This window comes from Paenibacillus tyrphae (assembly GCF_024158745.1).
GTDB classification, from domain to species: Bacteria; Bacillota; Bacilli; order Paenibacillales; family NBRC-103111; genus Paenibacillus_G; species Paenibacillus_G tyrfis_A.
The window spans coordinates 115,344-171,555 of sequence record NZ_JAMZAW010000004.1; the positions used below are offsets into that span (position 1 = coordinate 115,344).

62 protein-coding genes and 1 tRNA gene (2 of these 63 only partly in view) are annotated in these 56,212 nt (G+C 52.8%); 4 read left to right on the forward strand and 59 right to left on the reverse strand.

The features are described from left to right. The 5 genes from NI000_RS07350 to NI000_RS07370 form a co-directional block, all read right to left on the reverse strand. A protein-coding gene (locus NI000_RS07350) for an N-acetylmuramoyl-L-alanine amidase family protein (protein ID WP_253409155.1) crosses the window boundary here: on the reverse strand, window positions 1–1,423 show its 5' portion. It extends 452 nt beyond the left edge of the window; the window shows 1,423 of its 1,875 coding nt (coding positions 1–1,423); it begins with the start codon at window positions 1,421–1,423; its stop codon lies beyond the left edge, outside the window. Window positions 1,424–1,640: 217 nt separating this feature from the next. Next, window positions 1,641–3,140, reverse strand: coding sequence for an AAA family ATPase (locus tag NI000_RS07355; RefSeq protein WP_253409157.1), 1,500 nt, complete (start codon window positions 3,138–3,140; stop codon window positions 1,641–1,643). Next, on the reverse strand, window positions 3,133–3,666 hold the full coding sequence (locus NI000_RS07360) for a hypothetical protein (RefSeq protein WP_253409159.1): 534 nt from the start codon (window positions 3,664–3,666) through the stop codon (window positions 3,133–3,135). Before NI000_RS07360 ends, NI000_RS07355 begins: the two co-directional genes overlap by 8 nt. Window positions 3,667–3,929: 263 nt before the next feature. Continuing rightward, a complete protein-coding gene (locus NI000_RS07365; RefSeq protein ID WP_253409161.1) occupies window positions 3,930–4,424 on the reverse strand; it encodes a cell wall elongation regulator TseB-like domain-containing protein in 495 nt (164 codons plus the stop codon). A 36-nt stretch (window positions 4,425–4,460) separates the two neighbouring features. After that, complete coding sequence (locus NI000_RS07370) at window positions 4,461–5,720, reverse strand: amidohydrolase (protein ID WP_301292396.1); 1,260 nt, start codon at window positions 5,718–5,720, stop codon at window positions 4,461–4,463. A gap of 315 nt (window positions 5,721–6,035) precedes the next feature. Here NI000_RS07370 and NI000_RS07375 point away from each other — a divergent pair, with 315 nt between their 5' ends. After that, window positions 6,036–6,656 carry a DUF47 domain-containing protein gene (locus NI000_RS07375; protein WP_054977637.1) on the forward strand — a complete coding sequence of 207 codons (621 nt, stop codon included), beginning with the start codon at window positions 6,036–6,038 and terminating at the stop codon, window positions 6,654–6,656. A gap of 57 nt (window positions 6,657–6,713) precedes the next feature. Further along, window positions 6,714–7,715 carry an inorganic phosphate transporter gene (locus tag NI000_RS07380; protein ID WP_253409165.1) on the forward strand — a complete coding sequence of 334 codons (1,002 nt, stop codon included), beginning with the start codon at window positions 6,714–6,716 and terminating at the stop codon, window positions 7,713–7,715. Window positions 7,716–7,802: 87 nt separating this feature from the next. On the opposite strand, the gene NI000_RS07385 is transcribed toward NI000_RS07380, so the two are convergent. The 14 genes from NI000_RS07385 to NI000_RS07450 all read right to left on the reverse strand — a co-directional run bounded on the left by NI000_RS07385 (window position 7,803) and on the right by NI000_RS07450 (window position 21,219). Beyond that, entirely contained in the window at window positions 7,803–8,423 is a 621-nt protein-coding gene (locus NI000_RS07385) for a redox-sensing transcriptional repressor Rex (protein WP_054977639.1), read from the reverse strand. After that, entirely contained in the window at window positions 8,420–11,272 is a 2,853-nt protein-coding gene (gene dinG / locus NI000_RS07390) for an ATP-dependent DNA helicase DinG (protein WP_253409167.1), read from the reverse strand. Before dinG ends, NI000_RS07385 begins: the two co-directional genes overlap by 4 nt. 113 nt (window positions 11,273–11,385) lie before the next feature. After that, window positions 11,386–12,033, reverse strand: a complete 648-nt coding sequence (locus tag NI000_RS07395; RefSeq protein ID WP_253409169.1) for a tetratricopeptide repeat protein — start codon at window positions 12,031–12,033, stop codon at window positions 11,386–11,388. A 117-nt stretch (window positions 12,034–12,150) separates the two neighbouring features. Further along, the gene (gene panD, locus NI000_RS07400) at window positions 12,151–12,534 is read right to left on the reverse strand and encodes an aspartate 1-decarboxylase (RefSeq protein ID WP_253409171.1); all 384 of its coding nucleotides are present in this window, start codon (window positions 12,532–12,534) and stop codon (window positions 12,151–12,153) included. 56 nt (window positions 12,535–12,590) lie between these two features. After that, a complete protein-coding gene (gene panC, locus NI000_RS07405; protein ID WP_253409173.1) occupies window positions 12,591–13,478 on the reverse strand; it encodes a pantoate--beta-alanine ligase in 888 nt (295 codons plus the stop codon). Window positions 13,479–13,499: 21 nt separating this feature from the next. After that, the gene (gene panB / locus NI000_RS07410; protein ID WP_253409175.1) at window positions 13,500–14,375 is read right to left on the reverse strand and encodes a 3-methyl-2-oxobutanoate hydroxymethyltransferase; all 876 of its coding nucleotides are present in this window, start codon (window positions 14,373–14,375) and stop codon (window positions 13,500–13,502) included. Between the two features lie 335 nt (window positions 14,376–14,710). Then, a complete protein-coding gene (locus NI000_RS07415) occupies window positions 14,711–15,682 on the reverse strand; it encodes a biotin--[acetyl-CoA-carboxylase] ligase (RefSeq protein ID WP_253409609.1) in 972 nt (323 codons plus the stop codon). After that, window positions 15,682–16,977 (reverse strand): CCA tRNA nucleotidyltransferase, encoded by a 1,296-nt coding sequence (locus NI000_RS07420; protein ID WP_253409177.1) that lies wholly within the window; start codon window positions 16,975–16,977, stop codon window positions 15,682–15,684. Before NI000_RS07420 ends, NI000_RS07415 begins: the two co-directional genes overlap by 1 nt. Window positions 16,978–16,999: 22 nt before the next feature. Next, window positions 17,000–18,169 (reverse strand): N-acetyl-alpha-D-glucosaminyl L-malate synthase BshA, encoded by a 1,170-nt coding sequence (bshA, locus tag NI000_RS07425; RefSeq protein WP_253409611.1) that lies wholly within the window; start codon window positions 18,167–18,169, stop codon window positions 17,000–17,002. 42 nt (window positions 18,170–18,211) lie between these two features. Further along, window positions 18,212–18,916, reverse strand: coding sequence for a bacillithiol biosynthesis deacetylase BshB1 (bshB1, locus tag NI000_RS07430; RefSeq protein ID WP_253409179.1), 705 nt, complete (start codon window positions 18,914–18,916; stop codon window positions 18,212–18,214). Continuing rightward, the gene (mgsA, locus tag NI000_RS07435; protein ID WP_253409181.1) at window positions 18,913–19,338 is read right to left on the reverse strand and encodes a methylglyoxal synthase; all 426 of its coding nucleotides are present in this window, start codon (window positions 19,336–19,338) and stop codon (window positions 18,913–18,915) included. Before mgsA ends, bshB1 begins: the two co-directional genes overlap by 4 nt. An 85-nt stretch (window positions 19,339–19,423) precedes the next feature. Next, window positions 19,424–20,227, reverse strand: a complete 804-nt coding sequence (dapB, locus tag NI000_RS07440) for a 4-hydroxy-tetrahydrodipicolinate reductase (protein ID WP_253409183.1) — start codon at window positions 20,225–20,227, stop codon at window positions 19,424–19,426. Window positions 20,228–20,270: 43 nt separating this feature from the next. Further along, entirely contained in the window at window positions 20,271–20,801 is a 531-nt protein-coding gene (locus NI000_RS07445) for a tetratricopeptide repeat protein (RefSeq protein ID WP_253409185.1), read from the reverse strand. An 82-nt stretch (window positions 20,802–20,883) separates the two neighbouring features. Continuing rightward, entirely contained in the window at window positions 20,884–21,219 is a 336-nt protein-coding gene (locus tag NI000_RS07450; RefSeq protein ID WP_010501017.1) for a nucleotide pyrophosphohydrolase, read from the reverse strand. Window positions 21,220–21,427: 208 nt separating this feature from the next. Here NI000_RS07450 and NI000_RS07455 point away from each other — a divergent pair, with 208 nt between their 5' ends. Beyond that, the gene (locus tag NI000_RS07455) at window positions 21,428–22,294 is read left to right on the forward strand and encodes a YitT family protein (protein ID WP_253409187.1); all 867 of its coding nucleotides are present in this window, start codon (window positions 21,428–21,430) and stop codon (window positions 22,292–22,294) included. A gap of 7 nt (window positions 22,295–22,301) precedes the next feature. Here the strand turns inward: NI000_RS07455 and NI000_RS07460 are convergent, their stop codons facing one another. The 14 genes from NI000_RS07460 to hisC form a co-directional block, all read right to left on the reverse strand. Next, on the reverse strand, window positions 22,302–23,186 hold the full coding sequence (locus NI000_RS07460) for a sporulation protein YpjB (protein ID WP_253409189.1): 885 nt from the start codon (window positions 23,184–23,186) through the stop codon (window positions 22,302–22,304). Window positions 23,187–23,240: 54 nt separating this feature from the next. Next, the gene (locus tag NI000_RS07465; protein WP_375540958.1) at window positions 23,241–23,864 is read right to left on the reverse strand and encodes a DUF1405 domain-containing protein; all 624 of its coding nucleotides are present in this window, start codon (window positions 23,862–23,864) and stop codon (window positions 23,241–23,243) included. 157 nt (window positions 23,865–24,021) lie between these two features. Beyond that, on the reverse strand, window positions 24,022–24,918 hold the full coding sequence (locus NI000_RS07470) for a c-type cytochrome (protein WP_253409193.1): 897 nt from the start codon (window positions 24,916–24,918) through the stop codon (window positions 24,022–24,024). A gap of 57 nt (window positions 24,919–24,975) precedes the next feature. Beyond that, window positions 24,976–25,647, reverse strand: coding sequence for a menaquinol-cytochrome c reductase cytochrome b subunit (gene qcrB / locus NI000_RS07475; RefSeq protein ID WP_054977352.1), 672 nt, complete (start codon window positions 25,645–25,647; stop codon window positions 24,976–24,978). A gap of 19 nt (window positions 25,648–25,666) precedes the next feature. Further along, window positions 25,667–26,212 (reverse strand): ubiquinol-cytochrome c reductase iron-sulfur subunit, encoded by a 546-nt coding sequence (locus tag NI000_RS07480; RefSeq protein WP_301292380.1) that lies wholly within the window; start codon window positions 26,210–26,212, stop codon window positions 25,667–25,669. A gap of 241 nt (window positions 26,213–26,453) precedes the next feature. Beyond that, window positions 26,454–26,906, reverse strand: a complete 453-nt coding sequence (locus NI000_RS07485; protein ID WP_253409195.1) for a DUF2487 family protein — start codon at window positions 26,904–26,906, stop codon at window positions 26,454–26,456. Between the two features lie 115 nt (window positions 26,907–27,021). After that, on the reverse strand, window positions 27,022–27,213 hold the full coding sequence (locus NI000_RS07490; RefSeq protein ID WP_025846329.1) for an IDEAL domain-containing protein: 192 nt from the start codon (window positions 27,211–27,213) through the stop codon (window positions 27,022–27,024). 53 nt (window positions 27,214–27,266) lie between these two features. Next, complete coding sequence (locus NI000_RS07495; RefSeq protein WP_036680961.1) at window positions 27,267–27,779, reverse strand: gamma carbonic anhydrase family protein; 513 nt, start codon at window positions 27,777–27,779, stop codon at window positions 27,267–27,269. A gap of 92 nt (window positions 27,780–27,871) precedes the next feature. Then, entirely contained in the window at window positions 27,872–28,999 is a 1,128-nt protein-coding gene (locus NI000_RS07500) for a hypothetical protein (RefSeq protein ID WP_253409197.1), read from the reverse strand. Between the two features lie 186 nt (window positions 29,000–29,185). After that, window positions 29,186–29,776, reverse strand: a complete 591-nt coding sequence (locus tag NI000_RS07505) for a histidine phosphatase family protein (RefSeq protein WP_253409199.1) — start codon at window positions 29,774–29,776, stop codon at window positions 29,186–29,188. Window positions 29,777–29,842: 66 nt separating this feature from the next. Further along, window positions 29,843–30,469 (reverse strand): anti-sigma factor family protein, encoded by a 627-nt coding sequence (locus NI000_RS07510; protein WP_253409200.1) that lies wholly within the window; start codon window positions 30,467–30,469, stop codon window positions 29,843–29,845. Then, complete coding sequence (locus NI000_RS07515) at window positions 30,466–31,059, reverse strand: RNA polymerase sigma factor (RefSeq protein ID WP_025846334.1); 594 nt, start codon at window positions 31,057–31,059, stop codon at window positions 30,466–30,468. Before NI000_RS07515 ends, NI000_RS07510 begins: the two co-directional genes overlap by 4 nt. Window positions 31,060–31,456: 397 nt before the next feature. Further along, window positions 31,457–32,545 (reverse strand): prephenate dehydrogenase, encoded by a 1,089-nt coding sequence (locus tag NI000_RS07520; protein WP_253409201.1) that lies wholly within the window; start codon window positions 32,543–32,545, stop codon window positions 31,457–31,459. After that, on the reverse strand, window positions 32,542–33,642 hold the full coding sequence (gene hisC, locus NI000_RS07525) for a histidinol-phosphate transaminase (RefSeq protein WP_253409203.1): 1,101 nt from the start codon (window positions 33,640–33,642) through the stop codon (window positions 32,542–32,544). Before hisC ends, NI000_RS07520 begins: the two co-directional genes overlap by 4 nt. 215 nt (window positions 33,643–33,857) lie before the next feature. On the opposite strand from hisC, the gene NI000_RS07530 reads away from it, so the two are divergent. Continuing rightward, entirely contained in the window at window positions 33,858–34,256 is a 399-nt protein-coding gene (locus NI000_RS07530) for a hypothetical protein (RefSeq protein WP_253409205.1), read from the forward strand. A 94-nt stretch (window positions 34,257–34,350) separates the two neighbouring features. On the opposite strand, the gene trpA is transcribed toward NI000_RS07530, so the two are convergent. The 26 genes from trpA to NI000_RS07660 all read right to left on the reverse strand — a co-directional run. Then, window positions 34,351–35,160 carry a tryptophan synthase subunit alpha gene (trpA, locus tag NI000_RS07535; protein ID WP_253409207.1) on the reverse strand — a complete coding sequence of 270 codons (810 nt, stop codon included), beginning with the start codon at window positions 35,158–35,160 and terminating at the stop codon, window positions 34,351–34,353. Beyond that, window positions 35,147–36,352 carry a tryptophan synthase subunit beta gene (trpB, locus tag NI000_RS07540; RefSeq protein WP_253409209.1) on the reverse strand — a complete coding sequence of 402 codons (1,206 nt, stop codon included), beginning with the start codon at window positions 36,350–36,352 and terminating at the stop codon, window positions 35,147–35,149. Before trpB ends, trpA begins: the two co-directional genes overlap by 14 nt. Next, window positions 36,345–37,037: a phosphoribosylanthranilate isomerase gene (locus tag NI000_RS07545; RefSeq protein WP_253409211.1), complete on the reverse strand. Its 693-nt coding sequence runs from the start codon at window positions 37,035–37,037 to the stop codon at window positions 36,345–36,347. Before NI000_RS07545 ends, trpB begins: the two co-directional genes overlap by 8 nt. Before the next feature lie 7 nt (window positions 37,038–37,044). Continuing rightward, the gene (gene trpC, locus NI000_RS07550) at window positions 37,045–37,854 is read right to left on the reverse strand and encodes an indole-3-glycerol phosphate synthase TrpC (protein ID WP_253409213.1); all 810 of its coding nucleotides are present in this window, start codon (window positions 37,852–37,854) and stop codon (window positions 37,045–37,047) included. Next, a complete protein-coding gene (gene trpD, locus NI000_RS07555) occupies window positions 37,844–38,887 on the reverse strand; it encodes an anthranilate phosphoribosyltransferase (RefSeq protein ID WP_253409216.1) in 1,044 nt (347 codons plus the stop codon). Before trpD ends, trpC begins: the two co-directional genes overlap by 11 nt. Before the next feature lie 31 nt (window positions 38,888–38,918). Beyond that, window positions 38,919–40,460, reverse strand: coding sequence for an anthranilate synthase component I (trpE, locus tag NI000_RS07560; RefSeq protein ID WP_253409218.1), 1,542 nt, complete (start codon window positions 40,458–40,460; stop codon window positions 38,919–38,921). Window positions 40,461–40,782: 322 nt separating this feature from the next. Continuing rightward, a complete protein-coding gene (gene aroH, locus NI000_RS07565) occupies window positions 40,783–41,160 on the reverse strand; it encodes a chorismate mutase (RefSeq protein ID WP_054977368.1) in 378 nt (125 codons plus the stop codon). Window positions 41,161–41,163: 3 nt separating this feature from the next. Beyond that, window positions 41,164–42,261: a 3-dehydroquinate synthase gene (aroB, locus tag NI000_RS07570; protein WP_253409220.1), complete on the reverse strand. Its 1,098-nt coding sequence runs from the start codon at window positions 42,259–42,261 to the stop codon at window positions 41,164–41,166. Between the two features lie 17 nt (window positions 42,262–42,278). Then, window positions 42,279–43,442, reverse strand: coding sequence for a chorismate synthase (gene aroC / locus NI000_RS07575; protein WP_253409223.1), 1,164 nt, complete (start codon window positions 43,440–43,442; stop codon window positions 42,279–42,281). A gap of 204 nt (window positions 43,443–43,646) precedes the next feature. Then, window positions 43,647–43,811: a hypothetical protein gene (locus NI000_RS07580; protein WP_167336427.1), complete on the reverse strand. Its 165-nt coding sequence runs from the start codon at window positions 43,809–43,811 to the stop codon at window positions 43,647–43,649. Window positions 43,812–43,895: 84 nt separating this feature from the next. Further along, window positions 43,896–44,675: a CheR family methyltransferase gene (locus tag NI000_RS07585; RefSeq protein ID WP_054977371.1), complete on the reverse strand. Its 780-nt coding sequence runs from the start codon at window positions 44,673–44,675 to the stop codon at window positions 43,896–43,898. An 18-nt stretch (window positions 44,676–44,693) separates the two neighbouring features. Then, on the reverse strand, window positions 44,694–45,137 hold the full coding sequence (gene ndk, locus NI000_RS07590) for a nucleoside-diphosphate kinase (RefSeq protein ID WP_253409225.1): 444 nt from the start codon (window positions 45,135–45,137) through the stop codon (window positions 44,694–44,696). 241 nt (window positions 45,138–45,378) lie between these two features. Beyond that, on the reverse strand, window positions 45,379–46,353 hold the full coding sequence (locus tag NI000_RS07595; protein ID WP_253409227.1) for a polyprenyl synthetase family protein: 975 nt from the start codon (window positions 46,351–46,353) through the stop codon (window positions 45,379–45,381). Next, entirely contained in the window at window positions 46,350–47,213 is an 864-nt protein-coding gene (locus NI000_RS07600) for a menaquinone biosynthetic enzyme MqnA/MqnD family protein (protein ID WP_253409229.1), read from the reverse strand. The genes NI000_RS07595 and NI000_RS07600 overlap by 4 nt, the downstream gene beginning before the upstream one ends. Beyond that, the gene (locus tag NI000_RS07605) at window positions 47,206–47,811 is read right to left on the reverse strand and encodes a UbiX family flavin prenyltransferase (protein WP_253409231.1); all 606 of its coding nucleotides are present in this window, start codon (window positions 47,809–47,811) and stop codon (window positions 47,206–47,208) included. Before NI000_RS07605 ends, NI000_RS07600 begins: the two co-directional genes overlap by 8 nt. After that, on the reverse strand, window positions 47,808–48,683 hold the full coding sequence (locus NI000_RS07610) for a UbiA-like polyprenyltransferase (RefSeq protein WP_253409233.1): 876 nt from the start codon (window positions 48,681–48,683) through the stop codon (window positions 47,808–47,810). Before NI000_RS07610 ends, NI000_RS07605 begins: the two co-directional genes overlap by 4 nt. 4 nt (window positions 48,684–48,687) lie before the next feature. Further along, entirely contained in the window at window positions 48,688–49,428 is a 741-nt protein-coding gene (locus NI000_RS07615; protein WP_301292381.1) for a demethylmenaquinone methyltransferase, read from the reverse strand. Window positions 49,429–49,438: 10 nt separating this feature from the next. Next, window positions 49,439–50,302, reverse strand: coding sequence for a heptaprenyl diphosphate synthase component 1 (locus NI000_RS07620; RefSeq protein ID WP_253409237.1), 864 nt, complete (start codon window positions 50,300–50,302; stop codon window positions 49,439–49,441). Window positions 50,303–50,391: 89 nt separating this feature from the next. After that, on the reverse strand, window positions 50,392–50,913 hold the full coding sequence (locus NI000_RS07625) for a hypothetical protein (protein ID WP_253409239.1): 522 nt from the start codon (window positions 50,911–50,913) through the stop codon (window positions 50,392–50,394). Between the two features lie 107 nt (window positions 50,914–51,020). After that, window positions 51,021–51,242 (reverse strand): trp RNA-binding attenuation protein MtrB, encoded by a 222-nt coding sequence (mtrB, locus tag NI000_RS07630; protein ID WP_025846371.1) that lies wholly within the window; start codon window positions 51,240–51,242, stop codon window positions 51,021–51,023. Between the two features lie 87 nt (window positions 51,243–51,329). Beyond that, the gene (locus NI000_RS07635) at window positions 51,330–52,256 is read right to left on the reverse strand and encodes a phosphatase PAP2 family protein (RefSeq protein ID WP_253409241.1); all 927 of its coding nucleotides are present in this window, start codon (window positions 52,254–52,256) and stop codon (window positions 51,330–51,332) included. A 197-nt stretch (window positions 52,257–52,453) separates the two neighbouring features. After that, the gene (gene hprK, locus NI000_RS07640) at window positions 52,454–53,362 is read right to left on the reverse strand and encodes an HPr(Ser) kinase/phosphatase (RefSeq protein ID WP_253409242.1); all 909 of its coding nucleotides are present in this window, start codon (window positions 53,360–53,362) and stop codon (window positions 52,454–52,456) included. Between the two features lie 177 nt (window positions 53,363–53,539). Beyond that, window positions 53,540–53,613 (reverse strand) — tRNA-Pro (locus tag NI000_RS07645). A gap of 164 nt (window positions 53,614–53,777) precedes the next feature. After that, window positions 53,778–54,050 carry an HU family DNA-binding protein gene (locus NI000_RS07650; protein WP_010494971.1) on the reverse strand — a complete coding sequence of 91 codons (273 nt, stop codon included), beginning with the start codon at window positions 54,048–54,050 and terminating at the stop codon, window positions 53,778–53,780. A gap of 194 nt (window positions 54,051–54,244) precedes the next feature. Further along, on the reverse strand, window positions 54,245–55,723 hold the full coding sequence (gene spoIVA, locus NI000_RS07655; RefSeq protein ID WP_054977384.1) for a stage IV sporulation protein A: 1,479 nt from the start codon (window positions 55,721–55,723) through the stop codon (window positions 54,245–54,247). 255 nt (window positions 55,724–55,978) lie between these two features. Further along, window positions 55,979–56,212 carry the 3' portion of a hypothetical protein gene (locus NI000_RS07660; RefSeq protein WP_253409244.1) on the reverse strand. The gene runs 492 nt beyond the window's last position, so the window shows 234 of its 726 coding nt (coding positions 493–726); its start codon lies beyond the right edge, outside the window; it ends in the stop codon at window positions 55,979–55,981.

Sequence of the window (56,212 nt, forward strand, 5' to 3'; positions counted from 1 at the left end):
CGAAATCCTTCTCGTATCGCTTATTCAGCGAGCTGGCGCCGTTATCCTTGCCACCATGTCCAGGATCTATGAAGACACGGTAGCGGGTTTTACCGAAAGATATTTTCCCGGTAATTTCCCCGTTTTGCTGCACGGAGGCTAAGCGAAGCTCCCCCTTCTGCGGCAAATCTAATACCATTCTAACGATAGACGCCTCTTTTGAAAATAGCGAATAACGAATTTGTGTGACAAATTCGCTCTTATCCGGCAAAGTTCCTTCGCCTTGCGGATTGAGCTTGGCCATGAGCGCCGGGTCAAGCTGCGCGTTGGGCAGGTCCAGAACGATCCGGTCCGGATTGGCCAAACGGAATATACTCGGCTTTCTGGCGCAATCCGACGTTTTGATGGTCAACGTATCGCCTTGCAGCGAAATCGACTGTACGGTAACCAAGCCGTTCGTTGCCTTTTTATCGCCAGCCGTTTCCGGCTTGCCCGCGGCCGGCGGCTGCATCCCGCTCGTTGTCTGCTGGGCCCCGCTTCCCGGCTGTTCCGTTCCGTTTGCCGACCCTTGCACAGCTCCGTTTGAAGCTTGAGCGCTGCCAGCCACCGTTTGCGTGTTACCGTTCGCCGGCTGGGCCGTTTGCGTACCGCCGTTTGCTGCCTGCTGGCTTCCTGCGGCCGCTGTTGCGCCGGCGCTCGTCGACTGCATGCCCCCGGCTGTGGGGATGCAGGCCAGCATCTGCCCGGAGCCGCCTTTCGCCGGCGATGTCCCTCCCGCTGGCGAGGTTCCTCCAGGCAACGGCGAAGTGCCGTTGTCCTTCCCAGCTTTCTTTTCGCTGTCCGGCTTATCCCCTGCCTTCACCGTATTGTCCGGCTCGAACGAGGAAGCGGGCTTGCCATCGGCCGGCACACTGCCGGGTTCTTTTACGTCAGGCTTATCCGTTTTCGAAGGAGTCTTATCGTCTTTGCTCTTTTCCGGCGTAGACAAATTAACCGCTTGGTTACGTTCGTCCCAAGATACTTTTACCCCTAACTGCTCGCTTACGAATCGTACAGGCAGCATCGTATTTCCTTCGATGATCGTGGGCGCCGCCTCAAGCTGAAACGATTTTCCGCCTGCTGTTGCATTCTTTTTGTCAATAAACAACTGTATATTGGTTTCATCTTTGACTACCGTAACCTTTCGCTGCTTCTCGTCCCATGTAACCTTGGAGCCGAGTTCTTCTGCAATGATACGAACGGGCACGATGACACTCCCGTCCACGTTGCGCGGAGCAACTTCCGGCGCGAGCTTTTTTCCATTTAAAACCAATTGAACTGGCGGCGCGGGCGGCTTAGACGACTTCGGCGTAGGTGACTTGGACGGAGCGGCAGCCGAGCTTACGGCCGGCAGCAACAGGAGCGACGCGATCGATAGGGTGAACCAAGCCGTTAAAAATTTCATTTTGCACCTCAAAATCTTGTAATTTTTTTGCTTTATGTAGAAAGCTGGAAGTGATTGCGACTTCCAGCCGATAAAAAGAATACCGTGGCGAAAACTACCAATATATTAGACTAAATTCTATCAAAAAAGTTGCACGTTCGGCAAATTTCGTAGAATTCACGAGGAAATACGAAAAAACCGAAGGCTTGTCGCCTTCGGCTTCGGTTCTCAATGATTTTCAGGCAATTTGAACTTGCGACGATTGCTTGAGAAGTTCGCGGAACTGGTCTCCGGAAAGCACTTCTTCGGCAATCAAAATGTCAAGCGATTGTTCGAATACGGTTCTGTGGCTTTCCAGCATGCGCCGGGTCGCCTCCGTCAACTCTTCCAAAATCGCGGCATTTTCCTTCATAAGCTCCTGCTTCGTGACCATCTCGCGGTCAATGATGCCGAGCCTTGTAAGCCCCGAATCCATCATCGTACGCACCATATTCAGCGCCTGCTCGAAATCGTTGCGCGAGCCAGTGCTTCGCCCGCCGTAGAACATTTCCTCCGCAACGGCACCGCCTAGTGCGACCATAATCTGCTGCTCGATCTCCGCTTTCGTATACAAATACTGATCCTGCTGCGGATTATGACGCACAAAACCGAGCGCTTTCCCGCGAGGGCTGAGCGAAACTTGAGATACGGAGCCCGGACGCACCAGCTCGGCGGCAATAGCATGTCCAAGCTCATGAAGCGCGACGCGTTCCCGCTCTTCTTTATTCGCTTCGCGGTCCGTCTTCTCGCCGAGCATGACCTTATCGACGGCCAGCGACAAGTGCTGCTGTCCGATCACATCCGATTCGTCCCGCATAGCATAAATCGCCGCTTCGTTCATTACGCTTTCCAGCTGTGCGCCGGAGAAATGGAACGTTTCCCGCGCGACGGCATCCAGGTCAATCCCTTCGGCCAACGGCTTATTTTTGGCATGGATATTCAAAATATGCAGACGGCCCTTCTTGTCCGGCAAATCGACTTCGATATGACGGTCAAACCGTCCCGGGCGCAGTAGCGCGCCGTCCAGCATTTCCTTGCGGTTCGTGGCCGCTATGATCAATACGCGAGGCGTATCGCTCGTATGAATCCCGTCCATTTCGGTGAGCAGCTGGTTTAGCGTCTGGTCATACTCCCGGTGCTGACCGCCGTCCCGTTTACCGCCGATCACGTCGATCTCGTCGATAAATACAATTGCGCTCTCCTTGTTCTCTTTCGCAGCGCGCGAGCGGGCTTCCTTGAACAAGTCGCGGATGCGGCTCGCCCCGACACCGACATACATTTCGACGAACTCACTGCCGGATGCCGCCAGAAACACAGAGTTCGTGTAATGCGCAGCGGCTTTTGCCATCAGCGTTTTCCCGGTTCCTGGAGGACCCGTCAGCAGAATGCCCTTTAACGGACGAATGCCGAGCTTCTTAATATCGTCGTAACGGATCAGAAAATCAAGCGCCTCTTTCAACTCGCCCTTTGCCCGATCCTGTCCGCCGATATCGTCGAACGTCAGGAAGCCCGGCGTTTTGCCGCGCGATTTGCGCTCCGAGCCTACGTTCAGCCCCCCGCGGGCGCGGGCCATATACAAAAAGGTACCCAAGATCGCGGCCATAAATACGATAGGAAACAGATTAACTCCGATATAAAGCAAGAAAATAACAAGAACCGGGATAAAACCGAGCAAAATCTCTTTACCGTACTTACTCATTCGGCCACACCCCCAGTTTGGCAGGGGTTCTCGGCAGCATGACATATTTGCTTGTCGTACCGTCCGATAGCGTAACATACACGTATTTATCGTCCATCTCGGTGGACGCTTTTATCCCCTCGCCGCCCTGAGCCTGCAGCGTTTTCGGGATTTGCGCATACTGCTTCGTTTCCATGGCCTGAGCCACCTCGAACAAAGCGGAAGACCACCATTGCTCCAACTTCGGTGACGGATCGTTCACGACTTTGAGCTTCAATTCCTTGGTGCCAAGCGTCGAACGACCATCGGTTTGGATCTTGCTATATACTTCACGCAGGTTCGTACCCGGTGCGAGTTTCAATTCCATCCGGGCATCCGGCCCGCTTAAATCCATAGAAACCAGCTCAACTCCGGAAATGCCGGAGACGACCTTCTGCAGCGGACTTTCCATCGCCAATGTCCGGTAAGCAAAATAACCGCCGAACAGCAGCGTTGCCGACACAAGAACACTCAATACGACAGGCAAGAGACGTAACTTCATATTCATCAGCTATACGTCCCCCTTTCTATAAATTCATGTGAAAAAGCTTCCGACGAAGTTTCCCATCTATACGTTTTAGCCATACCGTAAGTATATCATATCGTATATACGAATGTTGATGCAATGTGTGGCAATTGAATGAATCGCGGTGTGCGCCCTACTGTTCTTTGGACTCCGCTTGCAAGCGAACCATAAAGAACAGCCGCGGAAGATGCCGCTTCGTTCGGCGTTTCCCGCGGCAGGTTTCGGCGTTTGATCGCCGGATCGTGCTACTGAATGGTCAAACGCAGCGTATCGATCGGTTGGCCGTCCTTAAAAGCGTAATAATCGTAAAAGTGCTGTTCCAGCTTGCCCTCCGGCTCCAGCTTATAGAATACTTCCCAGACCAACTGGCCGCTGCGGATTCCCGGCGTCGTCCGGAGCACCTTCGCATCCGGATGCGCCGTTTTCACTTTCGCTTCAGCCTGCGCCGCATCGATTCCTGCACTGCCCATTTCCGTATGGATCTCGTCTTGGCCAACCCATACGTACACCGGCTGGCCGATTTTATCTTCCCCGGTGATGACCGTATAAGTCTTCTCTGCAACGAATCGCTCGACCTTAACGGCTTTGACCAATATCGTCTTCTCGTAAGCGGTAAGGACGGCAGCGCGCTGCTCCGTCCATTCCTTATCCATAATAAAGTTAAAAGCCATGCTCATCCCGGTCACAATCACAACTGCCGCGGCCCCGGCAATGATCGTGATCTTCCATGCTTTGCGCACCAGCGGCCTCCTTTCTGCCTAGTCGTGTTGAGACGCTTATAGTGCCGTCAAACGCTCGAAGCTTTGCTGCGCCTCGAATTTGACCTTCTCTTCATCCATGGTCAGACATTCGCCTTTTCGGACGACCCAACGTCCGTCGATGCAGACGTCCGTCACATCTTTGGATACAGCGGAATAAACGACGTGCGAGATGAAATTCGTCCGCGGGTAGAAATGCGGCTGATCGATATCAAGCGCGATAAAGTCCGCCTTCATTCCTTGCTGAAGAGCTCCAACGTCGTTTAGCCAGATCGAACGGGCGCCGTCGAGCGTACCAAGCTTTAAAGCCTCCGAAGCGGATACTGCTACCGGATCGCCGGATACGCCTTTATGAATCAGGGCGGCCAGCCGCACCTCTTCGAGCATGTCCAGATTGTTATTGCTAGCGGCTCCGTCCGTTCCCAAGGACACGAGTACCCCTGCTTTGAGCAGCTCCGGTACACGGGCTACGCCGCTAGCCAGCTTCAGGTTGCTGCCGGGGTTGTGCGAAATACGCACGTCATACCGTTTCAGCACTTCGATCTCTTCGTCTGTCAAGTGTACGCCATGAGCTACGAGAGTCGGACGGGAAAATACGCCGAGCTTCTCCAGATGCGCTACCGGACGCAATCCGTATTGATCGACGTTTTCCTGCACTTCCCTGGCCGTCTCCGACATGTGGGTGTGGATCGGCAAATTCAAGTCGTGAGCCGCCTGCACAATACGCTCAATATAATCCGGAGGGCAGGTGTAAGGAGAATGCGGCGACATCATGGTCGTGATGCGGCCGTCCGCTTGACCGTGCCAATTTTTTGCAAAAGCAATCGCCTCGGCCAGCTTAGCGTCCTGTACTTCCCGCGGACACAGCCCGATTACTCCGCGCGTAAGGCAGGCGCGGATACCGCTCTCAACCGCCGCATTCGCGACTTCATTCATATGATCGTACATATCGACGAAGGTCGTCGTTCCGCCTTTCAGCATTTCCAGCACGGACAAACGGGTGCCTGCACGTACATCCTGCGCCGTGAACTTGCCTTCCATCGGCCACATTTTCTCCTGAAGCCAGACTTGAAGGGCCATATCATCGCCGTAACCGCGAAGCAGCGACATCGCGGCATGCCCGTGCGTATTGACGAGCCCCGGCATGAACAGCTTGCCTGAGCCGTCGATACGCTCGTCGTATGAACCCGCAGGAAGCGGCGCCTGTTCTCCGATATATGTAATGCGGTTTCCTTCAATGACCATGCACCCCTGGATGATAGGTGCCTCTTCATTCATCGTTAGAAACGTTCCGTTTTCAATAATTGTTTTCTTCACCGGACACAATCCCCTCCCAAATATAAATACAATCTCGTTTTCAATGTACACCCTGCGGAGCACAAAAATCAAGCTAACTATACCCTCCGGGGGTAATGCGCTTACATAGCAAAAGATTTATGAACATATGGTAAATTGGATAAACTAAGAATTGCATTCCGTTGTTTGATTATGTTATTTTTAATTTTGTGTGAATTGGCGCGTTTTTTCTACATATTTCTTTCTTTTAATTTTAATTTCTTGTAAATCTTCAATTACTTGGGAGGCCAAAACTGTATGTTGTTTACAAAAAAGAATGACACCGATTTTCTGCTGCTGCTCATTAAAGCGTCGGAAAATACGCTTGACGCCGCGCAGATGTTTCGGAACGCCGTCATGGGTAGCGAGCCGCCGGCTACGTTTTACCCGCAGCTGAAAGAACTCGAAAACAAAGGAGACCAAATCACACACCAAATCTTCAAAGGATTGAACAAAGTGTTCATCACGCCACTGGACCGCGAAGATATTATGGAGCTGGCTTCCAAAGTGGATGACGTGCTCGACGGGATCGAAGCCACAATCGCTCGTTTCGATTATTTGAACATAACCGCATCGGATAAATATATGAAGGAATTTTCTGCCGTGCTCGTTGCAAGCTGTCAGCATATTCTGGACGCTTTCAAGCTGCTGTCCAAGAAAAAATATATGCAAATTACCGAGCATACCGTACAGATCAACAGCTTGGAAAATGAAGCCGACCGCCTCATGAGAGAAGGCATTCGCGAAATTTTCACCCACCCTAAAGATCCATATCACGATTTTAAATTAAAAGAACTTTACGAGCGCCTGGAGCAAACGACCGACGCATGCGAAGACGTAGCCAACATTTTGGATAGCGTAGTCCTGCGGTATTCTTAACAGGACCGTTTTACGATTCGGAACATGGGTACGACTCAGCCTGCCTAGGAGGAAACTATGTTAACCACTATTATTATCATCGTAGCTCTGGCGCTCCTCTTCGACTTTATTAACGGTTTCCATGATACGGCCAACGCCATCGCTACATCGATTTCAACCCGGGCATTATCGCCCCGTTTTGCCGTATTTTTTGCCGCGATACTGAACTTCATCGGTGCGGTCTTTTCCTCGGAGGTCGCCAAAACGGTCGGAGGTAAGGTCGCCAATCCCGCTACGATCGACAACGGCGTATATATCGTTATTGCAGCGCTGTTGTCCGCCATTATCTGGAACTTGCTGACTTGGTATTATGGCATTCCTTCGTCTTCCTCTCATACGCTGATCGGTTCTCTCGCCGGGGCGGTCATTGCGGGAGCGGGAGTCGGGGCGCTCAATTGGTCCGGATTTAAAGAAATTGTACTGATTCTTGTCCTTTCGCCGATTATCGCTTTCGCAACGGGCTTCGTCGTCATGTGGATCATCCGCAAGCTTATCTTGGTTAGCGGCAACCAATCCCGTTCGAAGATGAATCGTACCTTCAAGAGCTTCCAAGTGCTTTCAGCAGGCCTTCTGTCTTTCTCCCACGGAGGTAACGACGCGCAAAAAGCGATGGGGATTATCGTCTTCGGTCTCGTTGCATTAGGATATCAAAATAATTTGGATGTGCCGATGTGGGTTAAAATAGCAGCTGCGACGGCCATGGGACTTGGAACCTCCATCGGCGGCTGGAGAATTATCAAGACGATGAGCAAAAAGCTGCTGAAAATCGAACCGATCAACGGCTTCGCCTCGGATTTGAACTCGTCTATCGTTATTCAGATATCTACGCATCTTGGCATGCCGCTCTCGACGACGCATGTCATCTCGTCTTCCATTATCGGAACGGGTTCCGTGATGCGGTTTCACGATGTGAAATGGGGGACGGTTACCCGCATGGTCATGACGTGGGTAATTACGATTCCGATCAGTATGGTTCTTGCTTTTATCATTTATAAAATTTTGTTCGCGCTCGTTGCGTAAGAACGGACAGGCCCGGGCAAACCGGCAAAAAAAAGGATAGAGCTTCAGAACACCGTTCTGTCAGCTCTATCCTTTTCTCATGTTCGGCTAATCCAAATAATAAGCCAAGCTTTGCAGCTCCGTCGTAAAATCGGCATGATGCACCCGCATTTCAGCCGGCACTTTAATAATCATCGGTGCAAAGTTCAAAATCGCCTCGACACCGGCGTCCACAAACTGATTTGCAACCTGCTGCGCCTCTGCCGCAGGGACGGTAATAATCCCGATGCGCACCTTCAGCTCTTGGATAGTCGCCTTCATTTCGCTCGTCGGCTTGACCTTCAAATTGTTGATCGTATCCCCGATCTTCGATTCGTGCGAATCGAAAACGGCTACGATTTTCATATTATCCTTCAGATAGGCATTATAATTGCATAAGGCGCGGCCCAGATTTCCCGCACCTACCAGCGCTACGGGGATGATTTTATCGAGCTTTAAAATTTGACGGATTTTTTCGATCAAATAGTCGACGTCGTAGCCGATTCCCTTCTTGCCAAATTCCCCGAAGTAGGCCAGATCTTTACGGATTTGCGCCGGATTCAAATCCAGCTTTTGTCCCAGATCCTGAGAGGATACCGTCTGTACGTTCTTTTTGCTGAGTTCGTTCAAAAACCGGAGGTACACCGGAAGCCGGCGCACGACGGCCTCGGAAATTTTCATCGTCTTCATGCTTGGTTCTCACCCATCCACTGCTTTATTCTTGGTACGAGCTGGTTCGAATTCATATGCTCGATTTTTGGGCCCGGCAGCGAATACAAGAAATATTTCCCGTAATTCGTGTCGATTACCCGGGTATCGTATATGATGACGATGCCTTTATCCGTAGCCGTTCGCACCAGCCTGCCGAAGCCTTGCTTGAACCTGATAACCGCCTGCGGTACCGACAGCTTCATAAACGGATTCTGGTTTCGCTGCTTGATCATCTCCGTCTTCGCTTCGATCAACGGATGGTTCGGCGGTTGAAACGGCAGCCTGACGATTGCCAGACAGCTAAGCGCATTTCCGGGAATATCGACGCCCTCCCAAAAACTGCTTGTACCCAGCAGAACGCAATTCGGACTATTCTGAAACAGCCTTGTCAGCTTGCTCCGGTTGCTGCTGTCCACGCCTTGGCCCAGTACGCCGATCCCGAACGGGCTCAACATCTCTTTCAACGCGCCATGAACCAGCTTCAGCATCCGATTGGACGTAAACAATACCAGCATCCGGCCTCTTGTTTCCAACGCCACCTCGGCAAGCGACGGCACGAGCCGGTCAACGAACTCCTTCTCGCCGCTGGCTCCGCGCAGCGTAGGGAAATCCCGGGGAATGGCCACTAGCGCTTGCTCGCGGTAATTAAACGGCGACGGAAGCTGAACGGTTTTCAGTTTGCCGTCCGCCCCGTTTTCTCGCAAGCCCAGTTGGTCGCACGTATAATCGAACGATTTGCCGACGGATAATGTGGCCGAAGTAAGGATGACACTATCCTTCGGCCCGAAGAAATGCTGCTTCAGCATCTCGCTGACGTCAATCGGCACGCAGAACAGCTGGAGCGACCGGTTTCTGCTGTAGGTCCCTGCTTCAAGCCAATAGACATAGTTCGCATCCGGCATCGTCATGAAGAAATGAAGCGAATCCCTGTGCCGGTACAGCTCCTTGACGGTGCCGCTGAGGTCCGTTATCAAGCTTTGGACATCGTATTCGTCCTGCACTTCTTTGATCTCCGAGATCAGCTTGTCGAGAGGCTTAAGGGATTCCCCGAAGTTAAGCTGCATGTTCTCTTCGAGCACTTCCAGCTTATCCCAACCCGTAGGTAGCGAGTCTTTTTTGACCCGATAGACAAGGCCGTTCCCTTCCGATTGGGACGGGTCGCTTCGCGAAGCCAGAAGCTGGTACAGCAGCTCCGTCATCTGATCCCATTCTTCCTTCAATTGCAGAAGCTTCTCGACAACCCGGTCAATCGTTATGCACCAGCCTTGAGCACGTTCGTCCTCGAACCGCTGCAGCCGAATCCGCAGATTGGACAACTGTCCCGAACGCGCATCTTTATAAAGCCAGAGGAGCGTGTTAGACAAACCGTGATAGTGCAGCTCGATCCCGAGATGCTTGCCGGCCACTTCCTCGAAGTGATGAGCTTCGTCGATAACCAAATGCTTGTATCCCGGCAGCAGCCGGTTTTCCGCTTTCATATCGGTGAACAGCAGCGAGTGGTTGGTAATGATAACATCTGCGGTGTTCGCTTCGTGACGGGCGCGATGATAGAAGCATTTTTTAAACCACGGGCAAGCGCGGTTCAAACAAGAATCCGTATCGCTTTCCACCGATTGCCAAAACTGTTTTCCTTTATTGGCGAAATGAAGCTCCTCTTCATCCCCATGCTTCGTTTCTCCCAACCAGACAAGCATCTGCCCGGCCGTAATCCGGTCTTCCTTGCCGTGCTCGAAGTCGAGCATATTCATTTTGTGCTCGAATTTACGCAGGCACAAGTAGTGGCTCCGCCCCTTCAGAACGGCCGCCCGGAAGCCTACCGGGAACAGCTCGTGCAGCAGCGGCACGTCCCGTTCTCTGAGCTGCTCTTGCAGATTAATGGTATGCGTGCTGATCAGCACTTTCTTGTCCTGCTTAAGCCCGTAGTACAACGAAGGAATCAAGTAACCGAGCGACTTTCCCGTCCCTGTGCCGGCTTCAATCATCAGATGCTTGCCGTCTTCGAAGGCCGTCTCCACCTCGCTGAGCATTTGCACCTGGGACTCTCTGTCCTCGTAAGCGGCAAACCGCTGCTGGAGCTCTTGCTTAAGCTGATCGTAGAATGCAGGAAATTCGTCCGGCAGCCGCAGGACATCTTCCTCCTCCCGCACCGGCTCTTCTTCTCCCCATTCTCCTACGTTCAAGGCAAATTGCCGGAAATAACGATCCATATCCGGATCAAGCGGCTGGTGAAGCTCTTTGTATTGCCGCATTTCGCTCACAAACCAGCCGAAATCTCCCGCCGAATCGGCAAATATCAGCTCCAGCCTTTGCAGAGTTAGCAGCGGAAGCGACTGAAACCGTTCCATGCAACGGAGCCAGATCATCGCGGTGACCTCGGCATCGCTGTCCGCCTGATGCGGTCGCTCATGTTCGATACCGAAGGCGTGGCAAACCATCGAAAGCTGCAGGCTCGATAAGCCGGGAAACAAGACGCGCAGCGCATCCATCGTATCCAATACGCGTCCGTCGAACGGGAAGTAACCGTTCTCGTCCAACGCCCGCTGCAGAAAAGCAAGGTCAAAAGTAATATTATGACCAACCAGGACCGCGTCTTGGAGGAGAGGAACCATCTCGGCAATAACCTCTTCCATCGCGGGAGCATCCTTTACCATCTCGTCGTCGATTCCGGTAAGCGTTGTAATTGAAGAAGGTATACTTATGCCCGGATTGACGAGAGAAGTATACCTGTCGGTCATTTCATGGTCGTTTATAAGAAAGAGCCCGACTTGGATAATGCGATCCGTCGCCGTGCTCCCCGTCGTTTCAAAATCCAATACTGCAAATTTCATCGGAGTCGTGTCAATCCCTTCATTCCCACTCTTCTCATAAGCATACCAATACTGAGGGAAAAAGGGAATAGCAAACTTACCCTTTTTACAAAAAAACAGGAACGAACATTCGGTTAATCCGATGGCCGAGACATGTCGAACACAAACTGAAGCCCGCCCTTTTTCTCGCAGCAAACACCCAAATCGAGCAAAGGCTGAACGCTGGAAGGATCGGTCCGGTAAGCCATATTGAACAATTCGCACGCTTTGTCCATATTGTGCAGCTGAGCTTGTATGCATCCCATGGCATTAAAGGAAATCGCTTTGAGCTGCATGTTTTCGGTCAGCCGGGATAAAAATTGAAAATGCAGGTAGCTTTCTCCGGCTTCCCCTTTGCGCAAGTAAGACATGGCCAAATAAATACGCGCCAAATTGAAATCGGGCTGGAGCCGGATCAGCTCGTCGAATTCGGCGATCGCCTGGTCGAACATATGGAGCTTGTAATAGCCTTGTCCCCGGATAAACAAATCGGTTCGTTTGCCTGAAAATTCGGGATCAAGCGGATCGGCTCCAATTCCGTTCAATGAAATACCGGCAATGCTTATCAGCTTGCTCCATTTCTCTTCGAACTGCAGCCATTCTTCAATGCAGGCGTCGCTCATCGCTTTCAGAGCCCGCAGCTTTTCCTGCAGCTCCCTGCGTGCGGCGCCTTGGGAGGACGGGTATTGCGATATGACTTCATCCAGCATTTCGTTCATGGAAGCAAAAAGATGTTTAAACATCGGTCGTATCCCACCTTTGCTTCGTTTCCCACAGCAGCTTTAAACGTCTTCGCCGCGGCTGTGGCCCGCTGTGATCGTATCTACATTGTGCGTCTACCCGTCCGGTTTCATTCTCGTTTAAAGGACCGTGGAATGAATTTCTTCCTTCAATACGCCGACGACTTGATTGTTCTCGCCCATAATGGCAATGCTCGGGGTATGCTTGCGGGCTTCTTCGTCCGATAACATGACATACGATAAAATAATGACAATATCTCCGGGGTGCACCATTCTGGCCGCAGCACCGTTCAAGCAGACGACTCCCGAGCCCCGCGGTCCGGGAATAATATAGGTCTCAAATCTGGCGCCGTTGTTATTATTGACGATTTGGACTTTTTCGTTAGGCAGCATATCGACCAGATCCAACAAATCCTGATCGATCGTAATGCTCCCGACATAGTTTAAATTGGCTTCCGTTACGGTCGCACGGTGAATTTTCGATTTTAACATGTTACGAAACATGGCTGACGCCTCCTACGTTTTTGCACTCTAGGGATACTTGTCCCTAAGCTGTCGGGTTACGAATGGCTCAATGAAGCAACGGGAGCGCGAAGTATCCGATTATCGATCAAGCGCGTTGCCCCGAAACGGACGGCCACGGCGATAATCACCCTCTCATCACTGTCCCAAAAATCCACTGGAGCCAGATCCGGATAAGACAGCAGCTCCACATAATCGATATCGGCCAAAGGCGCGGACTGAATATGCCGAACGACCGTCTGCCGCAGCTCTTCTGGGGATATCGCTCCCTTACGAGCTTCGAGCAGCGATTCCGCCTCTTCCAGGGCTACGGAAAGGACAAGCGCCTGCTTTCGCTCTTCCTCGCTCAAATACACGTTGCGCGAGCTCATCGCAAGTCCGTCTTCTTCTCGGACGATCGGACATGGGACGATGGTGACAGGAATATTCAGATCGTATACCATTTGCTCGATGACCGCTACCTGCTGGGCATCCTTCATCCCGAAATAAGCTTTATCAGGCTGAACGATATTCAGCAGCTTGGTAACGACCGTAGCGACACCATCAAAATGTCCTGGCCGGGAAGTTCCGCACAGACGCTCGGTTACTCCGGAGACAGAGACAATCGTTCTGGTCGGCTTCGGGTACATCTCGCTCACCTGCGGGAAAAATACGATGTCCGTCCCGGCTGCACGCGCGATGGCTATATCCCGCTCCTCGTCCCGCGGATACCGCTCCAAATCTTCGTTCGGCCCGAATTGCAGCGGATTGACGAAAATGCTCAGGATAACCACATCGCACTCTTTGCGCGCAGCTTCGAGCAGCGAGGCATGGCCTCGGTGCAGGAAGCCCATCGTCGGCACGAAGCCGATGCGTACGGCCGGATTGGCAGCCCGCTTTGCTTTAATCAACTGTCGTAATGATTCAATCTGATGAACAATTTCCATCGGTTATCGAAGCTCCGTTTCTTATTCTCGATGTGCTGCTACCGGTTTCCCGCCGCCGTATAAGGACTCCGCCACTTCGTCGTCCATACGGAACGAATGCTCCGGCCCCGGGAAGCTGCGCTGCTTCACGTCGTCCACATACTGACGAAGCCCGCTGCGAATCATATCGCCGACATTTCCGTAAGTTTTCACAAAACGCTTCGGATGAATATCCGATCCATAGCCGAGCGCATCGTGAAATACGAGCACCTGACCGTCGCAATCTTGGCCGGCGCCAATTCCGATGGTCGGAATGGACAGCTCGCTCGTCAGATGTGCGGCCACTTGATCGGTTACCAGCTCCAGCACGATGGAGAATGCTCCGGCCTGCTCCAAGGCTTTGGCATCATCAAGCAACTTTTGCGCTTGAGCGGCCGTCTTGCCCTGGATTTTATAACCGCCGATCTGGTGAATCGACTGAGGGGTCAGACCGAGATGGGCCATCACAGGAATGCCCGCTTGCACGAGTGCTTCAACCGTCGGCGCAATCTCCGCTCCGCCCTCCATCTTCACCGCTTTGGCCAGCCCTTCCTGCATAATCCGTCCCGCATTCCGCAGCGACGCATCGATGCTGCCGTGATACGTATTGAACGGAAGATCCGTTACTACAAAGCTGGTCCGGACCGCGCGCGTCACCGCGCGCGAATGATAGATCATATCGTCCAGCGTAACGGGGAGCGTCGAATCGTAGCCAAGTACGACATTGCCCAGCGAATCCCCCACAAGAATGACATCGATGCCGGCTTCCTCCGCCAGCATGGCCGTCGGGTAATCGTAGGCCGTCATCACGCTGATCGGAATCCCGTCTTTTTTCATTTTTCTCAGTTTGGCCGTCGTTACCGGTTTACGCATCTCCATGATTAACACCTTGCCTTCCGGGTTGGAATGGTTCAGGGTTCCGTACGCTCGGGGAGCATCTCCCTCTGCCGTCCTTCCTCCTGATAGTATTGCGATAATCGGCCGGATTGTTGCAAAGAGCAAAAAAACCTTTCAGCCCATACGGAGGCTAAAAGGTTCACATGTCCTTCTCATATGATCCTTCTGTCTCGGTCCGGTTAGGCTCAGAGCAGAATCCGACATATTGCTTGGGTAAAGCTATTCAATTGTTCAAGCAAAAAAACATACGGTTGAAGTACAGCTCCTTGCGGATACCGTCTTCGTACCGTACATTATACCAAAGTTTTCAACTTATGTCACCCAAAACTGATATCGGCGGAATACAGCTTTTTTACCGATCCGTCTGCTAGGCGAAGCTGTAGAGCGCCATGCTCATCGATCCCCTCGGCAAATCCTTCAAACTCTCCTTGAGGCGTCCGGCAGCGGATATTCCGGTGAATCGACACGGTCAACGCTTCCCACAACAGCTTGATGGGGGCAAAGCCCTCCCGCCGGTATAGTCCGTACAGCTGCTCCCACTCCAGCAAAAACCGGCTGAGCACCTCGATTCGGTCCACCTGGCGACCTGCCTCGATGGCAAGCGAGGTGGCCGCATCCCGTAGCTCCGGCGGAAAATCGTCCGAATGCAGATTCACGCTGATGCCGACTCCGGCGATAACATGCTGCAGCCGCTCATCCTCGGCGCTCGATTCGAGCAAAATGCCGGCGATCTTCTTGCCGCCGACAAGCAGATCGTTAGGCCATTTGATCCCCGCTTCCACACCTGTTGCGCTGCGGATGGCCCGGCATAAAGCGACGGCAACGAGCAAAGTCAATTGAGGGGTGAATAACAAGGGAATCCAACCCGGCTTCAAAATCAGGCTCATCCAGATGCCTTTTCCGACCGGAGAATGCCACTTGCGTCCCATGCGGCCTTTGCCGGCGGTTTGCTCTTCCGTCAGAATAAGCGTGCCTTCCTCGGCCCCTTCCGCGACACAGCGCGCCGCGACGATTTGCGTCGACTCCACTTGGTCGTAATATTTCACGAACCGGCCGAACCGTTCCGTCCCCAGCTTCAATTGCAGGCGGCTTATATCCAGCCTGTCCGGCTTGGACAACAGCCGATACCCTTTGCGCGATACCGCTTCGAAGCGGTACCCTTGCTGCCGCAAACGCTCGATCTGCTTCCACACGGCCGTTCGGCTGACGCCAAGCTCCTCGCTCAGCTGTTCGCCAGATAAAAATTTGCCTTCCGATTGCTCGAACAGTCCGATCAGTCGATCCGTCATCATTCATCGTTCTCCTGCATGTTTTCGTAATGCTCCCGGGCTGCTGCAAGCAGCGTTTCTTTGTCGTTGCGGAGTTCGCCGAGCGCAGCGCTTTCAAGCAATCGGTGCAGCAGCCGGCCGGTCCACGGACCGCCTTTGGCTCCCAGATGGCCCATAAGCTCCTTCCCTCCGACAGCGAGCTCTGCCAGAGCAGAAACGGGCATCTGCTCCAGCCATACGGAGCCCAGTCTTCTCCATACATCCACGGCCCTGCCAACCTTGACGTTGTCAGTCCGAATCGAGGCGGCCTCAAGCAGGTAAATCTCTCTTAACGTATGGAGCGCAGAAACACTGTAGGTAAGCGCCGCGGCGATCCATACTCGTCTCAAGTATGGTTCTTCGTCCCGTCCCGTCGAGTCATCCAATCCGGATACAAGAGCGGTGTGCGCGCCAACGATTCGTTTGACCGTCTCCATCTGCTGTCTGGAGAAGGTTAGCTTGATCATATCCTCTTCAACATCCGCCGGATCGGCTCCTAGTCGAATGTAGATAAAGGCAAGCCGATGCTCCATTTCCGTTAACCGTGAGAGGGGCGGCCACTCCGTTTCCTTGTCCAGCCCGGACAGCAGCAGCTCCTGCTTCACGTGACGCAGCGCCCGGCTTCCCGCGAGCAACTCCAGGGCCCGGTTCGGGTCGCTGCCCCCAATCATGCGCTCCACCTCCGCCCGGATACGTTCCATGGCGATATGCCGCAGCAGCGAAATGCCGGAGTTCAGAGCGTCCCAGGTCGCCTGTTCCACCGTCAACCCATATTCCGACGCAAAACGGAGGCACCGCATCATTCGCAGCGCATCTTCCCCAAACCGCTCTTCCGCTTGACCGACGCAGCGAAGGACGCCGCGTTCCAAATCCTTCAGGCCATCGAACGGATCGATCAGACTGCCGTTTTGATCGATAGCCATCGCATTCATCGTGAAATCGCGCCGCTGCAAATCCTCAGTCAAGCTGTCGATATATTCCACCTCGGTCGGGCGGCGGAACGCTTCATATCCGCCTTCCCGCCGAAACGTAGTCACTTCGTAGGGCTTCTTCCCGACCACGACCGTGACCGTCCCATGCTGCAAGCCGGTAGGCACGGTGCGCTCGAAGAGCCCCTGTACCTGGTCGGGATGAGCGGAAGTGGCGATATCGTAATCCTTTACAGGGCGTCCGAGCTGTTCGTCCCGAACGCATCCACCGACCAAATAAGCCTCGAAGCCCGCCTCGCACAAGCGCCGGACAATCTGCATGGCCCCCTGCTTTAAAGCATCGCTCATGTATGTAATCCCGCTTCCTTTGTCAGCAATTAAGCGGATTTTCCCGAATCGATTCCGGGATCGGCCGCCCAAGCACCCGATAATACAACTCTTCATACTGCCGCGTAATCAAATCGTTACAGAACGTATAGCGCGCCCTGTATAAACAAGCGTCTACCGTCTTTTTGTACAAGCTTTCGTCCCTCAGCAACGCTATCGCATACGCCGCCATTTGCTCCACATCGCCGATGTCCGCCAAGTAACCGGTTTCCCCATGGGTAATCAATTCGGGAATGCCGCCGGCGTTCGATGCGATCGTTGGCACCCCGCAGGCCATCGCTTCCAGCGCAACCAAGCCGAAGCTTTCCTTTTCGGACGGAAGCAGCATCAGGTCGGCTAACGACAAAAGCTGGGCGACGTCGTCCTGCTTGCCGCAGAACGTCACCCGATCCAACAACCCGAGCTCCTTCACCTTGCAGAGCACCTTGGACAGCTCCGGGCCTTCGCCTACAAACAGCAGGCGGGAAGGCACTTCTTTGCGGACGCGGTCGAAAATTTCCACGACATCCGTTACCCGCTTGACTGGACGGAAGTTGGAAATGTGAATCAGAATCTTCTCGTCAGGATGCGCAAACTCCTTGCGGAGCGACGCCACTTCACGCGGGTAATATACCCGTTTGTCCACGAAATTGTAAGCCAAATCAATCGGCTTCTCGATGCCAAGCAGCTGCCGCGTCTCCTGGATCAAATCCTGGGATACGGCAGTCACCGCATCGCTTTGGTTGATCGCATACCGGATCAGGTCGCTTAGCGATTCGTCCTGCGCAAGAACCGTAATATCGGTACCATGCAAAGTCGTGACCACTTTCAGCTCCGGCCCGACCATCTGCTTGGCAAGCAGGGCGCAAACAGCGTGCGGAATGGCGTAATGGACATGCAGCAAATCGAGCTCTTCCAGCTTCACCACCTGTGCAAGCTTGCTGGCCAGAGACAAATCGTATGGCGGATATTTAAACACGTAGTAGTCGTTGACTTCGACTTCGTGGTAGAAGATGTTGCGGTCGAACTTTCCAAGTCGAAAAGGCATGCTGTGCGTAATAAAATGAACCTCGTGCCCTTTTTCCGCAAGCAGCTTGCCGAGCTCGGTGGCGACGACGCCCGAACCCCCTAGCGTGGGATAGCATGTAATTCCGATTTTTAACCGGTTCATTATTTTCGAGCCGCCTCCTTTTGCTCCTGAATTTGGTCACGCTTTTTAGAACAGTTCTGTCAAGTAAGGCAGCTTGCTGATAAAGCCTTCCGCATAACGGACCGCCCGTTTTTGCCCAAGCAGAGAGTCCCGGGCTTCCACTCGCTCCAGATAGCCTTGATTCAGCGGTGTGCGTACGATATCGTTTCCGGCACCCGAGCCCGAAGTCTCGAATTGACTCCGGTACGCAAGCAGTGACGAGCGTTTGCTCTCATAATGGGCGGTCACGTCAACCATCACGTCCGGCTCTATCACATCGTTAATGAAATAAAAGTAGCTTTCTTCTACCGTATGCGCCGGGTGATCGGGCAAGTACCGTCTCAGCTTGGCATTGAACAGCGCTTCCTGCACCAGCTTGCTGCAGGCGATATGGTCCGGATGCCGATCCTCCCAATACGGAGCGAATACGATGCGAGGCTTCCACATGCGGATCTCCAAGGCAATGCGCTCCACAAACTCCGGCAGCAGATAAAGTCCGCGGTCCGGCAGCTGCAAATTGGTGCGCACGGTCAGGCCAAGCGCCTCCGATGCCGCCTTGGCTTCTTGTTGACGCGTTTCAACCGTGCCGTTGGAGGACATTTCCGCCAAAGTTAAGTCGCAAATGCCGACCTTAAGCCCGGCTGCCGTATGCTTCGCAATCGTGCCGCCCATGCCGATTTCCGCATCGTCCGGGTGAGCGCCGAAAATAAGCAAATCAAGCGACTCGTTCATTGGTCGATCCCCGGCTTGTATTTATGTACCAGCTCCCGCCAGGCGAAGTCCCCCCGGTCAAGCGCTTTGACCAAAATTTCCGCGGTCGCGATATTGGTCGCGCAAGGAATCCCTTGAACGTCGCACAGACGAAGCAATGCGATAATATCAGGCTCGTGCGGCTGCGCCATCAGCGGGTCGCGCAAAAAGATAATCAAATCGATTTCATTAGTCGCCACCAATGCTCCGATCTGCTGATCCCCTCCGAGCGGACCGGACATAAAGCGGTTCACCTGCAGGTCCGTATTTTCCATAATGCGCGTGCCTGTCGTTCCGGTCGCATACAACGTATGATCTTCAAACACATTCTCATAAGCCGTAACGAAATTGACCATTTCTTCCTTCTTGCGGTCGTGTGCGATAAGTGCGATTTTCAATGCCATAGGATGGCAGCTCCTCTCTAAACTCCTATAAAACGAGGACACTCGAGCGGTCCTCTTCGGCCCGGCCCCATGTCCTCTTTCGTTTTTAATCGATAAAATGTTCGAAGCCGTAAACCATACCGGTATATTCCATAACTTTCTGAACAGCCACCTTCACGCCAGGCATATAACCGGCCCGGTCATACGAGTCGTGACGGATTTTCAAGGATTGTCCGAAAGCACCGAAAATGACCTCCTGCTGGGCGAAAATGCCCGGCAGCCGAACGCTATGAATCCGGAACCCGTTATAGTACCCTCCGCGCGAGCCTTCGATCGTTTCCACTTCATTCGGATTGCCCTGACGCAGCTCCTGACGAGCTTCGGAGATCAGTTCCGCCGTCTTGACGGAAGTGCCTGAAGGCGCGTCCAGTTTTTGATCGCCATGATACTCGATAATTTCTAAATGAGGAAAATATTTAGCGGCTTGAGCGGCGAATTTCATCATCAGAATAGCACCGATTGAAAAGTTCGGAGCGATCAATCCGCCGATCCCCGCTTCCTTGCACTGCCTGTCCAGCTCGGCAATATCTTCCGGCGTAAAACCGGTCGTCCCCATCACGGGGCGAACCTTATGTTTTATAGCCAGCCGGGTATGCTCTACCGCCGAATGCGGAGCTGTAAAATCAACCAGCACGTCGGGTTTCGTTTCTGCAAGAGCGAGCTCCAAATCGTTTGTAACCGCAATTCCGCAAGCATCCAGGCCGACCAGTCTGCCCGCATCCGTTCCTACAGCGGAACGGTTAACCGCAGCGGCCAGCTCCAGTTCCGGATCGCCTAATACCAACTTGACGACCTCGCGCCCCATACGGCCTCCCGCTCCGGCAACCGCTACTTTGATGATTGGTTTCATATGAATTCATTGTCCTTTCCGCTTAGGTGTCGGTCATTGGCACTTATAAGGTAACGCTCATATATTCCTTCCACTTTTGCCGGTAGTCCGCGAGCAGCCGCAAGCCGATGGAATGCTGCGGATCCAGCTTGAGCAGTTCCTGAATGGCCTGCACGGCCGGAGCGAACTCCCGAAGCCGGGAATATGCGATACCCAATAGTAAAAAAGCTTCCTGTGAAAGCGGATCAAGCTTCACCGCTTGCTGCAGCAGCGACACCGCCAGCCACAGCCGTTCGTCCGACTCCTCGAACAGCTTCTCTGCCTGAAACGTCAATTGCCGTGCCTGAAGGTGCTGCAGATGGAATGTGTAATGCTCATCCTCCGGCTCAAGCCGTACCGCTTGGCTTGCATGTGCCGCCGCTTTATCCAGTTTGCCGCTGCGGGCGTACGTAATGGACAGCTTATAATGGTACGCCGCGCATTCAGGATTCGTCGCAATCGCACGTTCGAACCAAACGATGGCCTGTTCGAAATCGTGATTGAGAATCGATTCGTACGCTTTCTTGATTGCCTCTTCGCCTTTCAAATGCATCATCTCCTTCCTCAGCCAAGCCGGAAGCAAGCCTTCCAAGGCCGACATGAGAAGTACAAGGTGATGATACAGTATATGAAAAGGATCAAGCGTCGGTGTTTATTTTTGTCCAACGGTCCGCGTCCCGCGTCCGGAATTTGTGCATGACCTTATCATGCGCTTCTGTCAAATCGATGCCTAGCGAATTCGCAAAGCAGATGGTAATGAACAAAATGTCGCCAAGCTCAAGCTCGATGGAGTTTTCCTCCTCCGTCGCCTTTTTGGGCTTCTCGCCGTAACGATGGTTTACTTCCCGCGCCAGCTCCCCTACCTCTTCCGACATCCGGGCCAGCATCGTCAGCGGTTTGAAGTATCCTTCTTTAAACTGCGATATGTATTCGTGCACCTCGCCTTGGAGGTCCTTTAACGTTTTCTCGGACATACCGGGAGATGTTCACCCACCTTATTATCAGATGACTAACGGTTGTGCGTGACAACCGTATCAGTACCATGTTAACGCAAAGTGAGGGGGAATGACAAATTTTTTTTGCTTCTTAAAACTTTTTCATTTACTTTATCATGAAAAAAAGGGCAACGCGATAACCTAAGAGAATGTTACTATAAACATCTTTTCGAATCGAGGTGGATTTATGCCGGAACCCCTTAAAGCACATCTAAAAAACATCGTTCCTATCTTGCTTGGCACGGCGATTTATGCGTTCGGAATTCATTATTTTGTGATCTCCAACGAATTAATGGAAGGCGGAGTGACCGGGGTTGCCCTGCTTCTCTCTTATATTTTCGGGCTGCCGCCGTCCTTGACGACTCTAGGTCTGAATATCCCGCTTTTTTACTTGGGATGGCGTATTTTGGGCAAAGCGTCGATGGGATATACGGTGCTCGGCACTTTGTCCGTATCGTTCTTTCTATGGGTCATGGAGCGGATCATTCAGGCGGGGTGGTTGGTTCCGTTCCGGACGGAGCACGATTTCTTCCTGGCAACGGCTTATGCCGGGTTTACGCTCGGTCTCGGACTCGGTATCGTTTTCCGGTATGGCGGTACGACCGGCGGATCAGACATCCTGGCAAGAGTCACCCACAAACTGAAGGGCTGGAGCATCGGGCAAGTGATATTGATCATGGACGTCGTCGTCATCGGCGCCTCGCTTTTCTTTCTCCCGAAGGAGAAAATCTTATATACCTTTGTCGCCGTCTTCATCGCTTCGAAGCTGATTGACATTCTTATCGAAGGGGCGTACGCTGCCAAATCGTTCATGATCATCACCGATCACGCGGATGAGGTTTCTGCGGCGATTGCGAAGGAATTGGACCGGGGAGCTACCCTGTTCCCCGCGGTCGGAGCCTACTCCAAGCAGCCCAAAAACGTCGTCTACTGCGTGGTAGCCCGGAGTGAAATGAAAAGGCTTAAAGACCTCGTCCGCTCCATCGATCCCCTCGCATTTCTCATTATTACGGAGGTTCACGACGTTGTCGGTGAAGGCTTTAAGCCAAATTAAGCCTTATTTAGTTTCCCGGCTTTTCTTGGTCAGCTCGGCGTACCGGAACAAGGCCGCCGTTTTTCTTGGATAACCGCCAGCCGGCGAATCCGAGCGATGCCAAGATGACGGAGCCGAGCGTTACGATCCATAGAATCGGGTTCTGCTGTTCGGGGTAAGGCAGATAGGCGGTCGTTTCCCGTTTCAGAAACAGCTTATCTAACAGGCCGCGAAGCGGAGGAACTGCATTAAGCACGTTGCGGTACAGCTCGCCTTCCCCTTGAGCCTGAAGCTTAATGAAAGTTGCAAGCGAATCAAGCTTCTCGACGTCGGTAGGACTTCGGCTGATAAGCAAGCTCGGGTGAATGATGCCGATATGCTGCTCCAGCAATGCCGCCCCTCTTCGAACCTCCGCTCTATTTTTATCGGTAGCGGCCTTTTCAAGCAGGTTCACGTCGTCGGAGAGCAGCTTGTCATACTGCAGCCATAATGGCGTATGAGGGTGCGTCAGCGCATCCGCTGCGAGACGAATTTTTGCGGCTGCCACCAATCCTTCCTCCGGCTTGAAGCTTGCTGCGTTGAACACTCGTTTAGCATCCGTAACGGCCCTCGTGAGCGCGTTCATTCCTTCGATTGACGTGAGGCCTTCAAAGCGTATCTTCGGTATTTGATCGCTTAGCTGCTGAAGCGCCATCAGACTTCCCGGAACGTCACCTTGCTTTGCTTTTTGATACAGCTCTTCCGCCGTCCGGCCCAGCAGCTCTGTCTTCTGCACCTGCTCCGCCGAGGGCTTGGACGCCGACGTTTCTTTTGCGCTTTGCCCCTCCCCGCATCCTGTTGCAACCAGCAATAAGCTGACGGACAGGGTCAGCCAAACCCCGAACCTACGCCATCTTCGAGCCTTTCCGGCCATTGGGACATCCCCTCCTAAATTCATCCTATGGAGAGAAAGTGCCAATTAGACCGACTATTTGGACGAGGTTCTTGCCGGCCGAAGCTCTCTTACGAGCCATAACACGAGAGCCATAGCGACGCTAAACACACTCAATGCCAAAGTAAACGTGGCAATTTCAGATAAATTGTCCTCCAATACTTTCGGCAGCCACGGATAAACCCCTTGCCCGTAATCCATCGTATCGTTCAACAATACCCAACATGCGACAAGAATGACGGATAACCACCGGTATCGGTACAATCGAAAGTACAGCACCGCTTCGGCCGCCATGCCAAGATGGGAGAACACCAGCATCCAATCCTGCCATACGAGAATATCTCCCTGATAAGCCCCGGCAAAAATCATCGCAACGGCCCAAATCCCGTATTTAAACGAAGTTACGACAGCGAACGCTTCAACAAAGCTTCTCCAGCCGCTTTTCTTTGTTGGATTCAAAGAGCCAGCCTTCGATCGATAATGGTCAAGAAGCCAATATGCTACTGCCCAAGTAAAGAACAAACTGGCGGTAGGGCTATCCGGCACAAATGGCAAATAAAGCGGTGACATTTCAACAGCCGTGTAGACCAACTGATTGCCGTACCATATATAGCCGTATACCGTCCCAAGCAGATTAATCCAGAATAAACTCCACAACATAAACCGGCTGCTCAAAAATTCGCGCGAAAACCAGTACGACAAGCTCCTTCCCAGCAAAACGGCTCCCTCCAGCTCCTTATGTGTTCAACCCCGCCGATCCTTAGCTTCCTCGATCTTAAAAAAACCTGACCGCGCTTAACGGTCAGGTTCGGTTGGATTATTTGCTTGCTTTTTGCTTGGCGAGCCAGTCGGCCAGTTTGTCGATGTCAGCTTCCGTCAAACCTTTTGAGATGTTCGCATCATATTGGGCCGGCATGGTGCCTTGGCCTTTCTTGATGATGCCGAGAATCTCATCCTTCGAATGCTTGTCGCCAACTCCGCGAAGCGCCGGAATTTTGGCGGAAGGCATTCCTTTCAGTTCGCCGCCGTGACAAGAAAGACAAGTGGATTTTTGGTAGATCGCTGCCGCCGGGTCGTCCGGAGCAACGATTGCCGCAGCTTGCGCAGCCGGTTTCTTGGCTCCGCCGCCGCCTTCTCCGCCGGCTTTCCCTTTGTTGGCGTGCATTTCCTCTTCCCGCTTGATATGCTCGGGAATCACGTTTTTCTCTTTCAGTTCCAATTGATAGTGATGCCAGGATGTATACGTCAGATAAGTAACGGCAATCAAGCTCAAGAACATCAGAGAAGAAGCGATCGGACGCTTATAAAAGCGTCTTTCTTTCCCCGTATCCAAGAACGGCGCCAGCAACAGCCCGCCGAAGAGGATACCTGGAACGCCGACCGTACCAAGCACCACAAATTGGTTCGAAGTGTACGGGTATTTCAGCAGTTGGTACATAAACAAGAAGTACCAGTCCGGCATCGGGATGAATTGCGTGTTCGTCGGATCGGCAGGATAACCGAGCGGAGCCGCTTCGGACATAACCAAGGTCAGAATCCCAACCAGAACGACAACGCCAACCATCCATTCTTTTAATAGAAAGTTCGGAATAAATACTTCCGATTTTCCGGGATAAGCGGAAAAATCTTGGGGAATCATCCGTGACGACTTGGCACGTACGCGCGAATCCCCGACGTAAACTATTTTTTCATCAGTTTTATGACCGTGAGCCACGATTCGCCCTCCTTCTCATTTTCTCATGAATACCGGCTCAGCAGGCCTCACCGGTTCTTACAGCGGACCGGAAATCCCTTGCTTGCGGATCATGAAGAAGTGTCCGGCGAGCAGGGCAAGCAAAGCTCCCGGCAGGAAGAACACGTGCAGAGCAAAGAATCTGGTCAGCGTCTGAGCGCCTACGATCTCGCCACCCTGCAGAAGCGTCTTGGCATACGGACCGATGAACGGCGCCGACTCAACGATCTTGAGCGTTACGCTTGTTGCGAAATAGGCTTTGTTATCCCAAGGCAACAGGTAACCCGTCAAACCGAGTCCCAACATGACGAAGAAGATGAGCATACCTACAACCCAGTTCATCTCGCGGGGCGCCTTGTATGAACCCGTAAAGAAAACGCGGAGCGTATGTAAGAACATCATCACGATAACTAAGCTGGCTCCCCAGTGGTGCATGCCGCGAACAATAACGCCGAAAGCCACTTTATGCTGCAGGTAATCGACGCTCGCATAGGCATTGATAATATCCGGCACATAATACATGGTAAGGAACATACCGGACAAGATTTGTATAACTGTGATAAAGAATGTCAACCCGCCAAAGCAATAGACGAATGCGGAGAAGTGGTGCGCCGGGTTTACGTGCTCCGGTACCTCATGGTCCGCTACGTCCCTCCACATCGGCGTGATATCCAGACGTTCATCAATCCAGTTATAGACACTTTTAAACATCTGATGTTACGCCTCCTTATTACACCCGTTTGTTCGGACCGAGCTGACCCAGATACACAAAGCCCTGATCGATCTTCACTTCGTATTCGTCGAGCGGCAGCGGTGCTACGGCCAAGTTTTTGCCGTCCGCTGTATAGTGGGCGCCGTGGCAAGGACAGTAATACTGATCCTTAAATTCCGGGCTGCCGTTCCAGTTGACGGTACAGCCAAGGTGCTTACACGTCGGATTGAGCGCGAAGACTTTGCCGTCCTTCCCTTTGGAAATCCACGCCTCAAGCTCCGGTTCGCTTTCGTACCAGCCGTCCACTTGATGTACTTTAAATTTAAAGGATTTCGGCTCGTTCGTTACCTTCGATTCTTCTACAACCTTAACCCATTGAGCCTGAGCTTTAGGCTGAAGAACCGGATCCACCGCAAACCGAATCATCGGAACCAGCATCCCGGCGCCCATGAAAGCTCCAGCTCCGCCAAGGGTGTAGTTAAGAAACTGGCGTCTGGACATTTCACGACGCGCCACCGGCTTCTCACCGTGATGCTGCGACTCTTGATTCGAGTGATCGTTCATTTTCGTTCTACCCCCTTTTTGCAACATATATCAGTCGTTCGACATAACTTTACACCATATACTAGGACATAACTAATAATAGCTTACGTCTCTGGGTGCGTCAAGAATGCAGACAGGCCATTCCGGCGTGTAATTCTAGCCGCTGATAACACTGTTAACGAAATTGTCACAACTGCCGGAACACCCTGAAAACGAGGGCTCTTGCATAGAATTTGCATTGTTGCCACAGATCATACATGCTTCACAACGTTTGCCTTCCGCTCCATAAAGCCATTACCTCTTCGGCAGCCCGTCTCTTCGCGTCCGTGGCGGATTGGCGCAGCTCTTCCGGTGTAAATCGCAGCAAAAGATCCGCTTTTCCTCCCAGCTCTTCCGGGTTTAAAACAAGCTCTTCCTCCGATTTGGCCGTCACGATCACCACATACCGGAAGCCGGCTTCCTTAAGCCTGACACAGGTTTCTCTAAGGAACGTGTCTCCCGAGACCGACGGAACGAAGTGAATGGCCGGGTAAGTAACGGTCCGGCCTTTAAACGGGATCTCCAATAAATCGAGAGCGTCGCGCAGCCGTTCGAGCTCGCTTGCCGCCTGCCACGGCGACTCGGTTCCCCGAAGTCCGGTTACCGGCAACAAGCATGTGTCCAAGTAAGGACGAAGCTCCTCCCACTGCGTTTCTTGAATTTCGCTGAATTTCATATGTATCACCTTCTTTCCTGATCTTTACTTTAACATAGAAAAAAGACATATGAACGGGCTTCATATGTCTTTTCGCAAAAATGACATGTTTGTGATCCGGACTTCCTTGAAATCGTCATTTCCCCAGAGAGCGCAGCGCATTGAGTTCGGTCGTTAGGGCAATGAAGGATTGTTCGTCTCCCTTGGCCAGAGCTTGATCGATCTCTTTGTATAGAACCTGCTCTTTGTAGTTACGCAGTGCTTCATCAAGCAACATTTCAGCAAACAAACTCAGCATCATTTCGTTCGTCACATTCATTTTGCCCATGAGAACCTACCTCCAAACCGGGTCATGATTATTTCGATTCATCCAGCATTCCCTTACGTCCGTTCCTTCCGATATTCCTCGCCCTTTAAGCAGTAGCTTTCCATTGTCCGTTTCATTCGTGCAAGGTCCGACTCCTTCAACTCGCGCACCACTTTAGCCGGGGATCCGAGCGACAGGGTAAACGGGGGGATCGTTTTGTTTTCGGTCACGAGAGAACCCGCTCCTATTAAAGCATATTCACCGATCACGGCGCCGTTAAGTACAATCGCCCCCATGCCGATTAATGTGCCTTTGCCTACGCGGCACCCGTGAATAATCGCGCCATGTCCGACGGAAACCTCGTCTTCGATGATGAGCGGCTGGTCCGTATTGACGTGACCGATGCACCCGTCTTGAATGTTGCTTCTTTTTCCGATTCGGATCGGGGCCAAGTCGCCGCGCAGCACCGTATTGTACCAGATCGTCGCGCCTTCGCCGATTTCCACGTCGCCAATGATCTGCACGCCCGGTGCGAGAAAAGCGGTAGGATGAACCGTAGGGGTAATGCCGTTATAGCTGTGAAGCATAATTTTCGCCACTCCTTCGTAAGCCTGAGCATCCGTTCTTCATTCGGTCGGACGGATCAGTCGGATTAAATGGAGTGATTGTAGCAAGGGGATTACCGGTTGTCAAATGGCAGCACGATCTTCTCTTCATCCGGCACATAGGTACCCTCAATAATACTGCTGCCGAGCTTCGTCACCTGAATGACACGGCCGCCCCGTTCCTCTTCTCCGATCCGCAGCAGTCCCAGATGCATCATCATTTGGACGATACGCTGCTCCAGGATGGAATCGGGCGTATCGTAATAAAAGGGACGGATCAGCGGTACGAGCGCCCGCTTCACAGAATCGAACGTTACCCAGCCTTTGCACAGACGGTTTAACCATTGAGCGATCGATTGCAGGTGAGGAACCGGGCCTTTATAAAGCCTTAACCAGAAACGGTACACCTGAACCGGGTCTTCCTTCCCTCCTTCGTTGACCCGGGCCAGCCCTTGCTCCGTCAGCGCAAGCACCTGATGATGCTCGGTGACGAGATCGTTATAGTAGCAATAGTCGTAGATGAAGGAGAAGCGGTTCGGATATTCGCGGAACATCCGTCCGTAGCCGAAACGCCAGGCCGTCTTCCCTACCGGCTCCTCCCGTACGGCCAGCCGATCCAGCACCTGCTGAAGACTCCTTTTGTACATCGCGTTATCGCTCGTAAGCATCACTTCCTGATCGCGGAGAAAGAGCAGGAAGTTCGCGATATCGTCCAGGATCAGCTTTTGCTCGTCCCGGTAGACAGGAGGCTCTTCGGCAGCATCCAACTGCTGCTCGAATCGTTTGGTCAGGGCGGTCACAAACCGGCGCTTCAGATCCGCAGGCACTTGAAACAAATATTTCGTCTGCTGCGAATGGCCGTTAAACAGCCAGCCTAGCTGCTTGAAGCGGGTAATCGTATCGCGCGGATTCCAAGCCGCATCCGTTTCTTCTTTTTCGAATCGGCTTTGTTGCACCCGGGCGACCAGCTCCTCCAGACTGAACGATCCCCGCTGATCGAAAAGCAGTGAGTTAAGAAACCGGATATCCTGGGTGGACAACGCTCCGATCTGACGGTCGAAAATGTCCCTTCGTCCTACGGTTGACAAAATCGATTGAATCAGCTCGTTCTTCGAATGCCCGTTGCACTCGCAGTTGTACGTACCTGCGATGCGGCCCAACTGGTGAATGTCGGCATAGCTTAACATGTCGGCTAAATTCATCCGTTCGTCCCTCCAGAACTTCCCTCCAAAACTTTCTTAGTACCCAGTATGGGAAAATGTTCTAGATTTAAACGCGGCCGGTTAAAAGTTTATTTCCGTCCATATAAAAAAGCGGCTTTGCACGCACTTCTAAAAAATAGAAATGCATGCAAAGCCGCTTCATTTCGGCTAAGTATGAAACCTCGCTCAAGCCCCTTGTCCAAGCTCCGCAAGATGGACGGTACAATTCAGCAGACGGCACTGCCAGCCGTCCGGCGTCCGCTCCATGACCGTAAGCGACGTATTGCTCAGATGCTCTTCAAGCTTTCTTCCGATAAACTGCGCCAGCACTGGTGCGATGTATCCGCCATGGCTGACGAGCAAGATCCGTTTGCCCTGGTGCTCTCGGTCCACATCGACGAGAAAGGACGCCCAGCGCGCCAACAGTTTCTCATCGCTTTCAACGCCGAGATCCAAGTCTCTCCATTGCTCACCCCAGCGGTCAACGCGATCCTGCAGTGTGGTCCCTTCCAGCTTGCCGAACGCTCGTTCCCTCAGCCTGGCATCCAATCCAAGAAGCGGAGCTCCAGTTAGGCGGGATATCGTAAGAGCCGTTTCTTTCGCCCGAAGCAGGTCGCTGGCGATGATGCCGTCCCATGCCTCTCCCGCAAGCCGCTTTGCCAGCAACTCGGCCTGTACCCGGCCTACTTCAGCCAAGGGCGTGTCCATCTGCCCCTGCATGCGTCCCGCCAAATTCCATTCCGTTGTCCCGTGACGTATAAACCCAAGCGTTAACATTCGTTCGCCGACTCTCCTTATCTGTCTGATGCAAAAGACAAAAGCCCCGGAAACGGGGCCCTTTCGTTACTGACGCGTGCGCGAAAACCAATTCATGATCAAGAGCGTGCCGGTCAATCCGAATAACGAAACGAAAAGCATATAATCGTTGACCGTACGAATCGGTCCGACCTGGTACATGAACGGATCGCTGAACCCGCGCAAGCTTGCTACGGCCGTAGGCATCGCATGCACGTTCATCGAATCCGATTGCCCGGCAACGGCAACGACGGGATCGTTCATCCGCCCGAAAACCGCGGATTCGTGCGGCGAGCCGGCTTCGTACCGACCGTCGTTCATAAACGAAAAGTAAAAGGTGACCATAAACAAAGCGATAAAGCAAGCGATCACCGCAGTCAGATTCCGCCGCAGCTTATAAGAGAACTGATACAGACGGTCGCCGACGGGAGTGCGCCACGATTCATCCGCATAGATTCGTTTCATTACGCTGGAAGATACGGAAACCTCGCCGCTGTCAAACGTCATTTCCACCCCGGCCGTGCGGATTAATTCCGTGCTCTCCTGCCATATTTGAAATTCTTCAGCGCATGCCGGGCAATTTTGGATATGCTCATCCACCGCCAGCCGATTCGGATCGTCTTCCGGCAGGTCCCAGTATACGCCGAAAAAATCATAAACGTCATCGCATTTCATCGTCGATTCATCTCCTCATACTCCTCAAAGATCGGCTCAAGAAAGTATGGCTCCAATTGAAGCTTTACGCTGGCCCTTGCTCTGAACAACAAAGACTTGACCGAACTCACTGTTTGTCCGAGGATATTCGCTATCTCTTGATAGTCAAGCTGGTCATACTCTCGCAATATAAGCGCGGAACGCTGCTTCTCAGGCAAATTATTGATCGCATCGCGAACCATAGTCACCTTTTCGTTGCGAAGCACCGTTTGTTCCGGCAATGTTTCCACTGCAGTTTGAGGCGTGTATCCGCTTTGCTCCAATGAAACCTGGGTGTTCTTATGTTTACGCAGCTCGCTAAGAACCGTATTGCGCGCAATGGTGTAGAGCCAAGTGGAGAAGGTCGCCTCCACCTCTCGGAACGAATGCAGGCTGCGGTAAGCCTTGTAAAAGGTCTCGTTGCACAAGTCCTCCGCCAGCGATTCCATTTGTGCGCTTTTCAGCATATGAAAGATGAATGCCAATATTTTACGTTCGTAGCGGCGCATTAATTCGTCGTATAGTTGGACGTTGCCATCCTTGATTTCTCTGATCAACTGGGAATCGGTCATGCGAGTGCGACCCTCCTTGTGATTCCTGCTTACTCCCAGCGATGCTACTTTGTTGTACTGTTGGGGGAGTAAAAAAGTTGCGGTCGAATTTAAAATTTTTTTTAGAATTGGGGACGATCATATAAGATTCGAGGTAACTAGCCAAAAATCCTGCTTTTCCGACAAGATTCATAACTTTTTCCAAAAACAGGTGTGCACTTTTACTTCTTTATAGACCCATTTTCTGTATATGCACACCGGCAAAAAAAAGACCGCCTGAAATTCAGGCGGCTGCACAGTGTGCCATTATTCGGATAGGAGTGGAGAGAAACCATACTGTACTTTTATTATATGTATACGTTTACAAAATGTCAATGGTTTTTTTGAAAACGGTTTCGAATTTTTTAGAAAAAAAAGACTACACGTGAACCGCGTAGTCTTTTTTAAGCAATTCCAGTGCTTTGTCCATCTGTCCTTCCTCCCGGAACGACAAGCGCAAAACACCAGGGACATCTTCCCGGCTTTCGATGATCTGAATGTTGCTGAGGTTAATCCGGTGGCTGCCGAGCAGCGTCGTGATCTGCGCGATGATACCCGGATGGTCGGGCACGTCCACATAAATATCGTAGAACGAATGAATAACGCCCTTGCGCCGCTCCGGCAACCCGTTGCGGAACTCGTTGGCTTTCTGAAACTCGCGTTCGATGCCAAGGCCATCCTCGGCCTCCAACCGACCGATAAACCCGGCAATTTCGTCGTTCCAGTCCCGAAGCAGCTTCAGGAGCACTTCTCGGTTGTTGATCAGAATGTCCCGCCAGATGACCGGATCGCTGGAAGCGATGCGCGTGATGTCGCGGAAGCCGCCAGCCGCCAAATTCTGGTACAGCTCGTTCGATTCGTTATAACGAGCGATTTGGTTCACGAGCGCCACGGCAATAATATGCGGAAGGTGACTAATTGCGCCGACGATCTCGTCATGCAGCACCGGGTCTACCTTTACCAGATGCGCACGGGTATGCTGAAGCAGATCCGCAAGCCGGTCGTAAGCGTCCTTCGGCGTTCCGGCATCCGGCGTCAGCACGTAAAAGGCGTTCTCGAACAATCTGGAGCTCGCCGCCTCCACGCCCGACTTTTCCTTGCCGGCCATCGGATGGCCTCCGATAAAATGGGCACCCGGCAGCTGAAGGCGTGAAGCGCAGGCAGTAACGCTCGCTTTCGTGCTGCCGACATCGGTGATGACGCAGCCCGGTTTCAGCGGGAGCGTAGACAATTTGTGCAAATATTCCTCAAGGTTACCGACCGGGACGCACAAAAAAATAAAATCCGCTTCCGCCGCTGCTTCCTCAATCGAAGTGGTCGCATGATCCACGACTTCGCGCTTCAAATATTTCTCTACGGACTTTGGGTTATTGGAGTGCCCGACGACCGTCAGGCCCGGCTTCCCCTTGAAGCACAGGGCCAACGACCCGCCGATCAATCCGACTCCGAATATGGAAATCTTTGTCATGAGACGGCCACTTCGCTCAGAACTTGCTCCAGCGCTCCAAGGAATTTGTTATTTTGCTCTTCGCTACCTACCGTTACCCGGATCATGGTCGGGTAGCCCCAGCTCGGATCGTGGCGGACGATAATTCCTTTACGCAGCAGTCCTTGGAACACCGCGCCCCCGTCCCGCTTCACGTCAACCATAACGAAGTTGCCATGTGCATCGAAGTACGGCAGTCCCAATTCGGCGAATTTCGCTGTCAGCTTACGAATTCCATTCGCATTCGCCTCGCGGCAGGACTCGATAAACGCATCGTCGTTTACCGCCGCCAGCGCCGCTTTTTGGGCAAAGCTCGTCGTATTGAACGGCTCGCGCACTTGATTGATCGAGCGAACGACATCGGGATGGCCTACGCCGTAACCGATGCGCAAAGACGCCAAGCCGTAGATTTTGGAAAACGTGCGCAGCACGACGACATTATTGTGCTTCTCCAGCAGCTTGACGCTGTCGGGATATTGCCCGCTTACGTTGTATTCCGCGTAAGCTTCGTCCAGCACGACCATGACGCTCTTCGGCACAGCCTCCAGGAATGCCGTAATTTCCGCTTCGCTTAGCATCGTCCCTGTCGGATTGTTCGGGTTGCAGATCCAGACAATCTTCGTCCGGGAATTTACTTTGCCCAGCATCGCTTGCAGATCATGCTTTCCGTCCGCATCCACGGGCACCTCGATCACCTTGGCCCCTTCGACCTCGGCATTGTGCTTGTACTGCGGAAACGTCGGATAAGCGGTAATGGTCTCGTCTTCCGGGGTCAGGAATGCGCGGGCGATCATCAGGATCACTTCATCCGACCCTAATCCGAAAATAATTTGATTCGGCTGTACCCCCAGCTTGCCGGCAACGGCGTTCGTCAGCTCAACGGCTCCGCCGTCGGGATAGATGCTGACTTGGTCGAGCATCGCGGCAATCGCTTCTTTCGCTTTGGGCGAGCACCCGAAAGGATTTTCATTGGAAGCAAGCTTGATCACTTCCATCAGACCAAGCTCGCGCTTGACTTCGTCAATCGGCTTTCCCGGCTGGTAGACCGGGAGATGAACGATATTTTGTTTAGGCTGCACGACAAAGGTCACCTCGTCACATGAATTAGTAGCTCCAATACCGGAATCATTTCCCCATTAATTTTCGCACAAGTCTAAGAAAATGTTAAGCTTTATATTTACTGCTATTTAATGACCTATTTATTTACACAATAGGCCGAAATTCCTTTTTTTGTCTTGCAATTCAACTTATAATCTAGCTGTAAACTCATAGTTTGCTTTAAGGAGTGATTTATTTGTTTAAACGCTTTGGAATTGCCGTTGTTGTCGCGGCGATATTCTTCGGTTTGGCTGTGGTTCCACAAGTGGAAGCAGGATATGGTCATGTGTTCAAAACAGGAGATGGAAAATGGGACGGAAACGTTAAAACAACTTCCACTTACAATATGGCTGAAGTAGTGTTGTATAATCTTAAACCAAATGTAAAAGCATCAACGTTAAAGGTACGGTTGTGCAGCCGTTCAACCGGAAACTGTACGAACTACAAAACGGTGGGAGATTTCGAAGGCGCATATCTTGTAAGTTTCTCCTATTTGAAGCCTGCCACTTATGATGTCGATGTGGCGTATACGGGTTCCGGAAGTGTTTCTGGAAAACTGGATGCCATTGCCGGAAGGGAAATCCCCAAAAACTAGGGTATACGCCCCACCACGGCCTCTGCTCGTGAACGAACAACGAAAAATTCTAAACAGCCTCGCTAAATTCGTCAATTTAGCGAGGCTGTTCCCCTTATCCAATCAGTTGTCGAACAAATTCATGAATTTTCGAGAGCCCTTGCGATTTTGTCGATTCATCCGTGAGGAGCGGCAGCGTTTCTTCCACCGTGCGCACTAAGGCGCTTCCGACAACAATCCCGTCGCACGTCCCGGCGAATCGCGCAAATTGCTCCGGCGTAGAGATGCCGAAGCCGATGGCGATCGGCAGATCGGTCGACGACTTAACGGTGGTCAAAAATTCGTCGATGCCGCTGTGGAACTCGGTCCGCGTCCCCGTAACGCCGAGCGACGATACGCAGTAAACGAAGCCGCTGGCGCGCGAAGCGATTCGCTGCACGCGTTCTTTGGACGTCGGGGCGACAAGCGGAATGAGATGAAGGCCGTGCTGCTGCGCCAGCGCCCGTACCTCTTCATCCTCTTCCATCGGGAGATCGGGAATAATAAGTCCATCGATTCCATTTTCTTGAAGAAGCTTAAAAATATGATCGAGCCCCGTTTGCAGCACAGGGTTATAGTAAGTAAATAAAATAAACGGGATTTTGCAGCCTTCGCTGCGCGCCTCACGGGCCGCTCCGATGCAATCGAGGATCGAGATGCGGTTCGCTTTGAGCGCACGCATGGACGAGCGTTGAATGACCGGGCCGTCCGCCAGCGGGTCCGAATACGGAACGCCCAGCTCGATCATCGCCGCTCCGGCTTTCTCAAGCTCTTTAATGATATCGACCGAGGTCCGCACGTCCGGGTCCCCGATCGTCAAAAACGGGATGAAAGCCGGCTGTTTTTGTTCACGCAGCTCGGCAAATTTCCGGTCAATGCGATTCATCGGCAGTTCCTCCCAAATAATTCATGATCGCTTCCACGTCCTTGTCGCCGCGTCCGGAGAGACTGACAACAATGATTTCGTCTTTGCTCATAGCCGGCGCCCGCTTGATCGTCTCGGCGATTGCGTGCGCGCTTTCCAGTGCTGGGATAATCCCTTCCTTGCGGCTCAGCAGCTGCAGCGCGTCCAGCGCTTCTTTATCCGTAATCGGAACGTATTCCGCCCGGCCGGTATCTTTCAAATGAGCATGCTCCGGCCCAATGCCCGGATAGTCGAGACCGGCGGATATCGAATGCGCTTCCTGCACTTGGCCGAATTCGTCCTGCAGCAAATAGCTGTACGAGCCCTGGAACACTCCTTGGCTACCTTTCGTCATCGTCGCGGCATGCTTATCCGTATCGATGCCTCGTCCGGCGGCCTCTACACCTATCAAACGCACGTTCTCATCCTGTACGAACGGATAGAACATTCCGATCGCATTGCTGCCTCCGCCTACGGCCGCGATAACCGTATCCGGCAGCCGTCCTTCCAGCTCCAGAATTTGCTTGCGGGACTCGTCGCCAATAATGCGCTGGAAGTCCCGCACCATCATCGGGTACGGATGCGGTCCGGTAGCCGAACCGAGGATGTAGAACGTATCGTCCACGTGGCTCACCCAATAACGCAGCGTCTCGTTGCAGGCGTCCTTCAGTGTCCGGGTGCCGGAAAGCACCGGAACCACTTCCGTGCCGAGCAGGTTCATCCGGAACACGTTAAGCTGCTGACGCTTCATATCTTCTTCGCCCATGAACACTTTGCACTCAAAGCCGAGCAGCGCAGCGACCGTCGCAGTAGCGACACCATGCTGGCCGGCGCCGGTTTCGGCGATAATTTTCGTTTTGCCCATCCACTTCGCGAGCAGCCCTTGGCCGAGCGCGTTGTTGATTTTATGGGCGCCCGTATGGTTTAAATCTTCGCGTTTCAAATAGATTTTGGCGCCGCCCAAATGCTCGGTCAGTCTTCCTGCGTAATACAAGGAAGTCGGACGTCCCGAATAACGATGCAGCCAGTAGTTCAACTCCTCTTGAAAACGAGCGTCTTTGGCATATTTTTTAAACGATTCTTCCAGCTCGATCAAAGCGTTCATCAGCGTTTCCGGCACGTAACGCCCGCCGAACTTGCCGAATCGGCCGTGAATATCCGGTCCGTTATACAATGGTCTGCACCCTCTCGACGAATGTTTTAATTTTCTCGATATCTTTGACGCCTTCCGTTTCAACGCCGCTGGACACATCTACGCCATCGGGCGTATACACATCGAGCAGGTCCCGCACATTATCCGGCTGCAGCCCTCCGGCCACGAGCAGCGGAATGCCGGCTTCCCGGCACCAGGCGAGATAAGGCGGAATCGTATCCCAAGCAAACGTTTTGCCCGAACCCCCGCCGTACACCGGATCGTATGTATCCAGCAGCATGCCGTCTACAACATGGCGGTACGGCTCCAGCCTGCTTGTGCCTTGGGACTCATTCCCAGCCTCCGTTTCACCGGCCTTCACGGTAAATACCTTAAATACGCGCGTCCCTGGAAAAGCATGCTTCACAGCGCGACAAAACTCGGCGCTCTCTTCCCCATGAAGCTGCACAACGTCCAACGCCGCCTCCCGCAGCACCGCCTCCAGCTCTTCCATCGTCGGATTAACGAAGACGCCGACGGCTGCGGGCGCCTTCGCCCCGGCAGCCGACTTCATGCTGCGGATCATCTCGCCGGCCTGCTGCGACGTCACCTGCCGCTTGCTCGGTGCAAAGACGAAGCCGACGTAATCCACCGGAAGTGCGGCGACCTGCTCCGCCATTTCAGTCGTCCGCAGACCGCATATTTTCACGCTCACCCGTGATGTCATCCGCTGCTCACTCCTTACCGGCACCCGCCTCAGAGTAAGAACCCATCAAGGTATGGACGGCTTCGGAAACGTCCGGCTGACGCATGAAATGCTCGCCGACGAGCACCGAATGAGCTCCGGCCGAACGAAGCCATTCGATCTCCTCCGGCTTCGAGATGCCGCTTTCGCTGACGACGGTTATCCCCTTCGGGATGGAGTCCACAAGCTGCTCCGTCGTGCGAAGATCGGTCACGAACGTTTGGAGATTGCGATTGTTGATGCCGACCATCGTCGGGTTCAGTTCCAGCACACGGGCCAGCTCCTCCTGATCGTGCACTTCAATTAGTACATCGAGACCGATGCTTCGGGCGATTGACTGGAATTGCCGCATCTGCTCGGTCGTCAGGATGGCGGCGATCAGCAGAATCGCGTCGGCACCGATACAACGCGCCTCATAGATTTGATGCGGATCGATCGTAAAATCTTTGCGCAGAAGCGGCACGCCGACAGCCTGCCTCACCCGGCTCAAATAATCGTTGGAGCCTTGAAAATACGGAGCGTCGGTCAGCACCGACAGGCAATCTGCCCCGGCCTCCTCATAAGCCTTCGCCAACCGGACAGGCTCGAAATCTTCCCGGATCAAGCCCTTGGAAGGCGAAGCCTTCTTCACCTCCGCGATCAGTCCCATCGGACGCTTCCGCCCTGTACTGAGCGCGCGCTCGAACCCGAGGCACGGCGCCAGTCCGGCGATCGTTTTTTCCATTTCGGCGATTGTAATCTGCTCTTTAAGCGACGCTACTTCCTGCCGTTTGGTGGCAACAATGCGATCAAGAAACATAGCTCTCTTCTCCCGTACATTGGACTAATTGCTCCAGCTTCGCCTGGGCCTGGCCCGAATCGATAACCGATGCGGCAAGCTTCACGCCCTCCTGCAGCGTTCCGGCCATTCCGGTGACGTAGAAGCACGCTCCGGCATTGGCCAGCACGATGTCGCGGCAAGCGCCGGTCTCGCCAGCGAAAATCCGGCGAATAATGCCCGCGTTCACATGGGCGTCTCCCCCGATGACATCCTTGATGCTGTAAGTGCGAAGCCCCAACTCATCCGGCGTAATTTCAAAAGTACGAATGTTCCCGTCTTTCAGCTCGGTCACCTGCGTACCGGCAGAGATGCTGATTTCGTCCAGTCCGTCGAGACTGGCAACCACGAGCGCACGCTTTACGCCGAGCGCTTGCATCACATGGGCGATCGTTTCCGTTTTGCCGCGGTCGAAGATGCCGAGCACCTGACGGTCGGCTCCGGCCGGGTTCGTGAGCGGGCCCAGCAGGTTAAACACCGTGCGGACGCCGAGCTCCCTGCGCGGAGCGGCAACGTGCCGCATCGACTGATGGTACAGCTGCGCAAACATGAAGCAGATTCCGACCTGCTCCAGGCAGCGCGCCGCCTGCTGCTGATTCAATTGAATATTGACACCGAGCGCTTCGAGCACGTCGGCGCTGCCGCTTTTGCTGGACATGGCCCGGTTCCCGTGCTTCGCCACGCGGATACCGCCCGCCGCCGCTACGATGGCCGCCGTCGTTGAAATGTTGAACGTATCTGCGCCATCGCCGCCGGTACCGCACGTATCAAGCAGATCAGTCTGTCTGGTGCTGACCCGGCTTGCTTTCATCCGCATCGTCTCGGCAAAGCCGGCGATTTCCTCGATCGTTTCCCCTTTTATGCGGAGTCCTGTAAGCAAAGCTCCGATCTGCGAAGGCGTCGCCCCGCCTTCCATAATGTCGGACATCACATCGCGCGCCTCGGACCGCGTCAAATGCTGCAGCCCGATAATTTTCCCAATCGCCTGTTGAACCGTCAAAGTCGTTTGCTCCATTGTCCGTGCCTCCCCTTTTATCCCGATTGTATTACTGATAATAATCGTGATTGATCAATGCATACTCCGACGTTTTCGATGCAAAAACGGCTTCCGCCATGCGGATCGATTTCAGCATGCCCTTGGCTTTGTTGATCGTTTCCTGGTACTCGTTCTCCGGAACGGAATCCCAGACGATCCCGGCGCCTGCTTGGACATAAGCTTTGCCATTCTTGAATACGATGGTGCGGATTGTAATACACGTATCGAGGTTGCCCGAGAAGCCGAAGTAACCGATGGCTCCGGCGTATGGACCGCGCGCTTCATTCTCCAGCTCGGCGATGATTTCCATCGCTCTGAGCTTCGGAGCTCCCGAGACGGTACCAGCGGGGAGGCACGAAATAAAAGCGTCGAAGAAATCTTTGTCCTTCGCCAGCTTGCCGGAAACGTTGGACACGATATGCATGACATGAGAGTACCGCTCGATTTGCATGAACGTGTCGCATTGGACGGTACCGAATTCGGAGACGCGCCCGAGGTCGTTGCGGCCGAGATCGACGAGCATCAAGTGCTCGGCACGCTCTTTCTCGTCCGCCAGCAGCTCTTGTTCGAGCGCAAGGTCTTCTTCGGTCGTCCGCCCGCGGGGACGGGTACCGGCGATCGGCCGAGTCTCCACCTTCTCGTCTTCGACGCGGACGAGCAGCTCGGGGGAAGTGCCGACGATGACCTCCTCATCCATTTTGAGGCAGTACATGTAAGGCGACGGATTCATCGTTCTTAGTATGCGGTACACATGCAGCGGCGAAATGTCCGTTTCGATCTCGAAGCGTTGGGACAGGACCACTTGAAAAATATCGCCCGCCCGGATATATTCCTTCGCTTGATCGACATTCGCCAGAAACTGCTCCTTCGTCACGTTCGAGCGAACTTCTCCCAAATCAACGTCGTCGGGGATGGACTGGTGATTCATATTGAGCGCCGGCAGCGGGCGTTTCAGGCGTTCAATGGTCGCATCGATTTTGGCGCATGTTTTTTCGTAGGCGGCGACGATGTCCGCTTCCGTTCCATGGGGAGGCACATGCACGTTGGCGATGACTTTCAGCTGCTGCTTAAAATGGTCGAACACGATCACTTGATCGCAAAACATAAAGTCCAAATCGTTCATCTGCAAATCGTCCTGCCGATGCGCCGGCAGCTTCTCGTAATACTGCAGCAGATCATAACCGAAAAATCCGACGGCTCCGCCCGTAAAACGGGGCAAATCCGGCAGCGAAGGGCTCGTATACGCACTTAAATGCGCTTTAAGCACATCCACCGGCTTTTCCTTCGAGGTCGTCGTTCCTTCCGGACCTTCGATGCGAGTCACACCGTTTTTGGCTTGAATAAACATAAACGGGTCGGTTCCGATAAAAGAATATCGCGCCCATTTGATCCCGCCCTCGACGCTTTCCAGCAAGAAGGCACGCTTCTCTTCGTAAAAATGTTGAAATACGCGGATCGGCGTCTCCGTATCGGCCATCAGATGGCGGACGACGGGGATCAGGTTATACTGGCTGGCAAGCCGGACGACTTCTTTTGCTTCCGGTGTGTGCATCGTCATCTCTCCTCTTCTCAACTCAAAAATAACTGGGCTCTGCAAACGTAAAAAAGCCTCTACGCATCGTAGAGGCGGTATTCAGCGGATGAAGGATTCGTCCAAACGGAAAGTATGTCCAAAGTACGTTAAACAGCCCTAGGGTAGGTTAAAATAAACCTGCCGATAGTGCGCCGCACGCATCCTGACGGTTCTTTCCACGAACGGTTAATCTTCTCTCTTCTCATCTCAAACTGAACTAGGCTAACTCTCTACTCTGCTCTGTTACTACTTTACTCACTCTTATCTGCTCAACTCGTTGTAATCAACTATACTACCTCAATTATGCTTTTGTCAATTTGGACAAATCGGGACGAAGCCGCATCGCTTCTCTTTGATAAACATGGATGATTTCATTTTGCTGTTTGTCCGTATTGACCATTACCATTAAACGAATACAGCGGGGCAATCCGCCCTCTACCGGAATTTCGAGCGAGCACATCAGCGGGACCAAGTCCCAGCCCGCCATCTGGCGGATGGCCCGCGCAGGGAACGTAGCCGTCAAATCCGGCGTTACCGTAACAAATACGCTGGCAATCTCCTCCGGAATAATCCCGTTTTCCGCGATAATTTGGTTGAGCAACGCTGTTGTTGCCGTTAAAATGTCATTCTCTTCGTTGCGTTCCACGGTCGTTGCTCCGCGTATTCCTCTTACGAACATCCGTCAGTCCTCCCGTTTTAACCGATCCACGATCTCTCTGACCCATTCCGCGGATACGTTTTTGTTAATATCGACTTTGCCGATGGCCGTCGGAATGATATAAACCATGCGGCCTTCGCTAAATTTTTTGTCATGCATCATCGCACGCATGATCGCCTCGGTATCGAAGTGCGCCGGAATACGCGTAGGAAGACCGAACTTCTTGAAAATGTGTTCGGTTACCGTAAGAATCTCTTCCGGATTGCCCATACGCACCGACAGCATCGCCGCACCGACCATGCCGATGGAGATCGCTTCGCCATGCTGCAGCTCGTTGTAGCCGGCCACCGCCTCCAGCGCGTGACCGATAGTATGCCCAAGGTTCAGGATGGCGCGAAGATCGTTCTCCCGCTCGTCCTTCGATACGACCGCCGCCTTAACGGCGCAGCCTTTGTACAGACCGTATTGGAGCGCTTCCGGGTCCAGCCCGACAAGCTTCTCCGCATTCGCTTCGCACCACGCGGTAAATTCGGCATCCCAGATCAGCCCGTGCTTGATCATTTCCGACAATCCCGCGCGTACGTCCCGTTCCGGCAAAGTGAGCAGCGTAGACGTGTCATACAGTACCATCTCCGGCTGATGAAACGCACCGATAATGTTCTTCGCCAGCGGATGGTTGACGGCGACCTTGCCTCCCACGCTGCTGTCGTGGGCCAGGATCGTCGTCGGGATCTGCACAAACCGGATGCCGCGCATGTAACTGGCCGCCACAAACCCGGCCAAATCGCCGACAACGCCTCCGCCAAGCGCGACAACCGTTGATTTGCGGTCTAGACCTGCCTGCAAGCAGGCGCCGACGACGTCTTCCAGCACCGCCAGCGATTTGGACTTCTCGCCGGCCGCAACGGTGTAGGACACCGCCGTATAGCCGCCTTCTGTCAATCGGTCCAAGACCGGCTTCAGATGATGCTTCGCCACATGATCGTCGGTTACGACAAGCAGCGGAGAGGCTTTACTAATCCCGTGCTTCTCGAAGTACGCGGCGATATCCGCGAGCAGGCCCTCCCCAATATAAATCGGGTAGGACCTCGTACCAAGGTCTACCGTTAGCTCTCTGACCATAAATCCGGCTCTCCCGCTTAGTAAGTTTTGATTTGCTCCAAATAGCTGTCGTAATTTCTGCGGATTTCCTCCAGCGAGTCACCGCCGAATTTTTCCATAAACGCTCTCGCCACTTCCCAAGCAATGACGTTCTCCATGATGACGCCGGCCGCCGGTACCGCGCACGTATCGGAGCGCTCTACCTGTGCCGTGAACGCTTCCTTCGTATCGATATCTACGCTTTGCAGCGCTTTATAGAGGGTCGAGATCGGCTTCATGACGCCGCGTACGACGATCGGCTCGCCGGTCGTCATGCCGCCCTCGAATCCGCCTGCACGGTTGGTCGCACGATAAAAGCCACGCTCCTCATCATGCATAATTTCGTCGTGCACGGACGAGCCTTTGCGCTTGGCCGCTTCGAACCCGATCCCGAATTCTACGCCTTTGAACGCTTGAATCGACAGCACCGCCTGCGCAATGCGTCCGTCAAGCTTGCGGTCCCATTGCACATGGCTGCCAAGACCCGTAGGCACACCTTCGATGATGCACTCGACGACACCGCCAAGCGTATCGCCGTCGTCCTTGGCCGCGTCGATGGCCGCAATCATTTTCGCTTCCGCGTCTTTATCCGTCACCCGCACCGGCGATTCCTCGGTGATGCGGATCAGTTCGTCGATCGGCAGCTCCTGCCGCTGTACTTCCACTTCCCCGATGCGAATCACCTGACCGGCGACTTTGATGCCGAATTCCTTCAGCAGCTCACGGGCCATACCGCCAACAGCCACTCGCATCGTCGTTTCCCGCGCGCTGGAGCGCTCGAGAATGTTGCGCAAATCGCGCTGATTGTATTTCAAACCGCCGTTCAAATCGGCATGACCCGGACGCGGGCGGTTCACCCGGCGCTTCGATTCGTCACTGCCTTCGATCGGCTCGATGTTCATGATGGAAGTCCAATGCTTCCAATCGTTGTTCTCCACCACAAGCGCAATCGGGGCACCGGTCGTTTTGCCGTGGCGCACGCCGCCGACAATGTTGACGGTATCCTTCTCAATCTGCATGCGGCGTCCCCGCCCGTAGCCTTTTTGCCGTCTGGCGAGCTGTTCGTTCACCGCTTCGAAATCGATCGTTACGTTGCTTGGAAATCCCTCAATAATCGTTGTCAATTGTGGTCCGTGCGTTTCCCCTGCGGTTAAATATCTCACCTGATTTGTCTCCTTTCATCCTATCCCATGAAAAGCGTAAGCTTTCTTTCTTTCAAAACGCTTTAGCGCTTTTATGTGCTGAGTCATGTGCTAATTATAGTATAGGCCTGCGGCTTTGACAAGAATATGCAAGAACAAAAAGAAGCGCCGGCCAAAGGCATGTAGCCGATGGCTGCGCTTCTTTCCGTTTCGGACGAAGGTATGTCAGCCTCCGGCCGGTTGTTTTTTTAACACTTGAGGGCGTTCCTGCGTCTGCGGATCATGAACCAACCCCATAATTTGCAGTGAATCGATCCCGAGAATTTGGGCGCATTCTTGTACCGAGATGAAGCCCCGACGGTAAGCGTTGATGACTTTACGTTTGTCCATGCGATTCCTCCTGCTGCTTTTCGGGCATAAAGGATCTGTCTACATTTTATTCATAGTATGGGATCGTATGGAAACGTTTATTCATTACACTTCCGTTTTACGGTAAAAAAACGTTTCGGCGGATTCCAGTCCGTACTGGGCCGGACTGAAAATCTGCTCGGTGCTGCCGACGAACAAGATGCCGCCAGGCTTCAACGCATTAGCAAATTTATGATACAATAAGTGCTTGGCTTCCTCTGTAAAATAGATCATCACATTGCGGCACACGATTAAATCGAATCCCGTATCGAACGTATCGACAAGCAGGTTTTGCTTTTGAAAGCGGATCGATTTTTTAAGCGAATCCGTAATATGATAAGTCAAATTTTCCTGACGGTAATATTTTTGCAAATATTTGGCCGGCACGTCCCGCACTGAACGATCCGAATAGATCGCCTTCTTCGCTTTTTCCAAAGCCCCTTCATCGATATCGGTCGCCAGCACCACGCTGTCCTGCGCGTTCAGTTCCGCCAAAATCATCGCCAGCGTATAAGGCTCTTCTCCTGTGGAGCATGCGGCGCTCCAGCACTTGACCTTGCGCGATTTGCGGAGCATGTCCGGCAAAAACTTCTGCTCCAGCACTTCCCAACGGTTCGGATTGCGCCAAAACTCAGAAACGTTGATCGTCATCCGATCCAAAAACTCGTAAAACAGCTCTTTGTCCTTCGTCATCGCCTCGAAAAACGAAGCGAACGTCGTGTACCCCTTTTTCATCCGCAGCGTAGTCAGACGGCGTTTCATCTGCGCTTCCTTATACTGGGACAAGTCGATGGACGTGTAGTCCTTGACTTTCTTGATGAATAACAGGAAATCTTTATCCTCCATGCCGCCATCCCCGCCTTATCAGATCCAAGTTTGTACCGCTTTGCTGTAATCGAGCACTTCTTCGGGACGGAAAAAGTTTGCAATTTCCCGTTCGGCGCTTTCCGGAGAATCAGACCCGTGAATCAAGTTCAAATTCGTATGGACCGCATAGTCGCCGCGGATCGTACCGGGCAGCGCTTCCAAAGAATTCGTCTTGCCGATCATCGTCCGGGACAGCGCAATAACCTGATCTCCCTGCCAGACCATCGCAAATACGGGCCCAGAAGTAATAAACTTGATCAAGTTATCGAAAAACGGCTTGCCCATATGCTCTGCATAATGCCTTTCCGCTTGCTCGCGGCTGACCTGCACCAGCTTGGCCGCAACCAATTGCAGCCCCTTTTGTTCGAAGCGGCGCACGATCTCCCCAATGAGCCCTCTCTGCACCCCGTCAGGCTTGACCATCAAAAACGTTTTTTCCATGTGTTTCTCCTCCTACCACTATAATAAAGTTTATTAGGAGATTGGTTTTGGAGTTAGTTTTAGGCATTCATCATCTGCATAGGGTAAAGATTGTCACGGAAAGTTTACGGCCGCCTTTGAAATCAAGTTGTTACCGCAAGGTAAATTGATGACAACTTGAATTTCAAGAGCGGTGGAGTGACAATGTTTACCCGACTAACTTACAGATGAATGCAGTTTTTCACGGTGTCAAACCAAGCTCCTAATAAGAACGGTTCCCCACAAAATGAGCAATACTGACCAAATCTTTTTTCGCCTGGATATTGGGCAAGCCCTCCAGGGAACGAATCGCTTTATCTATGTATGCCGACGCCATCGCTTCGGCGCGGGAGATTCCCTCGCTGCGCCGGATCATATTCAAAAACGCAGTGATGTCGGTTTGCCCGTCACAGGCCTCGATACGCGAGATTTCCTCCAGCAGGTCCGGACGAAGCTGCGGATTCTGAAGCGCAAAGATGACGGGAATCGTAATATTCCCCTGCTTGATGTCGCTGCCCGGCGGCTTGCCGATTTCTTTCTCCGTTCCGCACAAGTCAAGAAGATCGTCCCGGATTTGGAACGCCATGCCGGTATAATAGCCGAAATCGTACAACCGCTTGGCCGTCAACTCAGGCGCGCCCGCCGCAATCGCTCCCAATTGGCAGCTGATCGCAAGCAGCAGTGCCGTCTTGCGCTTAATGCGCAACATGTAGTCGCGGACGGTCTGCCCCGTGTGGAAAAAGAAGCGGATTTGTTCCATTTCTCCGATCGACATCTCGACCAACGCATTGGACATGATCCGATGGACGGACGGGTTCGGCAGTTGGGTGACGATGCTTAGCGCTTTGGCGAAAATATAATCTCCGGCGTACATGGCAACCCGGTTGTCCCATTTGGAGCGGACCGTCAATTGACCGCGCCGCGTGTTCGCATCGTCGATGACGTCGTCGTGCACAAGCGAAGCCATGTGAATCAGCTCCAAAGGCACGGCTACGTACTTGACCCGCTCCAGATCATATTGCCCGAACTTGGCGCCAAGCAGTACGAATACCGGACGAATCCGCTTACCGCCTGCTTTCAGCAAGTGCAGGGAAGCTTCACGAAGCACCGGATGATCGACATCGATGCTCCGCTCCAGCTCTTTTTCAATCAAATTGATATCTTTTTTTAATTTAGCATATAAATCCAACAGTTTCATTCCGTCACCCGTACTACAGAATTGTCTTTCCATATTTGCAGAGGAACGTTCCGCTCCAGAAAACCGAGCTCTGCGGCATACTGATAATATAACGAGAGCCCGGCCCATTGCTTCGGACCGAATTCGTAGCACAGTTCGGAGAAATAACGCTGCCAATAGGCTTCTGTCCCGCCAATCAGCTTTTGCGCGTCACGAACCAACGCCGCCGGATCGGCAAGCGACTTGCTCTTGCTCTCGAGAAAGGCCTCATAGATACGGCTGACAAGCTCCGGATACTGTTCCACGGTTTTCTTCCGGATTGTGCACACAGCAAACGTCATCCACTGGCCGGTTAAACGAGTCCATTCCGTCGCGAGATCGGTAACGAGATATCCGTTCTTTTCCCAGCTTGCCCGAATCGCATGATCGCCAATCAACAGAGCGGCATCTGCACTCTTCATCATCGGTTCAAGCTCCGGAGCCGCGTACTCGTACTCGGGCTGAAGTCCGTAGAACTTGGTTAAAATAATTTTCAGCAAATTGATCGAGGTGGCGGAAGTCGTCGGCAGCGCAATCTTGGCGTCCCCCAGCTCCTCCAGCGGTTTTCGGTGAAACAGAAGAATGGAATTGACCTGTCCGAAAGCGCTGACCGACATGTCAGGAAATACTAAATACTCGTCAAAATTTTCTCCGTACGCAAATGACGAAATGGCTCCGATATCGATTCGTCCTTCGGCCATGGCGCGGTTCAACCCCGACGGCACCTGTTGAGTTATCTCCAGATCGCTGCCGAAGGAAGAGAAAGGAAAGTAATAGAAGAGCGGCCACACATTGGTGAAGTCGATACGGCCGATGCGCACGGACGCCTGGTTGTTAGTCATTTGGCATACCCCATCTTTTATACAATTGATGTTCGATCTCCATGCAGTCCAATATTTTCCCGACTACAAAATCGATTATATCGTCTAATGTCTGCGGACCTTGATAAAACGCCGGCATTGCCGGCAGGATTCGTACGCCAAGCCTTGCAAGCTTCAACATGTTCTCCAGATGAATCGCATGCAGCGGCGTCTCCCGCGGTACGACAATCAGCTTGCGCCCTTCCTTCAGCATCACGTCCGCGGTTCGCTCGAGCAGGTTGTCCGAGGCGCCGTTCGCGATGCCGGACAAGGTACCCATCGAGCACGGCACGACCACCATGCCCTGCGTTCGAAACGAGCCGCTGGCGGTCTTCGCTCCGATATCCTGCACAGGCACGTATTCGAGCTTCCCCGGCCAGTTGTCCGACTCGAAGTGCTGACGAACGGTTTCCTGCCGTTTCGCGGCGTCCCAGCCGAGCTCTTCCTTTAGCACGCGCCAGCCTGCATCCGTTACGATCAGATGAACGTCTTCCCCCGCCGACAGCAAAAAGCGGCAAAGCCGCACGCCGTACGCCGCGCCGCTCGCCCCGGTAATGCCGACTACCCACGGTCTTTTCACCCGGTAAACACCACCAAATCGATCAGGGTGAACACAAACAGCGAGATGCTAAGCGTACTGTTCATCGTAAAGAATGCCGTATTCAATTTGGTGAGGTCCGTCGGCTTTACAATCAGATGCTCATACATCAGCAGAGCGTAGGAGACAAGCACCCCGATCAAGTAGACCCAGCTCAAATCCGTTAAAAAAAACAGGCTGATCAAACCTGCCGCAGTGACGATATGAAACCAGCGAGCGATGAGCAGCGCCTTAGGAATGCCGAACCGGGCCGGAATCGAATGCAGCCCTTCTTCCCTGTCAAACTCGACGTCCTGCGTCGCATAGATCGTATCGAAGCCGGCCAGCCAAAAGACGATGGCTACGTAAAACACGAGCGCCGCCAGCGAAAACTCCCCTGTCACGGCGATCCAGCCGCCCAGCGGCGCGAGCGCGACCGTCATCCCCAGAATCAAATGGCATGTCCAAGTGAAGCGTTTCGTGTAAGAGTAGAACACCAGAAAAAATACGGCAACCGGCAGCAGCTTCATCGCCAGCGGGCTTAAATGATAGGCAGCCCAGAACAAGCATACGAACGAAATAATAATAAAAATGATAGCTTCTTTTGAAGAAATCAAGCCAGCCGGTATGGCCCGCATCGCCGTCCGCGGATTTTTGGCATCGAACACTTTGTCGATGACCCGATTCAGCCCCATAGCTGCGCTCCGCGCCCCGATCATCGCCAGCAGGATCCAGCCGATCTGCCCCCATGACGGAAGATGGTTAAAGCTTACCACCGAACCAAGGAGCGCTCCCATGAAAGCAAATGGAAGCGCGAAGAGCGTATGCTCGATTTTGATCATTTCCAAAAAGATTTTGGTCTTTCTCCATACCATGTTGTCAGACATCTCCCTTAGATCCATTTGCCGCTTGCGGCTTAATGCCGATATGAAGCGCCGCGATCCCGCCGGTTAGTGGGTAAGCCTCGACGCGGGTCAAACCGGTCTTTCGGAAAATGTCGGCGAGCTCCTTATGGTCCGGGAAGTTTTTAAGTGATTCCGGAAGCCATTTGTACTGCTCGTACCGTTTGACGATCAGTTTGCCGAGCAGCGGCAGAACCTTTTGAAAATAAAAAAAGTAAATCGCCTTAAACGGCTTCCAGGTCGGTTTGGACAGCTCCAGCGAGACAACCATTCCCCCAGGCTTCACCACCCGCTGCATTTCCTCGATGACCTTGACCACATCAGGCACATTGCGGAGCGCAAAGCCGATCGTCGCATAATCGAACGAATGATCCTCGAACGGAAGAGCCATGGCATTGCCTTGCACGAGCTTGATCTGCTTGTCCATTCCGAGCCGCTTGACTTTTTCGTCGCCTACATCCAGCATATTCTGGCTAAAATCGAGGCCTACGATGTTGCCGGTGCCGCTCGCTTTAGCGAGGCTGATCGTCCAATCGCCGGTGCCGCAGCACAGATCGATCGCCGTTGCTCCCGGCTTCACATCCATTTTCTTCATCGTAAAGTTTCTCCAGGCTTTATGCCGGCGGAAACTCAAAATGTCGTTCATCAAATCGTACTTCGGCGCGATGCTTTCGAAGACGGAGTGAACGAACTGTTCCTTGGTCGATTTCATTTCCATAAAGTTCACCTCAAACTTCTTGAGTCGCCCGCGGGGCCGATAAGTACCGGCGGAACGGTTCGCCGATCGACAGCAGCTCTTTGCCTAATTTCTCCGGTTCAAGCGACTGCAGCTTGTCCTGAAGCTCCTTCATGCAGGCATCGAGCATTTGGTGCAGCTGCGGCGTTACCTTGTACTTCAGCCATAGCGAGCGCCATTTTGCCGGGTCCGGCTCCTCGCTTTGCAGCAGCTTCTTTTCTTCCCGTGTCGCCTGCTGCAAAACATGCCAAAAGCCCCAGCTATCCCGATACGGCTGAGACGACTCGGACCGGACGATTTCCTGATGCAGCACCTCGCAGCGGGTAAACAGGCGAAGCACCTCAGGCCAAACGATGTAAAACCGCTCCTCAAGCAGATTGGCGAAGGACAGAAACAATTGCGTCTTGACTTCCACCGACTGCCGAATGTATTCATCCGCCGTAAGCTTCAGCTGCTTCATCTTGAGGTACAGGTTCATTTTGAGGCGGTTGGCTTCGCATATCGCTGCGGATAGTATCCCGACTAAATCGATCTGTCCTGAATGAGACAGCAGGTAGTAAAAACGGCTGCTGAAGTAGTCTCCCGCAAGCACCTTGAGCTGTCGGGAGCGGGCGGATTTCTGCTCCTTGGCGTCGTTGGTTACGCTGACCATATCATGCGTATCCAGACCGAGCTGCACAAGGGATGTCACAAGCGTGTAAAGCTCGCTGTAACCGGCTAATGTGCTGTGTTTATTTAAAAAAGCATACAGAAGCCGGGTGCGGAATTCGGGAAAGAGCGGCAGATCCGTATGCTTTTGAATCATGTCATGCTCCGTGTATTTCTTGGCCATCTCCGGAATCCGATAAGTGTTCATATGTAAGCCTCCGAACCGATAAGAAAAATCTCTTCACTCGCAATCTAAACTATTATAGCATAATCGAATTATTTTCGCATGTACCTGGATCAGCTTTTCGGAGTAAAACGTTCCTGCCATTTCGAGGTATACGTCATCCGAAAGCGGGTATCCAAATACTGTTGCAGCTCCTCCGCGTTTCCAGAGCGGAGTCCCGTTTCGTTCGGAAGCCATCTCTCCCGCCTGGCGTCCACCGCTGCCAATGGCTGGGGATTCCCTTCCCGGTCCCCGGAGGCATCCAGCACGCGGACCAACACCTGATTGATATTCGTAGACGAAGCGAACATCATCGTCGGCACTTCGTACATATCGCCGAGCATGTCGGATTTGTCGCTCGTTTTTACGGCCAACAAATCGATCGACACGACGGCATGATTAACCTCCACCCGGCGAATTCTTAAATGAAGCTGCATCTTCGATACGACGTCGACAATATTGTTTTCGGATACGGGATGCGCTTTAACGCTTCGAAACACGCTAAGGCTCTCATCCAGCTGTGACAAATAAGACAAAGCCGACGCTACCGCTATCGATAAGACTGTAATGATCAACAAACGGGGAGCCCATTTCATCCCGAACCGCTTCCTCCTTTTGACGGGGTCCGAATGCTTGGCTTATGCCCTGTCTGTTACATTGTACAACGAAAAAAAGCAGGCTATGCCTGCCGCTATCCGAAAAATTATTCCTCCGTATCGATAAGGCCGAATTTCGTGACCACAACCGCTTTCCCACGGATTTTGATAGCTGATGTATGTTCGGTAAATTGAGCGATCATGACTTCGCCTTTATCCAACTTTTCCGTGTGATGAAACCGGGTATCCTGTCCTCTTGTCAAACCGATGACCTGTACTCCGTTTTCTTTGGCTTTTACAACAAAATATTCGCTCTGACTTGCGTCCATCCTGATTCCCCCCGGGCTAATCTGTCCAATTACCTTTATCATGCAGAAAAATACTCGTGCTGTCAACTCAAGAGAAAAGCCGCCCTCTTAGGCGGCTACCGTTTTCTCTTTGGCGTAGGATTGATCTTTTTTGTTATAGAAACCTTTGAACCAGCTCGGTACGAGCTTGGAAGCCAAATGGATGATCAAATCGGCAAGCTTCACGACACCGTAAGCAAACAGCATGCCTGCAATAACGTCGAGCACCCAGTGAATCTGCAGATACATCGTCGAGAAGATGATCGCGGAGCAATAAGTAACCATCATGTATTTGAAGATCCGGTCTTTCTCCCGAAGCGCCAGCAGCAGCATAGCGAACGAAATCGACGTATGCATGCTCGGAAAGCAGTTCATGACATTGACCAGCATATCGTTTTCCGTAGCAAACTTGCGCCCGAGCAAGTCAGGCTGCCCTTTAACCCACCATACCTCGCGAAGCAAAATCAAATTGTAAAACGGCAGGATCAGCGGGAACTGCATCAAATGTCCGGATAAGGCGTAGGACATCATCTTTTTTACGCTCTTGGTCCAATAGCTTCGGACAATGCAAATCCAGAGCGAAAGCACGAAGCCGTAATTATAGATCCAAGCCATGATCTGGTCGAACACCGGGTGATTGATCGCCCGAGCCCATGCCGCATCGTTGAGGGGGATGCTGTTCATCATGTCATCCCACTTCCATGGGTGACGATTGCTTTCGAACATCCAATTGGCAATTTTCCACCATACTCCGCTACCGGAGCCATAGAAATAATAGAAGACGCCAAGAAGTGGGATGCCAACAACAAAAAAACGTTTCCAATCGACGTCAATCTGATCTTTGCGGACGCCCATCAGACATATGAAAAGCAAGACCCAGCATTCCAAGCTCCAATTGCCGACCACGCCGATACGCCAAACCAAAAAGATCGATGCCAGAATGCCGTACATCGTCCAATCGTTTGCGTTCGACCATCGTCTAAGTTTTTCTGACATTTTCGGTAACTCCCCCTAAATACTGTACCTAACAGCTTGCTGTAAGCCCATTTCGTGAAATAAGGTCAACTAAGTATAACAAAAAAACGATGATTTTGCTTCATAATTTTTTTACATTTAAGAAAAGCTTCAGAATTAAAAAACACGGGGCAAATGTCCCGTGTCGCTTGCGCTTCTCGCTGAATCGCCGGCCTCTTTCACTCCTCTTGCAGACGCTTCATGAAGTCCTCTGCCGCGCTGTAGCCCTGCTGCTTGAGATACCAGTTGTTGGCCGCCGCTTCGACCAAACCGGCCACGTCCCGGCCAGGTTGCAGCTGGATCTCGATGTGCGGAATCTTGATGTCCATATAATCCGAAAACTTCGGTGCCAGCTCCAATTCGTTATTGAGCGCATTGTCCTGCCATTTTGTCAGCTCGATGTCGAGAACGATCCGCGTCTCGTCCTGAAAAGCTTTGCGGCCGTACAGGCGGGAAACATTGATAAGTCCGATGCTGCGGAGGGCGAGAAACTCTTTTGTTTTTCCGTTATGCGTGCCCAGAAGCGTCTCCGGGCTGATCTTCTTGAGCACCACGATATCGTCCGCTACCAGTCGGTGTCCCCGCCGAATGAGCGTATGAGCGGTCTCGCTTTTCCCTACCCCGGATTTGCCCCGGAGCAGAATGCCAATCCCGGATACGTTGACGCAAACCCCATGCACGGCAATTTCCGGCGCCATCGATTTGGTCAGGAAAGCATCCACCAGCTCGATGAATTTGGTTGTCGGCTGGGGCGTCCGCAGTAAGGGAATGCCCTCTTCCTCGCAATATTTCATCAAATATTTAAGCCCTTCCTGATTGCGGGTTACGACAAAGCACGGCGGATGATATTTTACAATGTTTCCGATCCGTTCATTGCGTTCCTCTTCCGTGAGCGTATGTAAATAAGTGATCTCTTTACTGCCCAGCACCTGCAGGTGGGACTGCGAGAAAAACTCGAAATACCCGACGAATTCCAACCCCGGACGGTGGACTCTGGTCTTGGGAATCGTTCGATGGAGCTGCGTAGCCCCGGCCAGTACTTCCAACGAAAATCGTTTTACCAAATCTTCTACTGTTACAGCTTTCACCCGTTCATCCCCCTTCGCCTTCTACAACTATGCCAAACGGAATCTGCTTACTAATTCTACATAAGCGAGCGTTTCCCTCTTCGGTTTCCCGACCTATCCATAGATTTGGAGAAAACAAAAACCGCTTCCTCCAGCGGGCTTCATCCGCCAAGAAAGCGATTCGGTCATACCATGCTATCGGAGTAGCGGGATTCGAACCCACGACCTCACCCACCCCAAGGGTGCGCGCTACCAGACTGCGCCATACCCCGAAAATGATCCGGCAAAAAAATCCGGCAAAGAGTATTATATCTTATACCCTATCGATTGTAAAGGATTTTTCCAAAGAAAAGAAAAAACGCCCGAACCGCATTCGAGCGTCTTTTCGAGCCGGAGAACCGGCTCCATTATGTAGAAAGCCTAAAAGCCGAAGAGCTTACTGGATTCCGTCTCTCAGCGCTTTGCCAGGTCTGAACGCCGGGATTTTGCTGGAAGGAATTTCGATTTCTTCGCCGGTTTGCGGGTTGCGGCCTTTGCGGGCGGAACGCTCACGAACTTCGAAGTTGCCGAATCCGACCAATTGTACCTTATCTCCGCTTTGAAGCGCCTCGGAAATAGCTTCGAATACGGCTTCAACCGCTTTGGTTGCATCCTTTTTGGAAAGCTCCGTGGATTCCGCTACCTTGTTGATCAAATCGGATTTATTCATGCGATTCACCTCCCCCCGAAACAAACGAGTCCTGTTACTTTCTTTGTTAACCGTTTCGCCGAAAAATATACATTCGGAACGATGCAAAGGTGAAAGAAACAAGATTATAGTAATACACGCGTCAACCATTTTCAAGTGCAAACACAAAAAATGCACCCTTCGGAGTGCATTTTTCACGAAAAATGAGAAGCATCTCACAAAATGATCGCAATGAGGCCGCCGGAGCCTTCGTTTATAATCCGTCCAAGCGTTTCCTGGAGCTTGTAGCGCGCGTTGTCCGGCATCATGGCCAGCTTGCCTTGAATGCCTTCGCGCACGATCGAATGCAGTGACCGTCCGAAAATATCGGATTCCCAGATTTTGAGCGGGTTGTCCTCGAAATCCTGCATCAGGTAGCGAACAAGCTCCTCGCTTTGTTTCTCTGTCCCGATAATCGGCGAGAATTCCGACTCCACGTCGACGCGGATCATATGAATCGACGGTGCTGTCGCCTTGAGCCGGACGCCGAAACGGGATCCTTGCCGGATGAGCTCCGGTTCGTCAAGCGCCATCTCCGCGAGTGTCGGCGGGGCGATCCCGTAGCCGGTCGTTTTGACCATTTCGAGCGCTTCGGCGAAGTGATCGTACTCTCGCTTCGCATGCGTAAAATCCTGCATGAGCTGCAGCAGGTGATCCTTGCCGCGGATTTCCACGCCGACGACCTCCATAAGTATACGGTCATACAGCTCGTCGGGCGCGTACAGATCGATTTCCGCGACCCCTTGCCCCATATTCATACCGGCCAACGCCGCTTTATCGATAAATTCGTATTCCTCGAAATGACTGACGACCCGATCCACGTCACGGAGCCTGCGAATGTCCTGTACCGTCTCGCGGACGGAGTTCTCGAAGCTGGAGCGTAGCCAGTGGTTCTCCTCCAACACCATGACCCAGCTGGGCAGATTCACATTGACCTCGTGAACAGGGAATTCGTACAACACTTCGCGAAGCACGGACATCATGTCGTCCTCACTCATATTGGCAACACTCATCGCCACGACCGGCACGTCGTGCTTCGCCTGCAGCTCGTTGCGCAGCTCAATCACGGCATCGCTCTGCGGGCGGGTGGAGTTCACGATGACGATGAACGGCTTTCCGACTTCTTTCAGTTCGTTAATGATGCGTTCTTCCGCATCCACGTAGGAGGCGCGCGGAATTTCGGCGATCGAGCCGTCGGTCGTAATGACGACGCCAAGCGTCGCATGCTCTTGAATCACCTTGCGCGTACCGATTTCCGCGGCTTCCTGGAACGGAATCGCTTCATCGAACCACGGCGTGTTGATCATCCTGGGGCCGTTCTCATCCTCATATCCTTTGGCGCCTTCGACAACATACCCGACGCAGTCGACCAGTCGAACGTTGACATTCAGTCCTTCAGCAACATGCAGCTGCACGGCATTGTTCGGTACGAATTTCGGCTCCGTCGTCATAATCGTCCGTCCGGCGGCGCTTTGCGGCAATTCGTCGGTTGCCCGGATCCGGTCGGCTTCATTCTGGATGTTCGGCAGCACGATCGACTCCATAAAGCGCTTGATGAACGTTGATTTTCCCGTACGGACCGCTCCAACGACCCCCAGGTAAATATCCCCGCCAGTACGCTCTGCAATGTCCTTAAAGATATCCACTTTTTCCAATGAGAATCCCTCCTACAGGTTGTTTAAGACGAAACTCGTACACGCTTTGGACTAGTACAAATATATGTACGGCGGTTCAAAATATGATGACAGGCGCAGAAATAATTTTCCGCCGGAAATCCGGCTTTACCGTGTTCGCCGCTTGCGTCCTTAACTTCATCCCTGACAAATATATGTAGGAGATTCTACGATTATTCTAGCTATGGCAAGAAAAAAAACTCTATCACCTTGGCTAGAAGGTTGATAGAGGCTAGGTTAGAACGATTCCGGGACGGGAACCGGCTTATTGTCTTTCCACATGTAAGCAAACGAGCGCGCAGGGACGAAATACGATTCCTGAACGAGCAGCGCGCGTAAATCCTGCTTGGCATCAAGCTTGCTTTGAAGCTGTTTCTTATCGATAAGCCGCATCATTTCAGGCGCATAATCGATGGCAACCTGACCTGCTTCGCTCATCAGGAACGGAAGCTTTACCGAGCGCGTATACAT

Excerpts from the sequence above, each read along its gene's own strand:
- NI000_RS07545 (WP_253409211.1), bottom strand. The coding sequence starts at position 37,037 with ATGACATCACGGGTGAGCGTGAAAATATGCGGTCTGCGGACGACTGAA.
- aroB (WP_253409220.1), bottom strand. The coding sequence starts at position 42,261 with ATGGTCAGAGAGCTAACGGTAGACCTTGGTACGAGGTCCTACCCGATT.
- NI000_RS07625 (WP_253409239.1), bottom strand. The coding sequence starts at position 50,913 with ATGAAATGGGCTCCCCGTTTGTTGATCATTACAGTCTTATCGATAGCG.
- NI000_RS07450 (WP_010501017.1), bottom strand. The coding sequence starts at position 21,219 with ATGTCCGAGAAAACGTTAAAGGACCTCCAAGGCGAGGTGCACGAATAC.
- NI000_RS07600 (WP_253409229.1), bottom strand. The coding sequence starts at position 47,213 with ATGACTAACAACCAGGCGTCCGTGCGCATCGGCCGTATCGACTTCACC.
- NI000_RS07515 (WP_025846334.1), bottom strand. The coding sequence starts at position 31,059 with ATGACCGATTCCCAGTTGATCAGAGAAATCAAGGATGGCAACGTCCAA.
- trpE (WP_253409218.1), bottom strand. The coding sequence starts at position 40,460 with ATGCACACACCGGAAGCAAAAGAAGTCGTCCGGCTTGCCAGCCAGTAT.
- mtrB (WP_025846371.1), bottom strand. The coding sequence starts at position 51,242 with ATGGACGCAAGTCAGAGCGAATATTTTGTTGTAAAAGCCAAAGAAAAC.
- NI000_RS07415 (WP_253409609.1), bottom strand. The coding sequence starts at position 15,682 with ATGACGGATCGACTGATCGGACTGTTCGAGCAATCGGAAGGCAAATTT.
- NI000_RS07650 (WP_010494971.1), bottom strand. The coding sequence starts at position 54,050 with ATGAATAAATCCGATTTGATCAACAAGGTAGCGGAATCCACGGAGCTT.
- NI000_RS07500 (WP_253409197.1), bottom strand. The coding sequence starts at position 28,999 with ATGAATTTAGCCGACATGTTAAGCTATGCCGACATTCACCAGTTGGGC.
- qcrB (WP_054977352.1), bottom strand. The coding sequence starts at position 25,647 with ATGTTTAAAAGTGTCTATAACTGGATTGATGAACGTCTGGATATCACG.
- NI000_RS07355 (WP_253409157.1), bottom strand. The coding sequence starts at position 3,140 with ATGAGTAAGTACGGTAAAGAGATTTTGCTCGGTTTTATCCCGGTTCTT.
- NI000_RS07395 (WP_253409169.1), bottom strand. The coding sequence starts at position 12,033 with ATGTTTAAACATCTTTTTGCTTCCATGAACGAAATGCTGGATGAAGTC.
- NI000_RS07455 (WP_253409187.1), top strand. The coding sequence starts at position 21,428 with ATGCCGGAACCCCTTAAAGCACATCTAAAAAACATCGTTCCTATCTTG.
- dapB (WP_253409183.1), bottom strand. The coding sequence starts at position 20,227 with ATGAAACCAATCATCAAAGTAGCGGTTGCCGGAGCGGGAGGCCGTATG.
- NI000_RS07620 (WP_253409237.1), bottom strand. The coding sequence starts at position 50,302 with ATGAACACTTATCGGATTCCGGAGATGGCCAAGAAATACACGGAGCAT.
- trpD (WP_253409216.1), bottom strand. The coding sequence starts at position 38,887 with ATGGAGCAAACGACTTTGACGGTTCAACAGGCGATTGGGAAAATTATC.
- NI000_RS07465 (WP_375540958.1), bottom strand. The coding sequence starts at position 23,864 with ATGTTGTGGAGTTTATTCTGGATTAATCTGCTTGGGACGGTATACGGC.
- NI000_RS07585 (WP_054977371.1), bottom strand. The coding sequence starts at position 44,675 with ATGGAGGATAAAGATTTCCTGTTATTCATCAAGAAAGTCAAGGACTAC.
- NI000_RS07485 (WP_253409195.1), bottom strand. The coding sequence starts at position 26,906 with ATGAAATTCAGCGAAATTCAAGAAACGCAGTGGGAGGAGCTTCGTCCT.
- NI000_RS07360 (WP_253409159.1), bottom strand. The coding sequence starts at position 3,666 with ATGAATATGAAGTTACGTCTCTTGCCTGTCGTATTGAGTGTTCTTGTG.
- NI000_RS07510 (WP_253409200.1), bottom strand. The coding sequence starts at position 30,469 with ATGAAATGCGATGACGTTTATGATTTTTTCGGCGTATACTGGGACCTG.
- panC (WP_253409173.1), bottom strand. The coding sequence starts at position 13,478 with ATGGAAATTGTTCATCAGATTGAATCATTACGACAGTTGATTAAAGCA.
- dinG (WP_253409167.1), bottom strand. The coding sequence starts at position 11,272 with ATGAAATTTGCAGTATTGGATTTTGAAACGACGGGGAGCACGGCGACG.
- panD (WP_253409171.1), bottom strand. The coding sequence starts at position 12,534 with ATGTTTCGTAACATGTTAAAATCGAAAATTCACCGTGCGACCGTAACG.
- NI000_RS07615 (WP_301292381.1), bottom strand. The coding sequence starts at position 49,428 with ATGGAAATGAAATCGACCAAGGAACAGTTCGTTCACTCCGTCTTCGAA.
- panB (WP_253409175.1), bottom strand. The coding sequence starts at position 14,375 with ATGGAGATGCGTAAACCGGTAACGACGGCCAAACTGAGAAAAATGAAA.
- NI000_RS07460 (WP_253409189.1), bottom strand. The coding sequence starts at position 23,186 with ATGGCCGGAAAGGCTCGAAGATGGCGTAGGTTCGGGGTTTGGCTGACC.
- NI000_RS07595 (WP_253409227.1), bottom strand. The coding sequence starts at position 46,353 with ATGAAACTGTTGGATTTATATGCTAAATTAAAAAAAGATATCAATTTG.
- aroH (WP_054977368.1), bottom strand. The coding sequence starts at position 41,160 with ATGTTCGTAAGAGGAATACGCGGAGCAACGACCGTGGAACGCAACGAA.
- NI000_RS07420 (WP_253409177.1), bottom strand. The coding sequence starts at position 16,977 with ATGAGCGATGCTTTAAAGCAGGGGGCCATGCAGATTGTCCGGCGCTTG.
- ndk (WP_253409225.1), bottom strand. The coding sequence starts at position 45,137 with ATGGAAAAAACGTTTTTGATGGTCAAGCCTGACGGGGTGCAGAGAGGG.
- trpC (WP_253409213.1), bottom strand. The coding sequence starts at position 37,854 with ATGTTTCTTGATCGCATTGTTGCCACCAAACGGCAGGAAGTAGCGTCG.
- NI000_RS07480 (WP_301292380.1), bottom strand. The coding sequence starts at position 26,212 with ATGAACGATCACTCGAATCAAGAGTCGCAGCATCACGGTGAGAAGCCG.
- NI000_RS07380 (WP_253409165.1), top strand. The coding sequence starts at position 6,714 with ATGTTAACCACTATTATTATCATCGTAGCTCTGGCGCTCCTCTTCGAC.
- NI000_RS07495 (WP_036680961.1), bottom strand. The coding sequence starts at position 27,779 with ATGCTTCACAGCTATAACGGCATTACCCCTACGGTTCATCCTACCGCT.
- bshB1 (WP_253409179.1), bottom strand. The coding sequence starts at position 18,916 with ATGAACGAGTCGCTTGATTTGCTTATTTTCGGCGCTCACCCGGACGAT.
- NI000_RS07580 (WP_167336427.1), bottom strand. The coding sequence starts at position 43,811 with ATGGACAAACGTAAAGTCATCAACGCTTACCGTCGGGGCTTCATCTCG.
- NI000_RS07375 (WP_054977637.1), top strand. The coding sequence starts at position 6,036 with ATGTTGTTTACAAAAAAGAATGACACCGATTTTCTGCTGCTGCTCATT.
- mgsA (WP_253409181.1), bottom strand. The coding sequence starts at position 19,338 with ATGGCATTGAAAATCGCACTTATCGCACACGACCGCAAGAAGGAAGAA.
- NI000_RS07490 (WP_025846329.1), bottom strand. The coding sequence starts at position 27,213 with ATGGGCAAAATGAATGTGACGAACGAAATGATGCTGAGTTTGTTTGCT.
- NI000_RS07505 (WP_253409199.1), bottom strand. The coding sequence starts at position 29,776 with ATGTTAACGCTTGGGTTTATACGTCACGGGACAACGGAATGGAATTTG.
- NI000_RS07385 (WP_054977639.1), bottom strand. The coding sequence starts at position 8,423 with ATGAAGACGATGAAAATTTCCGAGGCCGTCGTGCGCCGGCTTCCGGTG.
- NI000_RS07520 (WP_253409201.1), bottom strand. The coding sequence starts at position 32,545 with ATGACAAAGATTTCCATATTCGGAGTCGGATTGATCGGCGGGTCGTTG.
- NI000_RS07445 (WP_253409185.1), bottom strand. The coding sequence starts at position 20,801 with ATGATGCATTTGAAAGGCGAAGAGGCAATCAAGAAAGCGTACGAATCG.
- NI000_RS07635 (WP_253409241.1), bottom strand. The coding sequence starts at position 52,256 with ATGTCAGAAAAACTTAGACGATGGTCGAACGCAAACGATTGGACGATG.
- NI000_RS07610 (WP_253409233.1), bottom strand. The coding sequence starts at position 48,683 with ATGGTATGGAGAAAGACCAAAATCTTTTTGGAAATGATCAAAATCGAG.
- NI000_RS07370 (WP_301292396.1), bottom strand. The coding sequence starts at position 5,720 with ATGAATGAAGAGGCACCTATCATCCAGGGGTGCATGGTCATTGAAGGA.
- trpA (WP_253409207.1), bottom strand. The coding sequence starts at position 35,160 with ATGAATCGCATTGACCGGAAATTTGCCGAGCTGCGTGAACAAAAACAG.